The sequence below is a fragment of the Roseateles hydrophilus genome (genome assembly GCF_026712245.1).
Taxonomy (GTDB): domain Bacteria; phylum Pseudomonadota; class Gammaproteobacteria; order Burkholderiales; family Burkholderiaceae_C; genus Pelomonas; species Pelomonas hydrophilus.
Genome location: NZ_JAPPUY010000004.1, coordinates 1 through 57,479, shown reverse-complemented (window position 1 = coordinate 57,479; position 57,479 = coordinate 1). Strand labels below are relative to the sequence as shown.

Here is a 57,479-nt window from a genome sequence, read left to right as displayed (position 1 = left end):
TGTTGCCCTGCAGGCGCCAGGCCCAGCCATGAAAGGCCCAGGCGGCCAGCACCGCCAGCGTCAGCGCGCCCAGCAGCCAGACACGCTGGCTCTTGGCCGCGTCGTAGCTGGAGCGGTGGTTGAGCAGCAGGCCCAGCAAGCCGAGCGTGCAGGCCACCATCGGCGCATCGCTGGCAGCCAGCACCGGCAAGGCCACCAGCACGGCCAGTCGGGCTCGGCCCCGGCGGTAGGGCGCGGCGGCCAGCCCGTACAGGTAGACCGACACCGCCAGCAGTTGCAGCAACTCCGGCGAGGTTTCGTGGCCCAACTGCAGCAGGCCCAGCGACGCCATCAGCGCCAGCAGCGCGCCGTCGGCCAGCGCACGGGCGTAGTCCACCGCCTGCGCTTCGCCACCGAACGCGAACGCGACCGGCTGGGCCGCGTCGGTGCGCGCCAGGTGGAAGCAGGCGTACCAGACGGCGACGAACACGCCGGCCAACACCAGTGCGTAGGGCAGCCGCGCGGCGGTGGGGGCATCGAGAAAGGGCAGCGCTTTGATCGCCAGCGCGCCCAGCCAGTACGGCAGCGGGCCGCCCTCGGCCGGGATGCCCGCGATGGCCGGTTGCCACCAGGGTGCATGGCCTTGCGCAATGCTGGCCATGAAGCCGAAAGCCGTCAGGTCGGCATTGCGCCAGGGCTCGCGGCCGAAGATGCCGGGCAGCAGATAGGCGGCGCACAGCAGGATCAGCGCCAGCCGCGGCAGGCGCTCGACGCCGCGCTCGGCAACGATGGCGGGGGTGGGGAGATTCACGCGCTGGGAGGGTCTTGACGTGGCGGGATCATGCCGCAGTTCCGGCAGGGCAGCGCCAGCTGCAAATGACAAAGGGCAGCCAAAGCTGCCCTTGCGTTGCGGAGGCGGTGCAAGCACCGCGTCGGCGAATTACTTCTTGAGGTGCGCGAACTTGTTGCGGAACTTCTCGACGCGGCCGCCCAGGTTGTCCACGCTCTTTTGCGTGCCCGTGTAGAAGGGATGCGATTCGCTGGTGGTTTCCAGCTTCACCAGCGGCAGGGTCTTGCCGTCGATCTCGATGGTTTCCTTGGTCTGGACGGTCGAGCGCGTCACGAACTGGAAACCGTTGGACAGGTCGACGAAGACGACGTCGCGGTAGTTGGGGTGAATGCCTTCTTTCATGGGAACCTCTCGGCTTAGGTCGGGAGCCACATCAGCACAGCGCTGTTGCACTTTCCGGGGTGTTGGGGCGGAAAACCCGCGATTGTAGCGGGCTTCCCTTCGGTCTGGCTAGTTCTGGGTGAGAAGGATCACCCGCCGCGCCGCATCATGTCGAAGAAGTCCAGGTTGTTCTTCGACGCCTTCATCTTGTCGAGGATGAACTCCATCGCCTCGATCTCGTCCATGTTGTAGAGCAGCTTGCGCAGGATCCAGCTCTTTTGCAGGATCTCGGGCTTGAGCAGCAGCTCTTCACGGCGGGTGCCGGACTTGTTGATCAGGATCGACGGGTACACGCGCTTCTCGGCCATGCGGCGATCCAGGTGGATTTCGCAGTTGCCGGTGCCCTTGAACTCTTCGTAGATCACCTCGTCCATCTTGGAGCCGGTGTCGATCAGCGCGGTGCCGATGATGGTCAGCGAGCCGCCTTCTTCGATGTTGCGCGCCGCGCCGAAGAAGCGCTTGGGGCGCTGCAGCGCATTGGCGTCCACGCCGCCGGTCAGCACCTTGCCGGAGCTGGGCAGCACGTTGTTGTAGGCGCGAGCCAAGCGGGTGATCGAGTCCAGCAGGATGATCACGTCCTTCTTGAGTTCCACCAGCCGCTTGGCGCGCTCGATCACCATTTCGGCGACCTGCACGTGACGGGCGGCGGGCTCGTCGAAGGTGGAGCTGATGACCTCGCCGCGCACGGTGCGCAGCATCTCGGTCACTTCCTCGGGGCGCTCGTCGACGAGCAGCACGATGAGGTGGCAGTCCGGGTGGTTGGCGACGAGAGCATGGGCGATGCTCTTCATCATCTCGGTCTTGCCGGTCTTGGGCTGGGCGACGATCAGCGCGCGCTGGCCTTTGCCGATGGGCGAGGTCAGGTCGATGATGCGGCCAGTGATGTTCTCTTCGCCCTTGTAGCCTTCACGCTCGAGCTTGAACTGCTCCTTGGGGAACAAGGGCGTCAGGTTCTCGAACATGATCTTGTTCTTGCTCTCCTCGGGGGTCTGGCCGTTGACACGGTCGACCTTCACGAGCGCGAAGTAGCGCTCGCCGTCCTTGGGAACACGAACTTCACCTTCCACGAGATCACCCGTGTGCAGGTTGAAGCGGCGGATCTGGCTGGGCGACAGGTAGATGTCGTCCGTCGACGCCATGTAGCTGGCCTCGATGGAGCGCAGGAAGCCGAAGCCGTCCGGCAACACCTCGAGCACGCCATCGCCGAAGACCTGCTCGCCAGCCTTGGCGCGCTTCTTCATGATGGCGAACATCAGCTCCTGCTTGCGCAGGCGGGTGACGTTGTCGATCTCCAGCTCCTCGCCCATCTTGATGAGGGCGGAAACGTGGAGCGCTTTCAGTTCGGAAAGATGCATGGGTGGATACCCGTCAGGGGCCGCAGCACCAGCCCAGGCGCAACGGCGATTCCACGGCTGCCCCGCGAAAGGACCGAAAAGGCCACCGCTCAAACAGCGAGCGAGGCGGATTCAGGAAATGGGGGAGGGGGAGCCGAGTCCACGCTGGCTGAGCTCCATCGTGGAGCCCGGGGCGTGTTGGCTTTGGCTGCTGCGGCGGGCGCGGTGAGCGCCAGAAAGCCGCAGCAGTTGGGCGCGATTATAGGTTCGCGTCGATGAAGGCGGTCAACTGGGCCTTGGACAGGGCGCCGACCTTGGTGGCAGCCAGCTGGCCGTTCTTGAACAGCATCAGCGTCGGGATGCCGCGGATGCCGAACTTGGCCGGCACTTCGCGGTTCTCGTCCACATTCATCTTGGCGACCTGCAGCTTGTCGCCGTAGCCGGTGGCCACTTCGTCCAGGATGGGCGCGATCATCTTGCAGGGGCCGCACCACTCGGCCCAGTAATCCACCAGCACCGGCTTGCCGGACTGGATCACGTCGGCGTCGAACGACGCGTCGGAAACATGCTTGATCAATTCGCTGCTCATGGGAGGGTTCCTTGGCCTCTAAGGGGTGACGGTCGCCGCGTTGCGCCGTCCGAATAGGCAAAAATGATTATGACATCGCCACTTTTGCCCGGATGGTCACCGGGGTGACCAAAGCAGTGGGAACGTGAGGGCGGGAGGGCTCCATTGCAAGCCATGAATCTGGGCCTGGTGCCCGGCGAAGACGTTGACGGTTTCTGGCGCCGGGTGGCCGGTGCCTGTGCGGACTGGCTGAGCGAGCAAGGGCTGCCGCTGCGCGACGCTGTACTGCTGCTGCCGTTCGCGCAGCAGATTGCGCCCGCGCGGCGCGCATTTGCTGCCCGCGGTGGCTGGGCGCCGCTGATCACCACCACCAACAGCCTGGCCTCGTCGCTGGGCCCCAGCCGGTTGGCCGCGCCAGGACAGATCAGCCAGGACGCTGCCATCGACGCCTTCACCGCCGAGGGGCTGCTGGCTCACCAGAGCTGGGCCCAGGCGCTACGTGCAAACGACGAGAAGGCCTACGTGGCCGCGCGCGCACGATTGGTTGAGACGGCGCATGCGCTGGCGCGCGGTGCCGTGCAGCGGCCGCTGCCGGCGCGCGATGCGTTCTTCGAGCTGGCGCGCGAGCGGCTGCAACTGCAGGCCGGCGGCCCAGGCGACCTGGAGTGTGCGTCGGGGCTCGTGGCCGTGGCGTGGGTGGCGACCGACGACCGCCGGCCCACCACCGATGCCCTGTTTGACCAGCGCCCCAGTGCCTGGCTGGTGCTGCAGGTCGGCGGCCCTGATCCGCTTGCGCAGGCCTTGATGAACCAAGGCGTGCCCGCGCTGTGCCTGCAGGCCGACGTGGACCTGGACAGCGCCGTGGTCACTGGTGTGGATCTGCGTCTGGCGACTGCCCCCGACTTCGAGAGCCTGGCGGAACAGGCCGCCACGGCCGTGCTGCAGCACCTCAACGCCGGTCGCACGCCGGTGGCGCTGCTGGCGCAGGACCGCGTTGTCGTGCGCCGCGTGCGCACGCTGCTGATGCGCCAGCGCGTGCCGGTGCAGGACGAGACCGGCTGGACGCTGGCGACGACGCCCGCCGCCGCGGCGCTGATGGCGCTGCTGCGGGCGATGTTGGCCCAGCCCACGCTGGACGACTGGCTGGCCTGGCTGAAGTCGCCGCTGGGCGCCGTCTGGGACGCCACCGCGCTGCGCGAGCTGGAGGCGCTGTGCCGCCGCAAGGGTTGGCGCTCCACCGGCCCGCTGGATGCCTTGGGCCTGCCGCTGTGGCGCGAGGCCCGCGAGGCCGCAGCACCGCTGGCCGGCGGGGCACGCAAGCTGGGCGGCTGGCTGGCCGACCTGGGCCGCGTGCTGCGTCGCCTGGGGCCGCTGACGGGCGTGGAGGGCGGCGAGGAGCTGCTGAACGCGCTGTGGATCAGCCGCAACCCGTGGGAGGGCAGCGCGCACGAGCAGGTCATCGGCGCGACGAAGCTGCGGCCCGACGAATTCCTCGCCTGGGTGGACGCGACGCTGGAAGGCGGGCAGTTCAGCCCGCCCGAGGACGCGCAGGCAGCCGTTGTCATCACGCCGATGGCGCGCGCGCTGCTGCGGCCCTTCGGCGCCGCCGTGCTGCCCGGCGTGGACGCGGCGACGCTGGCCGCCTCGCCGCCGCGCAACGGCGTGCTGTCGGACGCCGATGCGCAGGCGCTGGGCCTGCCGCACCTGGCCGCGCAGCGCGAGGCGCAGGCCTGGGCGTTCGCGCAGCTGCTGCGGCTGCCGGCCGTCACGCTGCTGCGCTGCAGCCATGCCGGCGCCGAGCCGCTGCCGCCCAGCCCGCTGCTGGAGCGCCTGGAGGCGGCCTGGGGGCAGGCCTTGCCGACCTGGCAGGACGAGCGCGTGGCGGCGCCACTGGCCCGACTGCCTGCGACGCGGCGCGAGGCCGTGCCGGCCTGCCTGCCGGCCGCGTTGAGCGCCAGCAGCATCGAGGCGCTGCGCAACTGCCCCTACCAGTTCTTCAGCCGCAGCCTGCTGGGCCTGCGCGAGCCGGACGAGTTGGAGGTGGAGCTCGACAAGCGCGACTACGGCACCTGGCTGCACGACGTGCTGAAGCGCTTCCACGACCATCGCAGCGGCGACGACCTGGCTGATTTGCGCGCCGCGGCCGACATCGAGGGCGAGCGCCTGGATGCGGCCGACTTCCTGCCCTACCGCGCTGCCTTCGAGCGTGTGCTGCCGCGCTATGTCAGCTGGCTCGCCGAGACCGAGGGCGCGGGCCAGCGCTTCGAGGCCGGCGAAGTCGACAAGCGCTGCCAGCCCTTCGACGGCGCGCTGGCCGGGCTGGCGCTGCAGGGGCGCCTGGACCGCATCGACACGACGCCCCAGGGCACGCTGCTGCTGGACTACAAGACCGGCAAGGCCGCCGAGCTGCGCGACAAGCTGAAGGCGCCGCTGGAGGACACGCAGCTGGCCGTCTACGCGCTGCTGATGGGCGCTGACCCGGCGCTGCAGGCCGCCTACCTGGCGCTGGACGAGCCCGACGCGCTCAAGCTGGTGCCGCACGAGGCCGTCAGCGACACGGCGCTGGTGCTGCGCGATGGCTTGCAGGCCGACCTGTCCGCCGTGCTGGGCGGCGCCGCGCTGCCGGCCCTCGGCGAAGGCCGCGTCTGCGACTACTGCGAAGCCCGCGGCCTGTGCCGCAAGGATGACTGGGCATGACGAGCAACTTCGCCTACTACGCCGACGGCCGGCTGATCCCCCGCGAGCGCTTCTACGCCATCGCCTGCGACCCGGCGCGCAGCAGCATCGTCGAGGCCTGCGCCGGTGCCGGCAAGACGTGGATGCTCGTCTCGCGCATCCTGCGGGCGCTGCTGGCCGGCGCCGAGCCGCAGCAGATCGTCGCCATCACGTTCACGCGCAAGGCCGCGGGCGAGATGCGCGAGCGGCTGTCCGAATGGCTGGCCGGCTTTGCCGCCGCCGACGAGGCCGTGCAGCGCCAGGCGCTGATCGACCGCGGCGTGGATGCTGCCGAGGCTGAGCGACTGCGCCCGCGGCTGGCCACGCTGCACGGCGAGCTGCTGCGCGGCGGGCGTGGCGTGGAGGTGCGCACCTTCCACGGCTGGTTCTCGCAGCTGCTGCGCGCGGCGCCGATGAGCCTGCTGGCCGACTTGGGCATTTCGCCGGAGCTGCAGCTCATCGAAGACGAGGCCGAGCTGATGCCGCCGCTGTGGCGGCGCTTCCATGGCGTCGTACTCAGTGACGCCGAGCTGCTGGCCGACTTCCAGGCGCTGACGCTGGCGCGCGGCCGGCACAACCTGCGCGAGTGGCTGCTGGCAGCATTCTCCAAGCGGGTGGAGCTGGGGCTCGCTGACGCGACGGGTGTGCTGCAGGCCAGCCTGCTGCCACCCAAGCAGGATCCGGCCGAGCGCTTCGAGCTGCTGGCGCCGTCGCTGGTGACCGTGGCCCGCGAGCTGGGCCAGGGTGGCGCGAAGGCGCAGACGGCCGCGGCGGCGCTCGTGGATGCCGGCAGCTTCGACGAGGTCTGGAAAGCGCTGTTCACGGCGACCGGCACGCCGCGCAAGTTCGACAAGGCCACGGATGCGCTGCCGTCGCTGCGCGCCGTGTTCGTCGAGCTCGAAGGCCTGCGGGCCGACTTCGACCAGCTGGCCGCCGCCGAGCAGCATGCCCGCATGTGCCGGCTGGCCCGTGTGCTGGTCACTGAGTTCGACGCGTTGAAGCGTGGCCGCGGCCTCGTCGACATGAACGACCTGGAACGCGGCGCGCTGGCGCTGCTGGCGCGGCCCGAGCTGGCCGGCTGGGTGCAGCAGCGGCTGGATGCGCAGGTGCGCCACCTGCTCATCGACGAGTTCCAGGACACCAGCCCGCTGCAGTGGCAGGCGCTGCACGGCTGGCTGCAGGCCTATGCCGGCGCGGGCGGCGGCGCGCAGATCAGCGTCTTCATCGTCGGCGACCCCAAGCAGAGCATCTACCGCTTCCGCCGCGCCGAGCCGCGCGTGTTCATCGCCGCGCGCGAGTTCGTGCTGGGCGGCCTGGGCGGCGTCAGCCTGGCCTGCGACCACACGCGGCGCAACGCGCCCGAGGTGTTGGCCGCGGTGAACGGCGCGCTGGACGGCGTGCTGGACGGCTTTCGCCCGCACACCACCGAGGGCACGCCGGGCAGCGACGCGCTGGCCGGCCTGTGGCTGCTGGACGGCCCGCCCGGCGAGAAGGCCGAGCGCGAGACCGACCCGCTGGCCTGGCGCTCCAGCCTGACCGAGCCACGCCACGAGCCCGAGTTCGAGCGGCGTGCCGCCGAGGCGCAGCGCGTGGCCGCGTGCATCGCAGGCTTGCTGGCGGCGCGGCCCGACCTGGGCCCCGAGGACATCTTCGTGCTGGCGCGCAAGCGCGAGCCGCTGCGCCAGCTCAGCGCCGCGCTGACGACGGCCGGCATCCCGCATGCCGCGCCGGAGGAAACGCCACTGGCCGACGCGCCGGCCGTGCGCGACCTGCTGGCGTTGCTGGACGTGCTGGCGTCGCCCGGCCACGACCATTCGCTGGCCCAGGCGCTGGCCAGCCCGCTGTTCGGCATCGCCGACGACGAGCTGCTGCGCATCGCCCGCGCGGCGGGCCGCGTCGCTTACCTCGATGCGCCCGCGGCTGAATCACCGCAGCCCTGGTGGGCGGCCGTGCAGGCGCTGGCCGACCCCAGCCCCGCGCTGGCCCGCGCGCGCGGCCTGCTGGCCGGCTGGCGCGAGGCCGCTGCGCTGAGCACGCCGCATGAGCTGCTGGACCGCATCGTCCACGAGGGCGAGCTGCTGCCGCGCGTGCTGGCCGCCAGCCCGCCCACCGAGGCGGCGGCCCGCGTGCAGAGCGTGCAGGCGCTGCTGCGCGCCGCGCTGGACCTGGACGGCGGCCGCTATGCCCAGCTCTACGGCTTCGTGCGCGCGCTGCGCAGCCGGCCGCTGACCTGGGCGGCCACGGCGGGCGGCGCCGGCGTGCAGCTGCTGACCATTCACGGCGCCAAGGGACTGGAGGCCGAAGTCGTCATCCTGCTGGACACCGAGGCCGCGCCGCCGAAGGCCGAGACCTACGGCCTGCTGCTGGACTGGCCGGTGGGCGATCCGGCGCCGACCTGCGCGGCGTTCTTCGGCTCCGAGGCCAAGCCGCCGCCGTCGCTCGCCGGGCTGGTCGCGCAGGAGCAGGCCGCCCGCGAGCGCGAGGAGTTCAACGCGCTCTACGTGGCGCTGACGCGCGCGCGCCGCACGCTGATCGTCAGCCGCACGCCGGCCAAGCGGCCGCAGGCCAGCTGGTGGGCGCGCCTGGCGCCGCTGGGCCAGCCCTGGCCGCTGCCGCTGCTGGACGGCGCGGCGGGCGCGGCGCCGGCGCTGCACTGGTGGCCGCTGCCGGCCTGGCAGGGCCAGCGCGTGCCGCTGCAGGCGCGCGCGGCTGACAACGCCCGTGCCGCGCAGGTGGGCGAAGCGCTTCACCGCGCGCTGGAGTGGGTCAGCCAGCCGGGGCAGACACAGCCGCTGGCCGTGCTGCTGGCCGGCAGCAGCCAGGCCTTCGGGCTGGACGCGGCCGGACGCAAGCAGCTGGAGGCGGCGGTGCGCGCCATCCTGGCCAGCGCCGAAGCCCGGCCGTTCTTCGACCCCGCCGAGCTGCTGTGGGCCGGCAACGAGGTGGCCGTGACGCTGCCGAGCGGGGAAGGGCGCATCGACCGTCTCGTGCAGCGCCGCGACGGCTGCTGGTGGGTGTTGGACTACAAGCTGGGCCTGACGCCCGAGGCCCAGCAGGCGTATCACGAGCAGCTGCGCGGCTATGTGGCGGCGGTGCAATTGCTGCAGCCGGGCGAGCCCGTGAAGGCCGCGTTGATCAGCGGCGAGGGCCGGGTGATTTCTGTCGGCTAGAATGGCGGGCTTGATCGGGGCGTAGCGCAGCCTGGTAGCGCATCTGCTTTGGGAGCAGAGGGTCGCGAGTTCGAATCCCGCCGCCCCGACCAAACCTTTTCAGCAACCCGCCGCTGGCCCCGCGCCACCGGCGGGTTTGTCTTTTGTGAAGCCCCCATCCGAGGGCCGGGCATCCGGGGCATCCCGCAGAGTCGACCGCACGGTCGGCCCAGACAATCGCCCGCTTTTGCAGCAACCCGGCCGGGCCACAAGCCCCGCCAGAGATCCATGGCCATTCAACACCTGACCGACGAGCAGATCGCCACCTGGAGCCGTGCCCAAAAGGACGAGTGGTGGTTCAAGAACGTCTTCCGCGGCGACATGGCGCAGCTGACGCTGCGCTCCGGCTTCACCGGCTTCCTGCTGGGCGGCATCCTGTCGGCCACGGGCCTGTACATCGGCGCCAAGACCGGCATCGCCATCGGCGTGGGCCTGACGTCGGTGATCCTCGCGTTCGCGCTGTTCCGCGCGCTGCATGCCAGCGGCTTCGCGCAGGACTACACCATCCTTGAGAACAACTGCACCCAGTCCATCGCCACGGCGGCGGGCTACGTCATCACGCCGCTGTTCTCCAGCCTCGCGGCCTACATGCTGGTCACCGGCATCATCCCGGCCTGGTGGCAGTTGATGATCTGGATCTTCGTTGTCGCGATGATCGGTGTACTGCTGGCCTTCCCGCTGAAGCGGCGCTTCATCAATGAAGACCAGGCCCCGTTCCCCGAGGGCCGCGCTTGCGGCGTGGTGCTGGATTCGCTGTACCACGGCGCCGGTGACGAAGGCGTGTTCAAGGCCAAGCTGCTGGGCGTTGTGGCGGGCTTCACGGCGCTGTACCAGGCCATCGTCAGCGACGGCTGGATGAAGCTGGTGCAGTTCAAGATCCTGATGATGGACAAGTGGGCCGGCCTCAGCCAGCCCTGGCACCTGCACGAGCGCCTGGATCACTACTACTACGCCTGGGCCGGCAAGAGCACCGCGCTGATCCCCACCATCATGGGCACCGACATCCGCCAGCTGGGCCTGCGCCTGACGCTGGACGCGGCCATGCTGGGCGTGGGCGGCCTGATGGGCATTGCCGTGGCGGCAAGCTGCTTCCTGGGCGCCTTCATCAACTTCGTGGTGCTCGCGCCCATGATGATCCACATGGGCGACATCGCACCGCGCATCGGCGCCAATGGCGAGCTGATTCCGCTGAACCGTGCCGAGATCGTCAACCAGTGGTCGCTGTGGTGGGGCGTCACGATGATGGTGGTGGGTGCGCTGGTGGGCCTGCTGGCCAAGCCGGAAATCTTCAAGGCCATGTTCAAGCGCAAGGCCGCCACGCCGACGGCCGCGCCTGCCGCCGCCGGCGGCGACCTGCTCAAGGACATCGAGGTGCCGCTGTGGATCAGCTACGTCGGCGTGCCGGTGTTCAGCCTGCTGGGCAGCTATGTCACACACGTGTTCTTCGGCGTGCCGTTCTGGCTGGCGCTGGTGTCGCTGCCGCTGATCTTCGTGTTGACGGTCATCTGCACCAACTCGATGGCGCTGACGTCCTGGACGCCTACTGGTGCGCTGTCCAAGATCACGCAGTTCACGATGGGCACGCTGGACCGCACCAACCCCGGCTCCAACCTGCTGCCGGCCGGCATGACGGCCGAGATCGCGTCCAACGCGGCCAACCTGCTGTCCGACATCAAGCCCGGCTACATGCTGGGCGGCAAGCCCCGCCACCAGGCTGTGGGCCATGTCATCGGCAACCTGGCCGGCGTGCTGTTCTGTGTGCCGCTGTTCTTCCTGCTGTTCCTGCCGGAGACCAACGGCGTGCGCAGCGTCACCACGCTGGTGACCGACCAGTTCGCCTTCCCGTCGGCGCTGCAGTGGAAGGGCGTGTCCGACATCATCGCCAAGGGCCTGAAGGGCCTGCCGACGTCGGCGCTGATCTCCATGGGCGTGGCCGCGCTGGCGGCCGTGGCGATGGAAGTGGCGCGCATCAAGACCAAGGGCCGCTTCCAGCTGTCCGCCGTGGCCACGGGCCTGGGCGTCGTGCTGCCGCCGGAGTCGGTGCTGGCCATGTTCGTCGGCGCGGTCATCTTCTTTGCCATGGGCAAGAAGCACAAGACCGCCGGCACCCGCGGTCACCGCGTCTGGGTCGAGGGCATGGAGCCCATCTGCGCCGGCCTGATCTCGGGCGCCGCACTGATGGGCATCGGCAACGCCATCATCAATGTGCTGATCTAATCCGCACCGTCTGCCCGTAGCTCAACTGGATAGAGCAGCTGCCTTCTAAGCAGCAGGTCGGGGGTTCGAGTCCCTCCGGGCAGGCCAAGGTCTGACATCACCCCCTCGCAACGCCTGGCCTCTGCCCGCAGAGCCCGGGCGTTGTTGTTGGTGCATGGCGTTACAACTTCGGTCTGGCCGGCCGTGCACCGTCGGGGGACGCCGCGCGTTGTGAGACTTCAACTCCTGGTGAGGCCGCCTTGAAGACCATTGCCCGCGTTCTGATCGTTTCCGCCCTGGTGGCCGCGCAAGGGGTGGCCGTCGCTGGCCCGCGCCACTACGACCGCCACCACCACCATCACCACCATCATGGCCACCACCGCCCCAATGGTGCTGCGGTTGGCGCCGTGGTGCTGGGCCTGGCGCTGGCGGTTCCGCTGATTGCGATGGCCCGTCAGGCAGACCGCGCCGAGCGCGCGCCGGAGGTGGTCTACACGCCGCCGCCGCCTGCACCGCTGCCGCCTGCAACTGTGTATGTGCCGAGCCGTTCTGCGCCGGTGATCTATCCGCGCCAGGGCCAGAGCTTGGAGCAGCAGGAGTACGACAGCCGCGAGTGCAACCGCTGGGCCACCACGCAGTCGGCCGCGATGGCGGACGCGGGCGTGTTCCAGCGCGCCGTTGAGGCCTGCATGGACGGGCGCGGCTACACGCTGCGCTGAACGGTGCCGGGCCGGCTCAGGCGTTCAGCCCGCGGCCGGCCAGGCTGAGCGTGCGGCGGAACTCGTCGCGCAGCCGGTAGAGCTGGGCCGGGCGGTGTGGCCCCTGGGCCAGCTTGGCGCCAGGCACCGGCTCCAGCATGCCCAGCTCGTCCATCTTGCGGCGAAAGCTCACCGCGTTGATGGGCTCGCCCAGCAGCGCCTCGTAGATGCCGTGCAGCTGCGGCAGCGTGAAGGGCTCCGCGCACAGGTGCACGGGTAGCGAGGAGTACTGGCTCTTGTTGCGCACCCGGTCCACCGCCGTGGCGACGATGCGCCCGTGGTCGAAGGGCAGCTGCGGCAGCTCGTCCACCGGCAGCCAGTGCTGCCCGGGCTGCGGTGCCTGGGGCGCGGCGACCAGTGCGACATAGGCGACCGACACGCTCCAGCCGCGCGGATCGCGCGCCGGGCCGCTGAAGCTGGCGAGCTGCTCCAGGTAAGGGCTGGGCAGGCCGGCCTTGTCGCGCAGCACGCGGCGGGCGGCGTCGGCGCAGTCCTGGTCGACGCTGGCGTGCACATAGCCGCCGGGCAGGGCCAGCGCGCCGGCAAAGGGCTCGCGTTCCCGCTTGATCAGCAGCACCTGCAACTGCGCGTCGCGCAGCGTGAGCAGCACGACGTCCACCGTGCAGATCAGCCGGTGGTCGGCGCCTGAGTTCGTTGAGGTGTTCATCGAAGCGAGGATAAACGCTGGCGTTCAGGCAGGGATTCTTCACTCCACTTAGTTGCAAACGTAAATTAAGTGGAGCTATGATGGCCGCACACACCCAGGAGATGTCCATGACCACCCACCTGCTGTTGATCGACCCGCAGAACGACTTCTGCGATCTGCCCGAGTACTGGCTGCCGCGCTCGCCTGTGAGCGGCGAGTTGCTGCGCCCGGCGCTGCCGGTGGCCGGCGCGCACGCCGACATGTTGCGGGCTGCCGCGCTGGTGCAGCGTCTGGGCGGCACGCTGGGCGCCATCACGCTGACGCTGGACTCTCACCATCGCATCGATGTGGCCCACCCCGGTTTCTGGGTGGATGCCGCCACCTGCCAGGCGCCCGGCGCCTTCACGCCCATCACGGCGGCTCAGGTGCGTGCCGGGGCCTACCGGCCGCGCGACGCCGCCGTGCTGGGCCGCGTGCTGGCCTACCTGGACGCGCTGGAGGCCACGGGCCGCTACACACTGATGGTCTGGCCCGTGCACTGCCAGATGGGCAGCTGGGGCCACGGCGTGCACGCCGGCCTGCAGGCGGCGCTGGATGCCTGGGCCGACAGCGCCGGCCGCTCGGTGGAGATCGTCACCAAGGGCGAGAACCCCTGGACCGAGCACTACAGCGCGCTGCAGGCCGAGGTGCCCGATGTCGCCGACGAGCGCACGCTGCTGAACCAGCCACTGCTGGCCGCGCTGGATCGCGCCGACCGCGTGCTCATCGCGGGTGAGGCCGGCAGCCACTGTGTGCGCGCCACGGTGGAGCACCTGGCCGCCCATCTGCCGTCCCGGCAACTGAACAAGCTGGTGCTGCTGACCGACTGCATCAGCCCCGTGACGGGCTTCGAGGCCCAGCAGGCCGAGTTCCTGGCGGCCATGCGCAGCGCCGGGCTGGAGCTGGCCCTCAGCACGGAGTTTTGAGGAACCGCATGAACACCCCCGTCATCACCAGCCTGCTGGACACCGACCTCTACAAGTTCACGATGTGGCAGACGCTGCTGCATCGCCACCCGCAGACGCAGAGCGAGTACCGCTTCGTCTGCCGCAACCGGCCCGGCTACCCGCTGGCCGAGCTGAAGGCCGACGTCGAGCGCGAGCTGGACGCGCTGTGCGCCCTGAGCTTCCGCGAGGACGAACTGGCCTACATGCAGGGCCTGCGCTTCATCAAGAGCGACTTCGTCGACTTCCTGCGCATCTTCCGCTTCCAGCGCGCGTTCATCGACGTGAGCACCGAGGGTGAGCAGCTGCACATCGTCGCCCGCGGGCCGCAGGTGCACGTGATGGGCTTCGAGATCCCGGTGCTGGCCATCGTCAACGAGCTGTACTTCCGCCGCCTGGACACGCCCGAGGTGAGGGCGGAAGGCCAGCGTCGGCTCAGCGCCAAGATCGCCGCGCTGCAGGCTTTTGCCGCCGAGCCGCGCCCGCAGCGCCACCCGTTCGACCTGTTCGACTTCGGCCTGCGCCGCCGCTTCTCGGGCGCCTGGCAGCGCGAGGTCGTCACGCAGCTGCGCGACGCGCTGCCCCAGCATTTCAAGGGCAGCTCCAACGTGCTGCTGGCCAAGGAGCTGGGCCTGGTGCCCATCGGCACGATGGCGCACGAATACCTGCAGACCTACCAGGCGCTGGGCACCGTGCGGCTGCGCGACCACCAGAAGGCCGCGCTGGAAGACTGGGTGCAGGAGTACCGCGGCGACCTTGGCACGGCGCTGACCGACGTCGTCGGCATGGACGCCTTCCTGGCCGACTTCGACCTCTACTTCGCCAAGCTGTTCGACGGCCTGCGCCACGACAGCGGCGACCCGGTCGTGTGGGGCGAGAAGGCGCTGGCCCACTACGCCAGGCTGCGCATCGACACCCACACCAAGCGCCTCGTGTTCAGCGACGGCCTGACCGTGGACCGGGCCATCGCGCTGTACCGCCACTTCGCCGACCGCGTGCAGCTGGGCTTCGGCATCGGCACCCACCTCAGCAACGACCTGGGCCTCACGCCGCTGAACATCGTCATGAAGCTCACGCACGCCAACGGCCAGCCCGTGGCCAAGCTCAGCGACAGCCCTGGCAAGACGCTGTGCGAGGACGAGACCTTTCTGGCCTATCTGCGCCAGGTCTTCGGCATCAAGTCATGATCAAGCTCACCCTCGCCCAGCTCAACCTCACCGTCGGTGACGTGGCGGGCAATGTGCAGCGCATGGTGGCCGCCGCGCGGCAGGCGGCCTGGGCGGGCTCGCAGCTGGTCGTCTTCCCCGAACTGGCCGTCAGCGGCTACTACCCCGGCGACCTGCTGGATGAACCGGCCTTCCTGCGCCAGGTCGAGGCCGGCCTGCAGTCACTGCGCGCCGCATCGCGCGAGCTGCCCGACCTGACCTGGGTGTTCGGCGCGCCGCTGCTGCGCGACGGCCCGGGCAAGCCGCTGGAGAACGGCCTGCTGGTGCTCAAGGCCGGCGAGGTGCTGCTGCGCTATGCCAAGCAGCTGCTGCCCACCTACAACATCTTCGACGAGCGCCGCCACTTCGAGCCCGGCCCCGACGTCGCCAAGGTGCTGCGCGTCGGCTCGGCCCAGGTGGGTCTGCTGATCTGCGAGGACGGCTGGAACGACGACGGTGCCGGCTACGGCGTGAACCCCTTCGAGCGCCTGCGCGACGCCGCGCCCGACCTTGTCGTCAGCATCAACGCCAGCCCCAGCCACCTCGGCAAACGCGAGCAGCGCCATCAGGTGTTCACGGCGGCGGCCCGGCGCAACGGCCTGCCCATCCTCTGCGTCAACCATGTCGGCGGGCATGACCAGCTCGTCTACGACGGCGCCAGCTTTGCCGTCGAGCCCGAGGCCGGCGTCGTCTTCGAGGCCGAGCGCTTTGTCGAGAGCGTCCGCACGCTGGGCTTCGTCGATGGCCGCTTCGTCGGGCCCGACGGTGGTGAGCTGGAGCGCCCCAGGCCCGAGGGCCTGGGCGCGATGGCCTTCTACCGCGCGCAGATCGTGCTGGGCCTGCGCGACTACGCGCGCCGCTGCGGCTTCACGCAAGCCGTCGTCGGCTGCTCCGGTGGCATCGACAGCGCGCTGACGCTGGCGCTGGCCGCCGAGGCGCTGGGGCCGGAGCACGTCGTCGGCATCACGATGCCGTCCAGCTTCTCGTCCGCCGGTTCGGTGACGGACTCCGAGGTGCTGTGCCGCCACCTCGGCATCACGTTGCTCAACCATCCCATCCACGGCGCAGTGGACGCGCTGAAGGCGCAGTTCGCCGACAGCATCGGCACGCCCATGCAGGGCCTGACGCTGGAGAACCTGCAGGCCCGCGTGCGCGGCACCATCCTGATGGCCTACTCGAATGCCAACGGCCATCTGCTGCTGACCACCGGCAACAAGAGCGAGGTGTCGGTGGGCTACTGCACGCTGTACGGCGACACCAACGGTGGCCTGGGCCTGATCGGCGACCTCTACAAGACCGAGGTCTTCGCGCTGAGCCGCCACGTCAACGATGTGGCAGGGCGCGAGCTGATCCCGCAGGCCATCATCGACAAGGAGCCGTCCGCCGAGCTGGCGCCGGGCCAGCGCGACAGCGACAGCCTGCCGCCGTACCCGGTGCTGGACGACCTGCTCAAGCTGCTCGTCGAAGGCGACCGGCTGGCCGCCAGCGAGCGCGAGCCCGCCGAGGCCCGCCTGGCCGCGCTGCGCGAGACAGGCGAGGGCCGGGCGCTCATCGAGAAGATCGCCCGCCTCATCCAGCGCAGCGAATACAAGCGCCGCCAGGCACCACCGCTGATCCGCCTGCGCGCGCGGGCCTTCGGCCAGGGGCGGCAGATGCCGATCGCGGCGGTTTATCCGGGAGTGTTGTCATGAGCTCAACTGCCGTCCTCATCGGCCGTTTCCAGCCCGTCCACAACGGTCACGTCGCGCTGCTGCGCGCGGCGCTGGCCGAGGCGCCGCGCGTCATCGTGCTGCTGGGCTCGGCCCACCAGGCGCGCTCGCCGCGCCATCCGTTCAGCTGGACGGAGCGTGCCGAGATGCTGCGCCTGGCGCTCACCGACACCGAGCGCGAGCGCGTGGAGATCGTGCCGCTGCGCGACCTCTACGACGAGGTGCGCTGGGTGCAGGCCGTGCGTGACGCCGTGCAGCAGCGCGTGGGCCACGGCGACGTCACGCTGGTGGGCCACTTCAAGGACGCCACCAGCGACTACCTGCGCCGCTTCTCGCCGTGGAAGCTGCTGAGCCTGCCGCGCCAGCACCGCGTGGACGCGACCCACCTGCGCGCGGCGCTGTTCGAAGCCGCGCCGGACGACGTCGACGGCGTGCTCGCCAGCTGGGTGGACCAGGTGCCGCCGGGCACGCGCAGTTTCGTGCAGGCCTGGGCGCGGCTGCCCTATCTCACGCCGCTGCGGCGTGAGTGGGCCATGCTGAAGGCCTACCGGCAGGCCTGGGCCGCGGCGCCGTACGCGCCGGTGTTCGTGACCGTGGACCTGGTGCTGCAGTGCGCTAGCCATGTGCTGTTGATCCAGCGCGCCAAAGACCCTGGCCAGGGCCTGTGGGCGCTGCCGGGTGGCTTTGTGGAGCCGCGTGACACGCTGCTGCAGTCCGCGTTGCGCGAGCTGGAGGAAGAGACCGGCCTGCGCCTGCTGCCTGAGGTGCTGCAGCGGGCGCTGCGCGGCGTGGCGGTGTTCGACCACCCCGACCGCAGCCAGCGCGGCCGCACCATCACGCATGCCCATCATTTCGACCTGGGCGACCGTGAGCTGCCCGAGGTGCAGGGCGCCGATGACGCCGCGCAGGCGCGCTGGGTGCCTGTGGCCGAGTTGGCGGCGATGGAGGAGCAGTTCTACGACGACCACTTCCACATGCTGGACCGCTTCCTCGGCCTGTGCGCCCATCCCTAGCCTGGCAGCCTGTCGTCCTACACCGGCGGGGTGTCCGGGGCACTACAGTCACTGCGGGCTTCGGCCCCCTGCTTTTCCTCCCTGAGCAGGCGTCCGGCGCGCAAGCGCGGACGGCTTGAACCCTGGCCCTCGGGCCGGGGTTCTTTTTTTGCGCCCGACTCAGCCGGGCGCCCAGGCGCCTGGTGCGAGCCCGGTCCAGCGCTTGAAGGAGCGGCGGAAGTTGGCGCCGTCGAAGTAGCCCAGCGCCTGCGCCACGCGGTCGCGGCCCCAGCCGTCAGGCCCCAGCAGGTAGACCGCCACATGGGCGCGCAGGCGGTCCACCTCGGCCTGGTAATGCGTGCCGTGGCGGGCCAGACGGCGCTTGTAGGTGGCCGGGCTCATGCCGCTCTCGGCGGCCAGCGTCTCCAGGCTGGGCGGCTGTGCGACCTGGGCCAGCAGGCGGTCGCCCAGCGCGGCCAGCAGGCCGCGGCGCAGCGCCTGCGGGTCGGCCTGGCGCGCCAGCGCCGCACTGGCCAGGCCGGGGGCTGCGGGCCAACGCACGTCGGCCTCGACGCGGCTCAGCCGCATCGCGTCCACCTGGCAGCCGAAGTGCAGTGCCGTGCCCAGGTGCACGGCATGCTGGGCGCGGTCGCGTGGCGCGGTGCGCTCGAAGCTGAAGCGCCACGGCAGCCGCCGCCCGGCCCGCCAGGCGCACAGGCTGGCCACGGCGCTCATGTGCAGGTCCACGACGAAGCCGCGCAGGCCGGCGGGCAGGCCGCAGGCGTCGGTCCACACCAGCGTCAGCTCGCGCTCGTCCATCACCAGGCGCGGGGTCAGCAGCGGCGTCAGCCGGCCGGCGTGGCGGCACAGCAGCGCCAGCATGTCGGGCAGGCTGGCGGCCTGCAGCAGGGCCTGGCTGGCGAGGCCGTAGTGGCCCGGCAGCAGCAGGGCGCCCAGCGTGAATGCGGCGTCAGGGCCGGCGTCGCGCAGCGGGCCGAGTTGCGCCAGCAGCTCGCGCGGTGAGATCAGCGGCTGGGCCGGCCAGGCCGCGTCCAGCCCGCGGTGGTGGGCAAACTCGGCCAGCAGCGCGGCATGGTCGGTGGCCGGCAGGCAGGCGGTGTCGATCTCGTAGGGCGCCAGCCCCGCGTCGCTGCCGCCCAGGCCCAGTGGCAGCCAGGCGTCCAGCCGGGCTTGCAGCGCGTCGGCGGCGCCGCTCGTCATAGCGCCTGCAGCAGGTCCAGCAGCAGCTGCTCGGGCGGCTGCGTGCCGCTGGTGGCGCGCAGTGCGTGGCGCACCGGCAGGCGCACGCGGCGGCCGTCGCGCAGGTTCAGCGTGAGCTGGGCCAGCGCGGCCTGGAGCTCGGCGGCCAGGCACTCGCCCTCGGCCAGGCCGCAGCCGGGCAGCAGCACGACAAAGCGGTCGCCGGCATAGCGGCACAGCAGGTCCTGCGGGCGCAGGTTGAGCTGCAGCGTGAGGCTGGCGGCTTCCAAGGCGCGGTCGGCAGCCTGCAGGCCCTGCTCACGGGCGAGGTGGGCAAAGCCGTCGAAACCCAGCATCAGCACGCAGCCGCTGCGGCCGAGGCCGCGCTCCAGCGTGATCTGCTGCGCCATGTAGCCGGCGTCGGCCAGTTGGGTGACGCGGTCCACTGCCCTGTGGTCGCGGAAGAAGCGCTCGCGCTGCGCCAGCTGGCACGCCAGCACGCGCTGCTCCTGGCGCCAGAAATGCAGGCCCACGGTCAGTGCCAGCATGCCCAGCGGCGTCAGCGCCTCCAGCGCGTTGTCCCACAGCATGTGCTTGGGCAGGCGCCAGACTTCGTCCAGTGCGTCCACCCATTCGCCCACCAGCATGGCCGCCAGGCCCAGCACCAGCCAGTGCGTCACGCGACCGGCAGGCCGGCTGGCGCGCACGTACACCAGCCACACGCCCACCATGGCCGCCATGCCGCCTTCGGCCAGCACGTCCGTGCCCTGCCATTGCGCCAGCGGCTTGAGCTCGCCGAGCGTGATGAAGGCCAGCAGCGGCGCGGTCAGCAGCACGGCCAGTGCGGGGTACAAGGCGTCCCGCGCCAGCAGCAGCAGCGGCTGGCCGGAGGCGGGCAGGGGCAGGGTCCAGCGAGTCATGTGGCCATCGTATGAATGGCGTGTGACAGTGTTGGGAAGCGGCGCTGGGGGAGTCGCATCAGCTCACGCCGCGTGCGCCATTGCGCTGCCCGGCCTTTGTGACAGCCGATTCAAACAGGCGCCATGGCGCGCCGCCAGCATGCCGGCCATTCACACGACGCCGGACTTTCCGCCATGACCGCACACCGCCACATTCCCCGCCTCGGCCTGCTGGCCGTCTCCATCGGCCTGGGCTTTGCCGCGCAGGCCCAGACCAAGACCGAGAACCTCGGCACCATCGTCGTCACCGGCCAGCGCGCCAGCCTGCAGTCGGCGCTGGACAAGCAGCGCAACGCGCAGGGCGTGCTCAGCGTCGTGCATGCCGACGGCATCGGCCAGCTGCCTGACGACAACGCCGCCGAGGCGCTGGCCCGGCTGCCTGGCGTGACGCTGGAGCGCGACCAGGGCGAGGGCCGCTTCGTGCGCGTGCGCGGGCTGGGGTCCGACTACAACACGATCAGCATCAATGGCGCCACCGTGCCCGCCTCCGAGGCCGGCCGCCGCTCGCCGGGCCTGGATGTGGTGCCGGCCGGGCTGATCCGCTCGCTGGAGGTCCACAAGACCCTGACGCCCGACATGGACGCGAGCAGCCTGGGCGGCAGTGTCAGCGTCAACACGCTGACGGCCTTTGACGTGGCGGGCCGCCTGCTCAGCGTGGACCTGGGCGCCAACCATGACACCAACCTGGGCGCCACCAAGCCGCGCCTGGGCGTGACATTCGCGGACCGCTTTGCCGACGGCAAGCTGGGCTTGGCGGTGTCGGTGTCGCGCGACCAGCGGCGCTTTGCCAGCGACAACGTCGAGACCGGCGGCGCCTGGGACGAGGACGGCAAGCTGGAGGAACTGGAACTGCGCCGCTACGACATCCTGCGCACCCGCACCGGCGCCGCGCTGAGCCTGGACTGGCGCCCCTCGGCGGGCCAGCAGCTCTACCTGCGCGGCTTCACCAGCCGCTTCAGTGACGACGAGCAGCGCCAGGCGCTGGCCGTGGAGTTCGAGGACGCGCAGTCGGCCGGCGCGCTGGGCGACGGCACGGCCGTGCGTGAACTCAAGGCCCGCCGCGAGACGGCCCGCACGGCGTCGCTCGCGCTGGGCGGCCAGCTGGCACTGACGGGCTGGCTGCTGCAGGCCGAGACCGGCCTGGGCCGTGCCGAGGAGCGCACGCCCGAGGGCCTGGCGGGTGCCGCCTTCGAGGCGGACTTCTCCGGCCTGGGTTTCAGCGACAGCCGCCGCCCGCTGCTGCAGGGGCCGGCCGGCCTGCGCCAGGCCGGCGCCTACGAGCTGGATGAGGTCGAGATCGAGGACAGCCGCGCCCGCGACCGCGTGCGCCACCTGAAGCTGGACGTGCAGCGCACGCTGGACCTGGCCGGCGGCGCGGAGCTGACCATCAAGACCGGCGCCAAGGCCACGCGCCGTCACAAGGACAACCAGCAGGAGACCTATGTGCTGGACAGCGACGCGCTCGGCGAGCGCGGCCTGGCCGACGTGAGCGGCACGGCGGGCGTGAACTACCCGTGGGGCGGCAGCTTCGGCCCGGCCATGGACGCCGGCAAGCTGCGCGCGCTGTGGCGTTCGCTGAAGCTGGCCGACTACCGCGACGACGAGGACTCGCTGGTGGGTGATGTCGACCTGAAGGAGCAGGTCGACGCCTTCTACGCCCAGGCCACCTGGGAGCGCGGCGGCACGCAGCTGCTGGGCGGCGTGCGGCTGGAGCGGGTGCGCTTCCAGGCGCGTGGCAACGCGCTGGTGGACGGCGATGTGGCGGCGGTCCGCGTTGACACCCGCAGCACCCACTGGCTGCCGGCGCTGATGCTGCGCCAGGATCTGGGCGGCCAGCTGCTGGCGCGTGCAGCCTTCACCAGCTCGCTGGTGCGGCCCAGCTTCGAGCAGCTGTCGCCCGGCCGCGTGGTGGACGGCGACGAGGCCGAGCTCGGCAACCCGAGCCTGAAGCCGCTGCGCTCGCGCAACCTGGACATCGGCCTGGAGCAGGGCCTGGGCCGGGACGGCACGGTGTCGGCCTATGCCTTCAGCAAGCGCATCCGCGACTTCGTGTTCCAGACCGACCTGGCCGGCACACCGGGCTGGGAGGGCTTCGACCAGGTCAACACGTTTGCCAACGGCGCCAGCGCCCGCGTGCACGGCGTGGAGCTGGCCTACAACCAGGCGCTGCGCAGCCTGCCGGCGCCGTTCAACAACCTGATCGTCGGCGCCAATGCCAGCCTGGTGCGCTCCAAGGCGCGCGTGGGCGGCTATGACGGCGGCGTGTGGAAGAGCCGCGAGATCAGCCTGCCCAGCCAGTCCGACCGCAGCGTCAACCTCAGCCTGGGCTGGGAAGGGCAGGGCCTGTCGGCGCGCCTGGCGCTGAACCACCAGTCGTCCTACCTGCTGGAGGTGGGCGACGTGTTCGATGCCGCACGCGATCTGCGCGTGGATGGCCAGCGGCGTGTGGACCTGTCGCTGAAGTACAAGTTCAGCCGCCAGCTGGAGCTGAGCGCCGAGGTGGCCAACCTGACCAACCAGGCCTACTACGTCTACCAGTCCGCGCCTGCGCAGAATGCGCAGTACGAGCGTTACGGCCGCAGCATCAAGCTGGGCCTGAAGTGGAGCCTGTTCTGATGCGCCGTCTGTTGCTGACCCTCGCGCTTGGCGCCACCCTGACCGTCGCGCAGAGCGCCGCGCACGCCGAGCGCTTCGAGCTCGCCAAGACCGCGCTGGAGCTGCGCGACGACGCTGGCCGCACGCTGGACCGCCACGCGCTGCGCGCCAAGCACATGGACCAGCGCCATGACGATGGCCGTCTGGCCGTGCTGCAGGACGCCGACAGCGGCCGCCTCCAGCTCTGGCGCGCCAGCGCCGGCCGGCTGCAGCGCCAGGCCGAGTGGCCCGCGCCGCCGTTCGACCTCGCGCAGCTGTGCCTGTACCGCGACCCGCAAGGCCTGCTGCAGCTCTTCCTGCTGGGCAAGGAGGGCTTGTCGGCGCAGTGGCTGATCCGTGGCGGCGAGGCGCTGCCCATGCAGCCGCTGGCCACGCCGCTGGACCCCGGCGCCTGCCGCGTGCGCGATGCCGAGGGCCTGCTCTACCTCAGCGAGCCCGGCGTGGGCCTGTGGGCCCAGTCCGCCAACGCCGAGCGCCCGGGCCGGCGCCTGCTGCTGGCGGACAGCGAGTCCGGCGAGAAGGCGCTCAATGCCCAGCTGGAGGCGTGGTTGGCCGCCCACCCCGTGGCGCCGCTGCCGGCACCGCACCCGGTCGTGTTGCCCATGGGCCAGACCCAGCCGGTGCGCGAGGCTGGTGATGCCGCCGACGACCCCGCCATCTGGGTGCACCCGACGCGCGGCGCGCAGAGCCTGGTGCTGGGCACCGACAAGAAGCGCGGCCTGGCCGTCTACGGCCTGGACGGCCGCGAGCGCCAGTTCCTGCCCGTGGGCCGCATCAACAACGTGGATCTGCGCCAGGGCCTGCGCTACGGCGGCCGCCGGCTGGACCTGGCCGTGGCCACGCAGCGCGACGAGGCCGGCCTGGTGCTGTTCGGCATCTCGCCCGCGGGCCGCGTCAGCGAGCTAGCCCGCCTGCCCACCGGGCTGGACGACATTTACGGCATCTGTGTCGGCCGCAACGCCGAGGGCGGGCTGGACGTCTACCCCAACGACAAGGACGGCCGCGTGCTGCGCCTGCGCCTGACGCTGGCCGGCAGCACCTGGCAGGCCCGGCCCGTGGCCGAGTACCGCCTGGCCAGCCAGCCCGAAGGCTGCGTGGTGGACGAGGCGCACCAGGCGCTGTTCATCGGTGAGGAGAAGCGCGGCGTGTGGCGGCTGGACCTGGCCACGCCGGGCAGCCAGCCGGCGCTGGTCATCACCGCCGGTCCGGGCCTGGTGCCGGACGTGGAAGGCCTGGCCATCCACCCCGGGCGCGGCTGGCTGGTGGTGTCGTCGCAGGGCAGCGACTCCTACGCCGTCTACGACATCCGCCCGCCGTTCGCGCAGCGCGGCACGTTCTCCATCGGCGTCAACGCGGCGCTGGGCATCGACGCGGTCTCCGAGACCGACGGCCTGGACCTGACGCCCGCCAACCTCGGCGGCCCGTACCAGGACGGCCTGCTCGTCGTGCAGGACGGTCACAAGCGCCTGCCGCACGGGCCGCAGAACTTCAAGCTCGTGCCGTGGGGCGCGGTGGAGCAGGCGCTGCGCACCGGCCGCTAGCATCGGCGGCATGAAACTGTTGCCGTTGCTGCTGACCTGCCTGGCGCTGGGCGCCTGCGCCTCGCCCCGCTGGGTGAACCCCAAGACCCCGGGCGCCGACCTGCAGGCTGACCTGGCTGCCTGCGAGAAGGACGCCGTGCGCCTGGCGCGGCTGGAGCAGGGCATGGCCCAGCCGCGTGGTTGTGCCGGCGCGCACTGCGCGGGGCAGGAGGAACAGCAGCGCCTGCAGGCCACGGCCGGCGCCGTGGCGGCCCACAAGCGCTGCATGACCCTGCGCGGCTGGCGGCAGGATTGAGCCGGCTGGCAGGCCGCCGCCGACCCTGCTAGTCTGCCGCCCGCCAAGGGTGGCGGAACAGGAGCAGCGCGCATGGCGGAGTTGACGGTCAACGGCACGCGGATGTCGTACGAGGCGGAGGCGGACACGCCGCTGCTGTGGGTGTTGCGCGAGCAGCTGCGCCTGACGGGCACCAAGTACGGCTGCGGCGTGGCGCAGTGCGGCGCCTGCACGGTGCACATCGACGGCGCCCCGGTGCGCAGCTGCGTGATGCCGGCCTCTGCGCTGACGCCGGCGCAAAAGATCACCACGATCGAGGGCCTGTCGCCCACGGCCAGCCACCCGCTGCAGAATGCCTGGGACGCGCTGGATGTGCCGCAGTGCGGCTTCTGCCAGAGCGGCATGCTGATGGCCGCCGCGGCGCTGCTGAAGGACAAGCCCAAGCCCACCGATGCCGACATCGACGCGGCCATCACCAATATCTGCCGCTGTGGCACCTACAACCGCGTGCGCGCCGCCATCCATCTGGCGGCCGGCCAGGTGACGCGCAAGCAGATCCCCATCGTCATCGACGGAGGCCAGGCATGAGCGCGACGCTGAATCGACGCGAGTTCCTCAGCGCCACCTCGGCTGTGGCCGGCGGGCTGATGGTGGGCTTCCACGTGCCGGGTCTTGCCCAGGCCGGCACGCCCACGCCCGAGCTGAATGCCTGGGTGCAGGTGCTGCCGGACGACACCACGCTGATCCGCATCGCCCGCTCCGAGATGGGCCAGGGCACGCTGACCGGCCTGGCCCAGCTGGTGGCCGAGGAGCTGGACTGCGACTGGCACAAGGTCAAGACCGAGTACCCCACGCCGGGCCAGAACCTGGCGCGCAACCGCGTCTGGGGCAGCATGAGCACCGGCGGCAGCCGCGGCGTGCGCGACTCGCACGAGTACGTGCGCAAGGGCGGTGCGCTGGCGCGGGCGCTGCTGATCCAGGCGGCCGCCAACCAGTGGAACGTGTCGGTGGTGGAGTGCAGCACCGCGGCCGGCCATGTGCTGCACGCGGGCAAGAAGCTCAGCTACGGCGCGCTGGCGGCCGAGGCGGCCAAGCTGGCAGCGCCAGCTGACATCCAGCTCAAGCCCGCCAAGGACTGGAAGCTGGCCGGCCGGCCGATGAAGCGGCTCGACACGCGCCCCAAGCTCGACGGCTCGCTGATCTACGGCATGGACCTGCAACTGCCGGGCATGCTGAATGCGGCCATCAAGGACTGCCCGGTGTTCGGCGGCAAGCTCAGGAGCTTTGACGCGGCCGCCATCGAGAGCCGCCCGGGCGTGAAGAAGGTCGTCAAGGTGGGCGACACGGCCGTGGCCGTGGTGGCCGACACCTGGTGGCGCGCCAAGACCGCGCTGGACGCGCTGCCCATCGTCTGGGACGAGGGCGCCAACGCGACGCAGAACAGCGCCGACACCGCTGCCGTGCTGAAGGCCGGGCTGGACGCCGACACCGCCGCCGTGGGCAGCAGCCAGGGCGACGTGAAGGCCGCGCTGGCCGGCGCGGCACGGCGCGTGGAGGCGGTCTACGGCTACCCGCACCAGAACCACGCAACGATGGAGGTCATGAATGCCACGGCACTCATCACCCCTGCAAAGCCCGGGACGCCCGAGCGTTGCGAGGTCTGGACGCCGACGCAGAACGGCGAGGCCGCGCTGGCCGCCACCGCCGAGGCAGCCGGCCTGCCGCCGTCGGCCTGCGAGGTCTACAAGCTGCACCTGGGCGGCGGCTTCGGCCGGCGCGGCGCTGTGCACGACTGGGTGCGCCAGGCGGTGCTGATCGCGCGCGAGCTGCCCGGCACGCCGGTCAAGCTGATCTGGAGCCGCGAGGAGGACATGACCCACGGCCGCTACCACCCCGTCACGCAGTGCAAGCTGACGGCGGGGCTGGACGAGGCGGGCAAGCTCACCGCGCTGCACATGCGCATCTCGGGCCAGAGCATCATCGCGGGCATCTTTCCGCAGAACATCCGCGACGGGAAAGACCCGGCCGTGTTCCAGGGCCTGAGCGCGGGCGGTGCCGAGGGTGCGCTGGGCTATGCGGTGCCCAACCTGCTCATCGACCACGCGATGCGCAACCCCACCGTGCCGCCGGGCTTCTGGCGCGGCGTGAACCTGAACCAGAACGCGGTCTACCTGGAGTGCTTCCTCGACGAGGTCGCCCATGCCGCCAAGCGCGACCCGCTGGCGCTGCGCCGCGAGCTGCTGGCCAATTCGCCCAAGCACCTGGCCGTGCTGAACGCGGTGGCGGCCAAGGCCGGCTGGGGCAAGCCGCGGCCCAAGGGCCGGCACCTGGGCCTGGCCCAGATCATGGGCTTCGGCAGCTACGTGGCGGCCTGCGCCGAGGTGTCGGTCAACAAGAAGGGCGAGCTCAAGATCCACCGCATCGTGGCCGCCACCGACCCCGGCCATGCGGTCAACCCGCAGCAGATCGCCGCACAGGTGGAGGGCAGCTTCGTCTACGGGCTGTCGGCCGCGCTGTTCGGCGAGATCACGGTCAAGGACGGCCGCGTCGAGCAGCAGAACTTCAACACCTACCCGATGCTGAAGATGGAGCACATGCCGGCGGTCGAGACCCTCGTCATGCCATCGGGCGGCTTCTGGGGCGGCGTGGGCGAGCCCACCATCGCGGTGGCCGCGCCGGCCGTGCTGAACGCCATCTTCGCGGCGACGGGCAAGCGCATCCGCGACCTGCCGCTGAGCAAGCACAGCCTCGTGTGATGCAGGCGTTGCTGGCGCTCGTGCTGACGGCCGCTGCGCCTGCCGGCGATGTCGAGCGCGGCCGTGCGCTGCTGGCTGACCGCACGCAGAGCCTGTGCCTGCTGTGCCATGCGCTGAGCGCCGAGGGCGATGCCAACCACGGCAACCTGGCGCCGCCGCTGGCCCAGGCCGCGCGGCTTGGGCCGGCTGCGCTGCGCGAGCGCATCGCCGACATGCGGCGCTTCAACCCGGCCACCGTGATGCCGCCGTTCCGCTCGACCGACGGCCTGCGCGACGTGGCCCCGGCCTGGGCCGGCCGGCCGGCGTTGACCGAGCAGCAGCTGGAGGATCTCGTGGCCTACCTGGGCACGCTGTCGAAATGAAGCGGCGCGCGTTCGCCCTGGCCGCGTCGGCTGTCGCGCTGCTGCCGGTTGCGCAGGCCAGCGACGGCGCCATGCGCGCCGCCATCCGCGCCTGGGCGGGGCAGGACCCCGCGCCCGGGTCGCTGCAGATCGTCATCGCCGAGCTGGTGGAGAACGGCAACGCCGTGCCGGTGCGCGTGGTGGCGGCCGAGCCGGTGGTGGGCCTGGCGCTGTTCACGTCGCTGAACCCCGAGCCTGACGTGCTGCAGGCGAGCTTCGGCGCGGCCGTGGCCCGGCCCGAGTTCGGCACCCGCATGCGGCTGGCGCGCAGCCAGACCATCGTGGCCGTCGCCAAGGCGGCGGACGGCCGTTGCTGGCAGGCCAGCGTGGACGTCGTCGTGACGCTCGCGGCCTGCGTGGAGCCCTGATCGTGAGGGCCGCACGCGTGCTCGTTTCATTGGCCCCTACGGGCTGGCTCGGCGGGCGCTGATGGCAACGAGAGCCGTCATCACGCTGCCCGCCGTCATCCGGCCGGGCGAGGCCTTTGAGGTGCGGGCCACCGTGGCTCATGCGATGGAGACCGGCTACCGCACCGGCGACGACGGCGCGCGCCTGCCGCGCGACCTGGTGCGGCGCTTCGAGTGCCGGCTCGACGGCGAGCTGGTGTTCGCGGCGGATCTGTTCGCGGCCGTGTCGGCCAACCCCTGGGTGTCGTTCTGGCTGCAGGTGAGCGGCCCGGGTGAGCTGAGCTTCGTGTGGCGTGGCGACCGCGGCTTCGAGCACCGCGAGACGCGCCGCCTGCCGCTGCCATGACGCACGCCGTGCTGTGGCTGGTGCTGGCACTGACGCTGCCCGCAGCGGCCGACGAGCGCCGCTCCGGCCGCGACACCATGAGCCCCGCGCTGCGCGCGCTGCAGGCCGATGACGGCCAGCACCCGGCGCAGCTGGCCCTGGCCCTGGGCCGCGAGCTGTGGGGGCAGGGGGCCAGGTCTTGCGCCAGCTGCCACGGCGAGCCCGAGCAGCTGCGCGGCGTGGCGGCGCGCTACCCCGCTTTCGACACCGGCGCACGGGCCGTGCTGGACCTGCCTGCCCGCGTGCAGCGCTGCCGCGTGCAGCACCAGCGCCAGCCGGCCTGGGCGCCCGAGGCCGAGCCGCTGCTGGCGCTGACGGCGCTGGTGGCCCAGCAGTCACGCGGCCTGCAGCTGCAGCCGCCACGCGGCCCCGAGCTGGATCGCGCCGCCGCGCAGGGCCAGCAGCTCTACATGACGCGCCTGGGCGCGCTCAACCTGTCGTGCGCGCAATGCCATGACGAGCGCGCCGGTCTGCGCCTGGGCGGCAGCCTGATCCCGCAAGGCCATGTGGACGACTACCCCGTCTACCGGCTGGAGTGGCAGCAGCTGGGCAGCCTGCAGCGCCGGCTGCGTGGCTGTTTCAGCGGGGTGCGGGCCGCCGTGCCGCCCTGGGACGGCGAGGCGCTGATGGCGCTGCAGGTCTACCTGGCGCGGCGCTCGGCCGGGTTGCCGATGCAACCCCCTGGTGTGCGGCCCTGAGCGGGCGCGCGCTTGCCCTAAGCTAGCCACCAGCAGACAGAGGAGCGTGCATGCGACGACTGGGGTGCTGGATTCTGATGATGGTCTTGTGGGCGCCGCTGGGCGCCCGGGCCGCCGAGGCCACGGCGGCCGACCTGAGCCTGAATCAGCGCAAGCTGGTGACGCTGCGGGCCACGCTCAAGGGCGAGTCGCCCGCCGAGCGCGCCGAGGCGGCCCAGCAGGCGCTGGCGGCGGCATTGGCAGGCCCGGCGCCGGATCGCGTTGAGCGCCAGGTCTTGCCCGGCGAGCCGCCGGCGGTGCGCCTGCTGGTCAACGGCATCGCGGTGCTGCACCTCGTGCCCGACGACCTGGGCGGTGCCCACGCCGGCCCCTTGCTGGACGCCGCTGCGCTGGATGCCGAGCGCCGCTTGCGCCAAGCCGTGGCGGAGGTGCGCGAGGCCCGTGACCCCAAGGCCTGGGCCGTGGGGTTGGCCTTTTCGCTGCTGGCGAGCGCGGCGGCTGCCGGCCTGCTGTGGGCCTTGGTGCAGCTGCGGCGCCGGCTGTTGCGCCGGGCAGTGCGCCAGCTGGGCGCCGGCCCGGCGGCAGCGTCCCGGCCGTGGTGGCAGGTGTCGGGCGAGCATGCGATCGCGGTGCTGCGCGGCCTCGTGGGCCTGGCCAGCTGGGGCGTGGCGCTGGTGGTGCTGGACGTCTGGGCCAGCGTGGTGCTGCGCCAGTTCGCCTGGACACGGCCCTGGGGCGAGCGCGCGGGCGACTGGCTGCTCACGCAACTGCTGGACCTGGGCCGCGCCGCGCTGGGCGCCGTGCCTGGGCTGCTGACGGCAGGGCTGATCTTCCTCGTCGCGCGTGGCGCGTTGGGCGTGCTGCGCGCCGTGCTGGAGCGCGTCGAGCGCGGCGAGTTGCAGTTCGCCGGGCTGGACGCCGACACGGCCGGCCCCACCCAGCGCCTGGTCGCGATGGTGGTCTGGCTGTTTGCGCTGGCCATGGCCTATCCCTACCTGCCCGGCGCCAGCACCGAGGCCTTCAAGGGCGTGACGGTGCTGGCCGGCCTGATGGTGTCGCTGGGGGCGTCGGGCGTCGTGGGCCAGCTGATGGCGGGGCTGTCGCTGATGTACTCGCGCTCGTTGCGGGTGGGCGAGTACGTGCGCATCGGCGAGGTGGAGGGCACGGTCACAGCGCTGGGCATGTTCGCCACCCGGCTGCACACGGGGCTGGGCGAGGAGGTGAGCCTGCCCAATGCGGTGGTGTTCGGCCAGCCGGTGCGCAACTTCTCGCGGCTGGTGCAGGACGACGGCCAGTACGTGCTGCACACGGCCGTCACCATCGGCTACGCGACGCCGTGGCGCCAGGTGCACGCCATGCTGCTGGAGGCGGCGCGCCGCACACCCGGCGTGCTGGCGCAGCCGGCGCCCTACGTCGTGCAGACGGCGCTGAGCGACTTCTACGTCGAGTACCGCCTGTGCGCTCAGGGCAGCCGGGCCGCGCCGCGACGCCGCGCCGAGGCCATGAGCCAGCTGCACGCGCACATCCAGGACGTGTTCAACGAGAACGGCGTGCAGATCATGTCGCCGCATTACCGGTCTGACCCGGCCGATCCCCAGGTGGTGGCGGCCGGGCCGTGGTTCGCGCCGCAATCCGGCCCGCTGCCGCCGCAGGGCTGAGCAGCCCTTCCGAGGAGCGCTTCATGCCCGAGTTCCAGGCGCCCGGCGTGTATGTCGAGGAGGTCGCGTTCCGCGCCAAGACCATCGAGCCCGTGGGCACGACGCTCACGGGCTTCGTCGGGCCGTGCCGCAGCGGGCCGGTGGCCGGCGTGCCGCCGCTGCTGACCAGCCTGGGCGACTTCGAGCGCCGCTACGGCGATGGCGCGCCTCTGCATTTCAGCGCGCAGACGCTGAGCAATGACCTCTGGCATGCGGTGCGTGTCTTTTTTCTGGAGGGCGGCCAGGCCCTGCACGTGAGCCGCGTGTTCCGCGCTGGGGCGGCTGACGATGGCTGTGCGCGTCTGAGCCTGGGCGCTGATGGCGCTGTGCAGCTGCGCGCCCGCCATCCGGGCGCGGCCGGTAATCTCGGCCTGCGCTTCAGCTTTCGGTTGGGCGCCAGCCTGCTGCAGGCGCAGGCCAGGCCCGATGGCAGCCTGCAGCCCGTGCTCGCGCCGCAGGCGGACGGCGCCCTGGTGTGGCTGCGCACCGCCTGCGTGCCGCAGCTGCCGGGGCCGCTGGCCGGGCGCCGCGTCGAGGCGCTGCCGCTGTACCAGGCGCGGCGCGATGCCAGCGGAAACTGGTGGCTGCAGGGGGCGCCGGCCGCGCGGCGGCTGGACGACTTCGCGCCGGACTTGACGGCCGGCAGCCGCGATGCGGCCTGCGTGCTGAGCGTCAGCGTCACGGTGATGGCCGCTGACGGCAAGGTGTGGGGTGAGTGGGCGGGCTTGCCGCCGCAGGCCCTGCTGCAAGCCTTGGGCGCGGCGACGACCGCCGCCCCACCGCCACCCATCGTGCTGACGACCACCGGCGCCGCGGGTGAGGCCGCCGGGCTGGGCCTGCTGCGCGCGCTGCTGCCGCCGCTGGCAGTGACCCCCGCGGACTGGGCTGCCGCCGGCCAGGACGAGCTCGCTGCGCTGGCGGCCCAACTGGCGCGCGGCGTGACCGCGCGCTTCACACTGGCCGGCGGCCACGACGGGGTGTGGCCCGAGGTGGCCGACTACGTGGGCGAGTTGGGGGCGAACGGCCCCAGCGGCCTGCTGCCGTTCGAGGCGCTGGCCGACATCGCGCTGGTCGCCGCGCCGGGCGGTGGCGGTCGTGCGGGAGCGCCTGCCGGTGACGCAGCCGGCATTGCCCGTGCGCTAATCGACCATGCCGAGCGCATGCGCTACCGCCTGGCCCTGGTGGATGCGCCCGAGGGCCTGGGTGTTGACGGCGTGCGCCGGTTCAGGGCCGGGCTGGAGAGCCGGCGCGCGGCGCTCTACCACCCATGGGTGCTTGTGGCCGACCCGCACGCAGGCCAGGCCTTGCAGTTGCCGCCATCCGGCTTCGTGGCGGGCATCTGCGTGCGCAACGACATCCTGCGGGGGGTGCACAGGGCGCCCGCGAACGAGGTGCTGCGCAGTGCGATCGGCTTCGCTGCGGCGCTGGGCACGGGCGAGCAGGAAGTCCTGAACCCCGAGGGCATCAATCTGCTGCGCACCATCCCCCATCGCGGCCACGTCGTCTGGGGTGCACGCACGCTCAGCCACGACCCGCAAGCGCGCTACGTCAACGTGAGCCGTTGCCTGGCCAGCCTCGTGCGGGCGATCGAGCAGGGCACGCAGTGGGTGGTGTTCGAGCCCCCGGGCCCGGCGCTGTGGGACCGGGTGAGCCGCAGCATCCGCGACTTCCTGCTCCTGCAGTGGCAGGGCGGTGCGCTGCAGGGCGATCGGCCGGACAACGCGTTCTTCGTGCGCTGCGATCACGGCACGATGACGGCCGACGACCTGGCGCGCGGCCGGCTGGTGGCGGAGGTGGGTGTGGCCTTGTTGAAGCCGGCGGAATTCCTGGTCTTTCGCGTCGCGCAGCGGGCGGCGGCCTGAGCGCGTCAGCGCTGGCGTTGCTGGCGCTCGCCGAACAAGGCCTCGCGGGCGCGTTCGTCGGTCAGCGGCCGGCGCGCGTCGGCCAGCACCGCCACGCCGCGCTGCACGGCCGGGCGTTTGGCGATCTCGTCGAACCAGCCCTTCAGGTGCGGGTAGTCGGCCATCTCCACGCCCTGGTTCTTCCATGAACGCAGCCACGGGAACACGGCGATGTCGGCGATGCTGTAGTCGCGCCCGCCGACGTAGGTGGTGTGCGCCAGCCGCTTGTTGAGCACGCCGTACAGTCGCTGCGCCTCATGCGTGTAGCGCTCGATGGCGTAGGGCAGCTGCTGCGGCGCGTAGAGCCGGAAGTGGTGGGCCTGGCCGAGCATGGGGCCGACACTGCCCATCTGGAACATCAGCCACTGCAGCACCTCGTACTTGCCCGCCACATCGGCCGGCAGCAGGCGGCCGGTCTTGCCGGCGAGGTAGAGCAGGATGGCGCCGCTCTCGAACAGCGAGATCGGCCGGCCGTCGGGGCCGTCGGGGTCGGTGAGGGCAGGGATCTTGTTGTTGGGGCTGAGGGCCAGGAAGTCCGGTGCGAACTGCTCGCCAGCGCCGATGTCCACGGGATGCACCCGGTACGCGAGGCCACACTCTTCCAGCATGATGTGGACCTTGTGCCCGTTGGGTGTGGGCCATGAGTAGACTTCAAGCATTCATCCCCTCCGTTCCTGACCCAGGCCTGCCTGGCATCCAGCCCGATTCTGTCGACTCATGGTGGTAAAGCAAGTCAAGCACTGGCTCGTGACCCGTGCCAACGCCGCACGCTGGCGCCCAATCCTCGATTGGGCTGAGGCGCGGGGGGCCGAGTTCACCCAAAGCCGTGATGGCCAGGGCTTTCTCATCGAGCAGGCCAATGCGCAGCCCGGCGCGCTGCGCGTGGAGTGGGGGCCGACGCAGCGCAGCTATCTGCAGGGCAACGAGTTGCGCATGCGCTGCGAGGTGGGGCTGCACCCCGACGTGCAGCTGATGGTGCTGGACCGCGCGCTGATGGAGACGCTGGAGGGCGCCGTCTTCGAGGCCTACACCGACACGCTCAAGACCCGCGTGGACACCGACACGCCGGAGGAGATGCGCTGGCTGGTGATGTTCCCCAAGCTGGGCAATGCGTCGTCGCAGATCGTGCGCCAGCGCTTCGGCGTGGTGGGCGTCACCAAGGACCTGAGCAACAGCTGGATCGAGGGCTCGCTCAGCGAGGCGCTGGCCCAGGCCAGCCAGGACTTGCTGCCCGAGGGCCATCCCTTCGTGCTGATGTGCATGCGCGGCAACCTCTACCTGCGCACCGAGATGGCCGAGGCCGAGCTTTCGCGCGTGCAGGCGCTGGTGCGCCTGCTGGAGACGGCTGCGCGCGAGGCGCGACGTGTCAGTGGGCGGCTGGGCGACGGCGGGGCCTGGCCGACGACGGCGTCCATCGCGTGGTCGCCGTCATCGCGGTTGTCAGACGATCACTGAGGCGGCCGGGCCGATCAGGCCTTCTGTGCAAACTGCCAGGCCAGCTCCGACAGCGGCCGGGCGCTCTTGGCCGTTTCGCGCGCCTGCGCGCTGGAGGCCGTGCCGTCCACGACGCGCTTGGCAATGCCTTGCACGATGGCGGCGATGCGGAACAGGTTGTAGGCCAGGTAGAAGTTCCAGTCGGCCATGACGGCGCCAGCATCGGCGCGGCCGGTGCGCTCGCAGTAGCGCTGCACGTAGTCGCGCTCGCTCGGAATGCCCAACGCGGCCAGGTCCACGCCGCCCAGGCCGCGCGCGGCGCCGGAGGTCTGGATGTGCCAGCTCATGCAGTGGTAGCTGAAGTCGGCCAGCGGGTGGCCCAGCGTGGACAACTCCCAGTCCAGCACCGCGATGATGCGCGGCTCGGTGGGGTGGAAGACGACGTTGTCCATGCGGTAGTCGCCGTGGACGATGCTGACCTCGCCTTCATCGCGCGCTGATGCCGGTATGTGCGCCGGCAGCCAGGCCAGCAGCGCGTCCATCGCCGGGTTGGGCTCGGTGACCGAGGCCAGGTATTGCTTGCTCCAGCGGCCGATCTGGCGCTCGAAGTAGTTGCCTGGCTTGCCGTAGGCCTGCAGCCCGCGGGCCTGGAAATCGACCTGGTGCAGTGCTGCGATGACGCGGTTCAGCTCGTCGTAGTGCGCCGCGCGGTCGGCGTTGCCCATGCCGGGCAGGCTCTGGTCCCAGAGCACGCGGCCGGGCATGAACTCCATGACGTAGAACGCGCGGCCGATGACCGATTCGTCCTCGCACAGCGCGCGCATCGCCGGCACGGGCACGTCGGTGCCGGCCAGCGCGCCCATCACTTGGAACTCGCGCTCGATGGCGTGCGCCGAGGGCAGCAGCTTGGCCACCGGCGCGGGCTTGCTGCGCATCACGTACCGGGCGCCGGGCGTCGTCAGCAGGTAGGTGGGGTTGGATTGGCCGCCCTTGAACTGCTCGATGGACAGCGGCCCCTGGAACCCGTCGACACGGGCCGCCAGCCAGGCTTCGAGCGCTGCCGTGTCCAGCGGCTGGGCAAGGGGACGGGTGCCGGTGAATGCTTCCATGGGGATCGTTCGTCGAGACGTGAACTTTCCATTCTGCGAGCAGGGCACCGGCCCGCGTGTCTTCAGCGCGACGCTGCGGCAAGCAGCTTGTCGCGGCTCAGCACCACCAGCCGCGTGGGCTCCACGCGCACGGCGCCTTCGCGCTCGAAGGCCTTGAGTTCCTGGTTGACGCGCTGGCGCGAGGCGCCCAGCAGCTGGGCCAGGTCTTCCTGCGCGAGCTGCAGGCCGATGCGGATCTCGTCGCCCTCGTGCACGCCGTAGGAGCGCGCCAGCAGCAGCACCTGCTTGGCCAGCCGCGCGGCGAGCGGGCGGGTGTTGAGGTCCTCGATCATGTCGAACATCAGCCGCAGGCGCCGGCAGTTCAGCCGCAGCAGCGCGTCGTACAGCTCGGAATGGGCCTTCAGCAGCGCGTGGAAATCGGCCTTGCGCACGCACAGCAGCGTGGTGTCGCCATGGGCATAGGCGTCATGCGTGCGGGGCAGGCCGTCGAACAGCGCGATGTCGCCGAACCAGGTGCCGGGCTCCACATAGGTCAACGAAATCTGCTTGCCGGCCAACGACACCGAGCTGACGCGCACGGCGCCCTTGGCGACGGCCGACCACTCCTCGGCCGGCTCGCCGCGGTGGGACAGCATGGTCTCGTCGGGCAGCCGGCGCACGTAGGCGCGCTGCAGGATGTCGTTGCGCAGGCTCTCCGACAGGCGTGAGAACCACACGCCCTGGTCGATCTGCTGGCGTTCGGCGGGGGTGAGGGTGAGTGCGTTCATGGCGGGCGGCATTGTGCCCGGGTGGCCCCATGCTAGAGTCGCCCGCGCCGTTCTGCCTCCCCTCCAACTCACCGTCAGCCGCTCGCAGTCAATGCCCATCACGGCCCCGCGCCCGACCTTGCTGGGTGCTCTCACACCCGCCTTGGCACTGCTGCTCGGCCTCGTCCCGCCAGGGGCCGACGCGCTCGGCATGGGGCGCCCGCAGGTGCACTCCGCGTTGGGCAAGCCACTGGATGTGACCGTGCCGCTGACGCTGGCTGAGGGCGAGCAGCTGACAGATGCCTGTGTGCGCGGCGAGGTGTCGGCCGGTGAGGCGCGTGTGCCGGCCGGTTTGTTGCAGATGCGCATCGAGGGCGAGGCGGGCGAGCGCCGCATCCGGCTGCAAAGCCTGGTGCGCGTGGACGAGCCGGCGCTGCGCATCACGCTCGCACTCGGTTGCCCGCTGCGCCTGACGCGCGAATTCAACGCCTTCATCGACCCGCCGGCGCAGGCTGCCGCGGCAAGCCTGCCGGCGGCAGCGCCGGCGCCGTCATTGCCAGCCGCGCCGGCCGCGGTGCTGTCGCCCGTTGGCGAAGCCGCCTCACGCGCGGTGCTTGAGCCGGCAGCGGCCGCGCCGCGCGCGCCGGCTGCGCGGCCGCGCGCGAAGCCCCGGCCCAAATCGACGGCACCCCGCCTGGTGCTGGAGCGGCCTGAGGTGCTGGTCAGTCAGGCGCCGCAGCGCCCGGGCGTGCCGGAGACGGACATGACGCCAGAGCTGGAGGCGCAGATCGCTCAGCTCGAGCAGACGGTGGCCCAACTGCGCGCCGAGTTGGAGGCGCGGTTGCAGGCGCAGGCGGCCGGGCCGGCGGCGTTCGTTGCCGCATCGGCCGTGGCGGCACAGGCAGCACAAGCGGCGTCAGTGCCGACGCCGGAGCCGTTTGCGTCGGCCCCCACGCCGCCGCCGCGCGAGCCACGCGCGTCGGCGTACCGAGATCCCATGACCTGGCTGCTGACGCTGGGCCTCAGCCTGGTGGCTGGCGCTGCGGCGTTCTATGGCAGCCGCTGGCGCGATGAGCGCGCTCGCCGGGAGCGGGCCTACTGGCGCGCCATGCATGCCGTCGAGGGCGCTGCCGATGCGGCGCCAGTGCTGCCGCAGGCGCCTGCAGCCGCTTCGCCAGGGATGGCGCCGCCGGTGGCTTCGTCGGCCGTGGCGCTGCCGGACGAGGGGCAGCACCAGGCCACGCGCCCGCAACCCCGCCCGATGGCCTGGCCGCCCGCGCCTCTTGCTGCGCCGGTGCTCCCCGAAGCGCCCGCGCAATCGCCGACAGGCCTTCAAGCCACGCAGCCGCTGCCGGTGCAGGCGGATGCCGTGCCCGCGTCGGTGGCGACGGTGCCCGTGCTGTCGCAGGAGCTGAGCGTGGCCGATGAGTTGCTGGATTTGCAGCAGCAGGCCGAGTTCCTGCAACTGCTCGGCCAGCACGATGCCGCGGCCGACCTGCTCGCCGGCCGCCTGGCCCGTGGCAACGCCGGGGCCATGCCCTACCTGATGCTGATGGAGCTGTGCCAGCAGCGCGGCGAGCCCGAGGTGTTTGCCGAGCTGGCGCGGCAGTTTGAGCAGCGCTTCCGCACGATGGCGCCGGCCTGGGCGCAGAGCCTGTCGCGGGGGCGCAGCCTGGATGCGAGCCCCAGCGTGATCGCACATCTGCAGGTCGTGTGGGCGGACCCGTCGGCGGCGATGCAGATGCTGCGCGACCTGCTGGCCCGCGGGGCCGGCCCCGGGGCGACGCATTTCGACCTGCCGGCCTACCGCGACCTGCTGACGCTCTACAGCGTCGCCCGTGACCTGTTCGAGGCCGGGCTGCGTGGCGAGGGCGTGGACTTCATGCTGCCGCTGGATTCCCGCTTCGGCGAGCAGTGAGCGCGAGCGGCGGCGCTCAGATGCCGAAGTCGTCGGCCTCGCCGTTCATGGCTTTCTCGATGAGCCGGCGCGACAAGCGCTCGGAGAGCAGCTCGGCAAAGGTGTACACGTAGTTGCGCAGATAGGCGCCGCGCTTGAAGGCGATGCGCGTGACGTTGCTGCCCAGCAGTGCGCCCAGCGGGCGGGCGACGAGGTCGCTGCCCGGCGGCTCTTCGCGCATGGCCATCTCGGCCACGATGCCCACGCCCATGCCCAGGCGCACATAGGTCTTGATGACGTCCGAGTCGATGGCCTCCAGCACGATGTTGGGCGTCAGGTGGCGGGCCGCGAAGGCCTTGTCGATGCGCGTGCGGCCGGTGAAGCTGGGGTGGTAGGACACCAGCGGCTCCGAGGCGATCTGCTCCAGGCTGATGCGCTCGGCCGTGGCCAGCGGGTGGTCGCGCGGCACCACCATCACGTGCTGCCATTCGTAGCAGGGCAGGGTGACCAGCTCCGGGTACTGCGCCAGCGATTCGGTGGCCAGGCCCAGGTCGGCGGTTTCGTCGATGAGCATGCGGGCGACCTGGTCGGGGCTGCCCTGGTGCAGGCTGACGCGCAGCTGCGGCAGGTTCTTGCGCAGTTGGGCCACCGGCGCGGGCAGCACGTAGCGGGCCTGCGTGTGGGTGGTGGCGATGGAGAAGGTGCCGCTGTCCTGGCGCGAGTACTCCTCGCCGATGCGCTTCAGGTTGGCTACCTCGCGCAGGATGATCTCGATGCAGGCCAGCACCTGCTCGCCGGGCTCGGTGATGCGGCGCAGCCGCTTGCCATGGCGGGAGAAGATGTCCACGCCCAGTTCCTCTTCCAGCTCCAGGATGGCCTTGGACACGCCGGGTTGCGAGGTGAACAGCGCTTTGGCGGTCTCTGTCAGGTTGAGGTTGCGCCGGGCGGCTTCCTGGACGAAGCGGAACTGGTGGAGATTCATGGCGGGGTCGGTGAGTCGCCGAGAAGGCGTCGGTCAGTCGAGTACGCCCAGGCAGGTCTGGGTGATGGCCTGCAGCATGGCTTCCTGGTCGCCCAGCGGCGGGTGCAGCAGCCACTCGATGGCGTCGCCATGCAGCTCGCGCAGGCGCGCCAGCAGCACGGGCACATCGCGCCGCACATGGCCGCCGGTGCCCAGGAACAGCGGCAGCACGTGCACGCGCGTGCAGCCGGCGGCCGCGAGTTGTGCGGCAGCCTGCTCCATGTCGGGCGACATCAGTTCCAGGTAGGCCATGGCCAGCGGCGTGTCGGGCCGGGCGGCGCGCAGCCGCTCAGTCACGATCTCGAAGGGCCGTGCCCAGGCGGGGTCACGCGCGCCATGCGCGAACAGCAGCAATCCATCCATCATCGGTAGCGCACCAGCCAGGTGAAGGCGGCCAGGGACATGGCCATGTAGAGCAGGCTGGGCGTTGCCGCCACGGCCCAGGGCGTCCAGTTCTTCAGCAGGCCCAGATGGCCGGCCACGTTGTTCAGCAGCACGAAGCTGATGCCGAGCATGATGCCGCCGAACACCTTGATGCTGATGCCGCCGGAGCGGCCGTGCAGGTAGGCAAAGGGCAGGGCCAGCGCCACCATGACGAAACAGGCGAAGGGGTAGAAGGCTTTGCGCCAGAACTGGATGTTGTGCGCCTGGGCGGATTGCTCCTGCGCCGACAGGTGCTCTGTGTAGCGGAACAGTTCGACCGTCGACATGGACACCGCCGGCAGCACGGCCGCGGCAATGACGCCGGCATGCAGCGAGCTTTGCCAGTCCAACGCTGCCACGCGCTGCTCGGTGACGACCACCTGGCCCACGCTGCGGCTGCCGGTGGCGCCCGGTTGCCAGCTCGTGCGGGCCACGTCCTGCAGGCGCCACAGGCCCTGGGCGTCCACGCTGACCCGCGCCGCCTCGGTGCGCGACATCAGCCGGCCCTGGCCATCGAACTCGAAGATGCGCACATCGGCCAGTTCGCCGCCCGAGCCGACGCGCCCCACCTTGACCGAGTAGCTGCGTTCCTGGCCATCGACCTGCCGGTGGTCCTTCAGCCAGGCGCCGCGGCCGGTGTTGCCGCTGTCGCGGCCCAGTCGGGCGCGCATCTCGTCGCCCTGGCGCTCGAAAGCAGGCGCCACGTAATCGCCCATCACGAAGGTCAATACGGCGAAAGCCGCAGCCAGGCCAGCCAGCAGTGCCAACGCCCTGCCCGGGCCCAGGCCGCCCGTGCGCAGGATGGTGAACTCGCTGCTCTGCGCCAGCCGCGCCAGCGCGAGGATGGCGCCGATCAGCACGGCGATGGGGAACATCTCGTAGAAGTTGCCGGGCATCTCCATCGCGGCCAGCAGCGCAGCCTTGCCGGCACCAGCGCCGACCCGGGCCATGCGCTCGATCTCCTCGACGAAGTCGATGAAGAAGGACAGCGAGAGCAGCGACAACGTGACCAGCAGCACCGAGCCGGCGATGTCCTTGTAGAGCAGGCGGCGGACGGTCTTCATGCCGGCACCGCCTTGGCCCGGCGGCGCAGGCAGAAGCGGTTGCCGTTGTCGCGCAGCCAGATGACGGCCAGCGCCAGCAGCAGCGCCGTGCCATGCAGGGTCAGCAGTGCCTTGGGCAGCGTTATGCGGCCGTTGCCGACCCAGGACTGGGACAGGCTGATGAGGTTGAAGTACACGACGAAGGCCAGCAGTGCGAACAGCAGGTTCCAGTTGTTGGCCCGGCGCGGGTTGGAGGCGGCGAGGCCGATGCCCAGCAAGGCCATGTTGAAGGCGCCCAGGATCATGCCCAGCCGCCAGGCGAGTTCGCCATGGTGCTTGGGCGTGGGGGCCCTGAGCAGATCCAGCGTGGGCATGGCCTTGGGCGGCAACTGGTTGGCGTTGGCCATGACCTGCGGGTCGGTCATGACCTTGTACTGCTCGAAGCGGGCCAGGCTTTTCTCGCCGGTCTTGAACTGGGTCTCGTTGCGCTGGCCGTGGTCCAGCACGAGGTAGCGGTCGTCGCCTTCCATCTGCAGTCGGCCACGGGAGGCGGTGGTCACGGATTCACGATCCTTGTCGTTGGACAGGATGAACACATTGCGGCCCGTGGCGGCGTCGTCGCCGTCGCGTTCGATGAAGAACACGCGACTGCCGTCGCTGGAACTCTGGAACTGGCCCGGTGCCACACGGGAGAGGTCGCTGCGCTTCTGATAACGCTCCTTGAGCTCGGCGCTGTTCTGGTTGCCCCAGGGCCAGACGATGAGCTCCAGCACCACCACCGCCAGCAGCACCGGCCAGGCCATGCGCAGCACCGGCCGGATGAAGGTCGACAGTGGGATGCCGCTGGCGAACCAGATCGTCATCTCCGACTCGCGGTACAGCCGCCCGAGCGTCATGACGACGGCCAGGAACAGCGACAGCACCAGCATGGTGGCCAGGTGGGCGATGGTCGCGTAGCCCATCAGCAGCACGACGTCCTGCGGCGCGACGTTGCCGCCGGCGGCCTGGCCCAGCGTCTTGATCAGCGTCTGCGTCAACATGATGGTCAGGATGACCACCAGCGTGACGCCAAAGCTCTTGGCGAGCTCGGATCGCGTGGATGAATCGAATAACATCAAACGCACTTCTATCTACTTCCAGTCATTATGGACTTCAAGGTTCAAGCCACAGAGTTGGATGCACTCGCCACCGCAGGTGCTGACGCGCTCATCGTGGTGCTCGGCGGCGACACGCTGCCTCAAGGCCTGGACGCCGTCGTCGCCAAACATGCGCAGACCGCGATCAAGCTCGGTGACTTTTCGCTGAAGGCCGGCCAGGCGATCACGCTGACCCAGCCCGAGGGCCTGAAAGCAGCGCGTCTGGTGCTGGCCGCCAGCGGCAAGGCGACGCTGGCGGCGGCCCGTGCCGCGCTGGCGGCGGGGCTGGCCCAGGTCAAGCCGCGTGGCGTCGCGAGCGCGGCGGTCGTGTTTGCCGGCTTTGACGAGGTGCTGGCTGAGGCGCTGTCCGAGCAGACCGCCGTGGCCGGCACGGAAGCGGTCTACGTCTACCGCCACACCAAGCCCAGCGCAGCTCCGGCGCCCAAGCTGGCCAAGCTGACGCTGCTGGTGGGCAAGGCGGCGCTGAAGGCAGCCAAGGCGGGCCTGGCCCGCGGTGAGGCGGTCGCGGCCGGCATCGAGCTCGCCCGTGAATGCGCCAACCGCCCCGGCAACCACGCAACGCCCACGTATCTGGGCGAGGTCGTGCAACAACTGGGCAAGACGCACGGCTTCAAGGTCGAGGTGCTGGACAAGAAGGCTGTCGAGAAGCTGGGCATGGGCAGTTTCCTGGCCGTGGCCCAGGGCTCGGACGAGCCGCTGCGCTTCATCGTCGCCCGCTACGAAGGCGCGGCCAAGACGGTGGCGCCGGTGGTGCTGGTCGGCAAGGGCATCACCTTCGACACCGGCGGCATCTCGCTGAAGCCGGGTGCCGAGATGGACGAGATGAAGTTCGACATGGGTGGCGCGGCCAGCGTCATCGGCACGCTGCGCGCGGTGGCCGAACTCAAGCCCAAGCTGAACCTTGTCGTCATCGTCGCGGCCTGCGAGAACATGCCCAGTGGCCGCGCCATCAAGCCGGGTGATGTGGTCACGTCCATGTCGGGCCAGACCATCGAGATCCTGAACACCGATGCCGAGGGTCGCCTGATCCTGTGTGATGCGCTGACCTATGCCGAGCGCTTCAAGCCGGCCGTGGTGGTTGACGTTGCCACGCTGACCGGCGCCTGCGTCATCGCGCTGGGCGGCGTGCGCAGCGGCATGTACGCCAGCGACGATGAACTCGCCGCCGCGCTGACGGCGGCAGGCGACGCTGCGCTGGACCCCTGCTGGCGCATGCCGCTGGACGACGAGTACGCCGAAGGCCTGAAGAGCAACTTCGCCGACGTTCCCAACATCGCCGGCCGTGCGGGCGGCTCCATCACGGCCGCCAAGTTCCTGCAGCGCTTCGCCGGCAAATACCGCTGGGGCCACCTGGACATCGCCGGCACTGCCTGGAAGGGCGGCGCCGCGAAGGGCGCCACCGGCCGGCCCGTCGGCCTGCTGACGCACTTTGTGCTGGGCCACGCGAAGTAAGCGTGCCGGTCCAGGTCAGCTTCTACAGCGATGCGGCGGATCCGCTGCACTTCGCCTGCCGGCTGGTCCGTCGCGCACTCGCGTCGGGCAAGCCGGTGGGTGTCTGTGTGGCGGCGCCCGATTCGGCGCGGCTCGACGAGTTGCTGTGGAGCTTCGATCCCACGGATTTCATCCCGCATCGGCGCTGGGATGGCGCCTCACCGGCTGCGCCGGGCGAGGTGCTGCTGGTTGGTGACGCCGCAGGTCTGCCGCATCGCGGCTTGCTGCTGAACCTGTCGCTGGCACTGCCCGCCGACGCGCTGGCGTTTGAACGCGTGCTGGAGGTGGTCGGCCGCGAGCCGCAAGCCGTCCAGGCGGGCCGCGAGCGCTATCGCACCTACAAGCAGGCGGGCGCACAGCTGGACCATTTCTCTGCCGCGGGCTGATGCCGCGCTGTTGCGTCCAGTCCCTAGGGGCATGCTTTCCCGTATGAGAGCCCTTTCGGATTTGGGATATGTTCAATTCGTTGAGGACTCAACGGTTGTCGCTGGTCTTTTTCTCTCTTCCCTTCCAAAACGGAGTTGATCCATGCAAGTCAAATTGAATGTGGTGGTGGGTGCTGTGGCTGCGCTGCTCAGCGGCGTGGCGATGTCGCAGGAACTGGTCGTCAAGATCGGCCACGTGGGCCCCAGCAGCGGCGCCATCGCCCACCTGGGCAAGGACAACGAGTTGGGCGCACGCCTGGCCATCGAGGAGCTGAACGCCAAGGGCGTGACCATCGGCGGCAAGAAGGCCAAGTTCGAACTGCTGGCTGAAGACGATGCAGCCGACCCCAAGCAGGGCACGGCTGCCGCGTCCAAGCTGGTGGACTCCAAGGTCAACGGCGTGGTGGGCCACCTGAATTCCGGCACCTCGATCCCCGCCTCCAAGATCTACAGCGATGCCGGCATTCCGCAGATCAGCCCGTCGGCCACGGCCGTCGAGTTCACCAGCCGCGGCCTGAAGACGACCTTCCGCGTGGTGGCCAATGACGGCCAGCTGGGCGGCACGCTGGGTCGCTACGCGGCCACGACGCTGAAGGCCAAGAAGGTCGCGGTCATCGATGACCGCACGGCTTACGGCCAGGGCGTGGCCAAGGAATTCGAGAAGGGTGCCAAGGCCAATGGCGCTACCGTCGTGGCCCACGAGTTCACGACCGACAAGTCCATCGACTTCAATACCATCCTGACGACCATCAAGGCCAAGAAGCCGGACGTGGTCTTCTTCGGCGGCATGGACGCCGTTGCCGGCCCGATGCTGCGCCAGATGAAGCAACTGGGCATCACCGCCAAGTTCATGGGCGGTGACGGCATCTGCACGGGCAAGCTGCCCGAGCTGTCGGCCGGCACCATGGCTGATGGCCAAGTGATCTGCGCCGAGGCGGGTGGCGTCGAGGGCGAGGCCAAGAAGTCCATGGACGACTTCCGCGCCAAGTTCAAGGCCAAGTTCAACACCGACGTGCAGATCTACGCACCGTACGTCTATGACGCCGTCCACGTGTTGGTGGATGCGATGGTTCGTGCCAAGTCCGCCGAGCCGGCCAAGTATCTGCCTGAGGTCTCCAAGACCAACTACAAGGGCGTCACGGGCACCATCGCTTTCGACGCCAAGGGCGACATCAAGAACGGCTCGCTGACGCTGTACACCTACAAGGCTGGCGCGCGCGAGCAGATCGCGGTGGTGCGCTGATACTGGGCACACGTCCGACGCGGAATGCCCGGGCTGCCCGGGTGTTGTCGAAAACCCGCCGCTGGCGGGTTTTCTTTTTTGCATTTCTCCTGTCGCTGAATATCGGGTGGTAACCCAATATGGGTCGATTGGTGTGTTTGCGCGCTATTCAGGACTGGCGGACTGGTCGCTGGGCTTGGTTTGAAATGTGCAGTGCTGCCCACTTTCCAGGATTTCAAGTCGGGATCTGTGCCATTCGCACGCTTTGCTGCCCGCCTTCATGTGCTTGTCGCCTGCTTTGGGGTCTACTCGCGGCGCCCGTGAAGATTGCCAATCGACCGTGGCCCGTCATGGGCGATCTGGGAGGAGCTACCCTCCAAACGGGGGGCTTTCAAGCCTGGGTGGCGGAGGCATGATGCCGCCGCGATCAAGGGCCGGGCGTGGTGCCGGCCTTGGCTGGTGTCGAGGTCTCGGCGCACGAGTCAGTGGGTTTTGGATAGGCGGCGAATCGCAGGTGCTGATGATTCGCTCGTCAGGGCTCCGTTGATATTGTGTGCGTTTGATTTTCGTTGAATGAATGAAATCGCGATCGACGCTCGGCGGAACTGATCGGGGATACAGATGATCCGAATATTCAATCATTATCTGCACAGGCAAACGCTGCTTCAGGTTTTCTTTGACCTGGGGTTGATCGTTTTTGCCGTGATTGCTGTGGTGTTGAGCCAGGGTGAATCGGCGCAGACCGTGCTCCCGTTTGCGGCGTCGCACGGCTTGTCGCTGGCCGGCTGCATGTTCGTGATCAATTCCGCGACAGGTTTCTACCAGCATGTGCACAACCGGTCGGTGACGGAGTCGTGCGCGCGCGCGCTGTTCGGCCTGCTGTTCGGCCTGCCGCTGGCGTATCTGATCTTCAGCCTGGTGCCGTCCACCACCAGTCACCGCGACCTGCTGACGCTGGTGGCCATGGCGGCGGTTGCGGCGGTGATGGTGCATCGGGTGTACGCCGCGCACTCTGGGACTCAGGCGCGGTTGCGCAGCCGCATCCTGATCTTCGGTGTCGGGCCGGCCGCGCGTGCGGTGGGCAACACGCTGCGCGCTTCTGATCCTCACGCGCAGATCGTTGGCTACTACGCAGGCCCGAACGAAGAGCAGCGCGAAGTACCGCCGTCGGAGATCGTCAACGACGGGGCCAATCTGACCGAGGCCGCTTTGCGGCTGAACGTGGACGAGATCGTCGTGGCGCTGAGCGAACGCCGTGGCGGCAGCATGCCGCTGCGCCAACTGCTGGATTGCAAACTGGCAGGTGTGCGCGTGGTGGACATTGCTACGCATTTTGAGAAGACGCTGGCGCAGATCAACATCAAGCACGTCAACGCCGGCTGGCTGGTGTTTGGTGATGGTTTCAGTCAGGGCATGGTGCGTGCCGCGATCAAGCGCGTGTGCGACCTGGTGTTTGCGTTGCTGATCCTGGCGGTGTCGTGGCCGCTGATGCTGGTGACGGCCGTGGCCATTCGGCTGGAGTCTCGCGGCCCGGTGCTCTACCGCCAGGAGCGGGTGGGCTTGAACGGCGTCAACTTCAAGGTGATCAAGTTCCGCAGCATGCGAACCGACGCCGAGAAGGATGGCAAGCCGCGCTGGGCGAGCAAGAACGACGACCGTGTCACGCGCGTCGGGCGCTTCATCCGCAAGGTGCGCATTGACGAACTGCCGCAGCTGTTCAATGTGCTCATGGGCGAGATGAGCATGGTCGGCCCGCGTCCGGAGCGGCAATATTTTGTGGACGATCTGGTCAGCAAGATTCCGTATTTCGCCGTGCGTCACAGTGTCAAGCCGGGCGTGACTGGGTGGGCACAGGTGCGCTACGAATACGGCTCGACGATCGAAGACTCGGTCGAGAAGTTGCAGTACGACCTGTACTACGTCAAGAACCACTCCCTCTTCCTTGATCTGCTGATCATGCTGGAGACGGTGGCCGTTGTGCTGACCGGCAAGGGCGCGCGCTGAACGTCATGCCGGCGTCGGCCCGCGCGCCGATGGCCGTTGCCCACCGGCGTGCTTGAATTTCGCATGCCCGACGTGGAACCGATGTCCTCTTCGCTTGCTCTGTCGGAGCCCGTGGCTTCGTTCATCTCGCTTGCCAACCTCGGCAATCTGGTCTGCTGCGCTGCCTACGGCGCGTTCGCCATCTATTTCGCACAGCGGCTGCTGCGTGGCCGCTTGCAGCGCACGCTTCCTGCCATCGTGTTCCTGGCTGCGCTGGCCGTCAGTTCGGCGTGGGCGGGTGTCGCGCTGATCGACGGGCTCAGCCACTGGTCCGACCGCACGCCGACATGGCTGGGCCCGCTGCTGGATGTGGTGCGTTTCGGCTTGTGGTTTGCCTTTCTGGTGAAGCTGCTGCCGACCGCTGGAACCCGCGCGTTGGCCTGGGCGCGACCGGCGGCGGCGCTCGTGGTGTCAGCGCAGGCTGCGCTGTTGCTGGGGGCGGAGTGGTTGCCCCACGATGCCCTGGTTCGGCCGCTAGCGTTCGGCGCGCTGGCGCTGTCCATCCTTGGGCTGATGCTTGTCGAGCAACTGTTGCGCGGCGTGGCCGCCGACGCTCGCTGGAACGTCAAGCCCTTCTGCTTGGGGCTGGGTGGGATTTTTGTGTTCGACCTGTTCCTCGCAGCGCAGGCGGTGCTTTTCCAACGCCTGGACGGCGATGCGGCAAGCGTCCGCTCGCTGGTGCATGCGGCGGCGGTACCGCTGCTCTACGTGGCTTCGCAGCGGCAGGGGGATTGGCGTGGGCGGCTGCATTTGTCGCGCGCGGCGGTCTTTCACTCGGCCACCCTGCTGTTGGTGGGTGCCTATCTGCTGGTGGTGGCCGGCGTCGGCTACTACGTCCGCTACACCGGGGGGCAGTGGGGGCGGGCGCTGTCGGTGGTGCTGATCTTTGTCGCGCTGGTGGCGTTGACGCTGCTTGTGGCCTCGGGTTCTGTGCGGGCGCGGCTGCGGGTCTACATCAGCAAGAACTTCTTCAGCTACCGCTACGACTATCGCGAGGAATGGCTGCGCTTCACGGCGCTGCTGGCCAGCAGCGTGGAGCCGCAGCACACGGCCGAGACGGTCGTTCGCGCACTGGCCAATCTGGTGGAAAGCCCCAGTGGCATGCTGTGGCTGCAGCGGCACGCCGGCGGCGAGTTCGTGCAAGCGGGGCGCTGGAATCTACCGGCGCAGCCGGGCGTCGAGCCGCGCGACGGGCCGCTGGCAGCATTCTTTGAAGAGCGGGCCTGGATCATCGATGTGGATGAATGGCGGCAGCGCCGGGATGCCTACCCCGGGCTGGCGTTGCCGGCATGGCTGGTGGACGAGGCGCGTTGCTGGCTGGTGCTGCCGCTGCAGGTGCGTGAGACCCTGATCGGCTTTGTCGTGCTGGGCCGCCCGCGTGCCGCCGTGGAGCTGAACTGGGAGGTGCGTGACCTGCTGCGTACCGCTGCGAGCCAGGCCTCCGGCTATCTGGCGCAGGCGCAGGCCACGGAGGCCTTGCTGGAGGCGCGCAAGTTCGATGCGTTCAATCGCATGTCGGCCTTTGTTGTCCACGACCTGAAGAACATCGTCACTCAGCTGTCGCTGATGATGAAGAACGCCAAGCGCCTGCGCGACAACCCGGAGTTCCAGCAGGACATGCTGGACACGGTGGAGAACTCGCTGGAGAAGATGCGCCAGCTGATGTTGCAGCTGCGCCAGGGGGACAAGCCGCATGGCGTGACCAGCGGTGTCGACCTCGAGCAGATCGCAAGGCGGCTGGGCGCCGCGGCGGCCAGCAAAGGCCGGACGCTGGAGCTGGAGTTGCAGGCGGGCGTGAGCACGCGGGGCGATGCCGAGCGCATGGAGCGGGTGCTTGGCCATGTGGTGCAGAACGCATTCGATGCGACGCCGCCCGGCGGGTCCGTGCGCCTCACGCTGGACGCGCATGGCAGCCAGGCGCGCGTGCGTGTCACCGACACAGGCTGCGGGATGAGCGACGACTTCATACAGAATCGTCTGTTCAAGCCGTTCCAGACGACCAAGGTCAGCGGCATGGGCATCGGAGCCCACGAGAGCTATCAGTACGTGCAGGAATTGGGGGGGAAGATCAGCGTGCAAAGTGAATTGAACCAGGGCACCACGGTGACCCTGCTGCTGCCGCTGTTTCATGCGCAGGCCGATGCACAGCGGACCGCGCTGGAGCTGCGATGACGACGCCTCGTCATGCGCCGCTGCTGATCGTCGAGGACGACCTGTCGCTGCAGAAGCAGCTCAAGTGGTCGTTGGATAAGTTCGAGTCCGTGACGGCGGACGACGTGGCCAGCGCCGTGCTGCAGTTCAGGCGGCACGCGCCTGCCGTGGTGACCATGGACTTGGGCCTGCCCCCGGATCAGGACTCCGTGTCGGAAGGCTTCAAGTGCCTTGAGAAACTGCTGGAGCTCGACCCTGCGGCCAAGGTCATCGTGCTGACTGGGCAGAACGATCAGGACAACGCACTGCGTGCCATTCGCATGGGCGCCTACGATTTTCTGGCCAAGCCTGTCGACCCAGATGTGTTGAGCCTGACCGTCGAGCGTGCCTATCGCCTGTACGAACTGCAGCAGGAAAACCGCCGCCTGCAGATGCAGCAGAGCAGCGATGTGTTCTCGGGCCTCATCACGCGGGACCCTGGCATGCAGCGCGTCTGCCGCGTGATCGAGAAGGTCGCCCCCAGCGACGCCACCGTGCTGCTGCTCGGCGAGAGCGGCACGGGCAAGGAGGTGCTGGCGCAAGGCCTGCATGATGCCTCCAGGCGCAAGGGCCGCTTCGTGGCCATCAACTGCGCGGCCATCCCTGAGACGCTGCTGGAGAGCGAGCTGTTCGGCTATGAGCGCGGCGCCTTCACCGGAGCGACCAAGTCCACCATCGGCAAGATCGAGACCGCGAACGGCGGCACGCTGATGCTGGACGAGATCGGCGATCTGCCGATGCCCTTGCAGGCCAAGCTGCTGCGCTTTCTGCAGGAGCGTGTCATCGAGCGGGTGGGTGGGCGCCAGGAGATTCCCATCGACGTGCGCGTGGTTGGCGCCACGCACCAGGATCTGAAAGCGCGCATCGCCGATGGGCGCTTCCGTGAGGACCTGTATTACCGCCTCGCCGAGATCGTGGTCGAGATCCCGCCGCTGCGGGAACGTCTTGGCGATCCCGTGCTCCTGGCCCATGCGTTCGCGCGGCGTTTTGCAGCCGATATGCGACGTCCTGCCCCCACGCTGGCTGACGATGCGGTGCGGGCGCTGGAAGCCCATGCCTGGCCGGGTAATGTTCGTGAGTTGCAGAACATGCTCAAGCGGGCCGTCATCATGGCGGACGAGAACCGCATCACGGCGCTCGATTTGGGATTGCGTAGCGTGTCGGTGGAAGCGCAGGGTGTGGAGACGCTGGATTTGCGGGCCGTGCGCGAGGCTGCGGAGCGGCAAGCCGTCATCACCGCATTGGCGCGCACCGACGGCAACATTCTGCGTGCGGCCGAGTTGCTGGGCGTGAGTCGGCCGACGCTGTATGACCTGATGAATCGGCTGCAGTTGAAGTGAAGTGCTGTGTGCCGGTCCCCCAGGTTTGTGCTGGCCTCTGGCAGGGGCTGAGTTCGCGGTGCTGTGTGGTCGCGAGTCGTGGGTTTTTGAGGTCGCTCGCTCTCCATGCCCAGCCGCCGGTGTTTGGGCGGACAGCGGCTGTGCCTGCGCAGTTCAGCTATTGGCGCCACCGACCTGTCGGGCTGCGCTGAGTTCAAGGTTTTGGGAGTTCCTAAGATGAAAACACTGAAAAACCAAACGCGCGCGCCACGCCGGATGGCTGCGCTGCCGGCGCTGATTGCAGCGGTGCTGTTGTCGGCCTGCGGCCGCATGAGCGTCGATCAACTGATGGAGTCGGCCGACGGCTACGTCAAGAAGGGCGACACCAAGGCCGCCTTGATTCAGCTGAAGGAGGCGCTCAGTCAGGATCCCAACGCGGCGCGTGCGCGATTCATGCTCGGCTCCGTGTTGCTGGAGATTGGCGAGGCGGCTTCTGCCGTCGTCGAGTTGCGCAAGGCGCAGCAGTTGAACTACCCGCAGGACGAGTTGGTGGCGCCGCTGGCGCGGGCGTTGGTGGCGGCTGGGCAGCACAAGGTCGTGGTGGATGAGTTCGCCGCACTGGCGCCGACGCAGCCGGCCACATTTGCTGATCTCAAGACCTCCATCGCCACAGCGAAGGCCTCCCTCGGCAAGGCCGACGAGGCCCGTGCTGCGCTTGCGCAGGCGCTGGCCAAGGTGCCTGACTACCCGAAAGCGTTGATGCTCCAGGCCAGGTTGGCCGGCTACGAGGGGCGTACCGATGAGGCGCTTGCCTTGGTGGACAAGGTATTGGCGCTGGCTCCGAATGACGCCTCCGCTTGGTTCCAAAAGGGTGAGTTGTTGATGCTCGCGCGGCGGGAACTGCCCAAGGCTGAGGCAGCGTTCCAGAAAGCGCTGGAGATCCAGCCTTCTCACGTGTCAGCAAGGGCTGCGACCGTGGAATTGTTGATCACACGCAAGGACATGAAGGCTGCTGAGCAGCAGTTGAGCGAGTTGAAGCAGGCCTCTGGCAACCGGGTGCTGATCAGTTATCTGGAAGCCAAGCTCGCATTTGCGACCGGTGACCTCAAGAAAGCCGTCGCTTCGTCCGAGTTGGCGTTGAAGGGCGCGCCCGAGGATGTGGGCGTGCTGCAACTCGCCGGCAACGTACAGCTGGCTAGCGGCGCCCTGCTTCAGGCTGAGCGCACCCTCAGCAAGGCGCTAAGCATCCAGCCGAGCCAACCGAGTCTGCGCGCGACGCTCGCACAGACCTATCTGCGGATGGGCGAGCCAGCGAAGGCGATGTCGACTCTGCAGCCGTTGCTGACGAGCGGCGCCGCTGGTGCCGTCGTGCACGGTTTGGCGGGCGAGGCCGAACTGCTGCAGGGCCATCTTGAGGCCTCGCGGACGCATTTTGAGCGTGCCGTCAAGCTGAACCCTAACGACACCGCCAGCCTCACCAAGCTGGCGCTGGCCAAGCAGGGAACCGCCGGTTACGCGGCAACCAAGGCGTCACTGCGCAAGATTGCCGCCGAGGACAAGGTTGCGACCAGTGCCGATCTGGCTCTGACCAGCCTGCTGCTGGCCAATCAGGAACTTCCGGAAGCGTTGAAAGCCATCGATTCCATCGAAGCCAAACTACCGAAGAACCCCTTGCCCCACAACCTGCGCGCCAAGGTTCTGGTGCAGGCGGGTGACATCGCGGGTGCCCGGGTGAGTCTCGACAAGGCACTGGCCATTGACCCCACGTTTTTCCCCGCCGTTGCCAGTCATGCCGCGCTGGACTTGCGCCAGCAGAACCTTGTGGCGGCCAAGGGCCGCTTCGAAGCTTTGCTCAAGGCCAAGCCCAAGCACGTGGAGGCCTTGCTGGCCCTGGCGAAGCTCAGGCAGGCCGAGGGTGCTTCGCCGACCGTGATCACGGATCTGTTGGCCCAGGCAATTCGCGGCAATCCGACGGAACCGGCGCCGCGTTTGCAGCTCATCGAGCTGCAACTTGGCGCCAAGGACGTCAAGGCCGCTCAGGCGACAGCCCGGGAGGCCATCAGCGCGCTGCCGGATGAGCCCGATCTGCTGGATGCGCTCGGACGTTCCGAGGCGGCCGTTGGCGAGATCGAACAAGCCCTGGCCGCATTCAACAAGCTGGTGACGCTGGAGCCCAAGTCAGTCCGCCCCTTCATGAGGTTGGCTGGCGTGCAAGTGTCTGCTGGCAAGGCGGCCGCTGCCGAGCAGAACCTGAAGAAGGCGCTGTCGCTGGACGCGACACACCTGCCGGCTCAGCAGGCGCTGGTGAAGATTGCACTGGCCAAGGGGCGGACGGACGAAGCGATTGCCGTGGCTCGTGACGTGCAAAAGCAGCGGTCGAGCGAGACCACCGGCTTCGATCTCGAAGCCGAGATTCACCTGGCGCAAGGCAAGACTGCCGAAGCGGTGGATGTCTATCGCAAGGCAGTCAAGGCGCGACCGGCCAGCATCCTGGCGGTCAAGCTGCACATGGCGCTGCGTGGTGCCAAGCGCGACGGCGAGGCGGCGCAGTGGGCGGAAGATTGGGTGAAAGCTCAACCCCGTGATGCTGGCTTCCCGGCCTATTTGGGAGATGTCGCCCTGCGCCAGCAACAGTTCGATGTTGCCGAGCGTCATTTCCGTCGGGTGGTAGACCTGTTGCCCGAGAACAGCGATGCGTTGAACAACATTGCCTATGCGATGACGCGGCAGGGCAAGTCAGGTGGCATGGCGTACGTCGAACGTGCCCTGAAGTTGCGGCCTGACAGCCCCGGCTATCTGGACACCCAGGCCACCGTCTTGGCTGCCGACAAGCAACTGGTCCGCGCGCTCGAAGTCCAACGGCGTGCGGTCGCCCTGGACGGGGACAACGGCATCTTGCGCCTGAACTTGGCCAAGCTGCTGATCGAAGCCGGCGACAAGGCTGCAGCAAAGAAGGAGCTGACCCCCCTCAAGGACATGGGGGGGCGCTTTGCCGCTCATGCCGAGGTCGCCCGGCTGTGGGGCACGCTCTGACGGGTGTCGGGATTCTTTTCAGTGGCAGAGGTTGCGGCGATGTTGATTCAAAAAAATCCAATTGGGACAGGGGTTTGCGATGGTTGGCACGGTGCGTGCTTTTTGAACAGTGTCACTGGGGCAAACCTGCCTCGGTTTAGCCAAGGGTCGGAATCATGATCAAGCATTCGAAAGTCAAGACGATCGCCGCAGTCGCCAGCGCCTGCGCCGCTCTGTTCGCCGCAGCGCCTGCCAGCGCCTATGTCTACGCCGTCTCCAAGCTGGAGATCAAGGATCTGGACATCGGCATCGTTCCAGCGGGTGCCAAGAACGAGCCCGCCAACGACGTTGGCGCTGCCTCGAACTACACGTTCAACCTCACGAATACGGCTTCGTTCACACCGACTGGCGGTGTAACGGCGACCGACAGCGGTGGTGGCTCTTGCGTGGGTCAAGTGCTGCCCGTCCCGACCACGGGCTGTAACGCTCTGGGTGGCCCGGTTCTGAGCGCCAACGTTGCAAATGCGCCTGGCTTGATGTCCGTGCGTGCGGATGACAACTTCGCCATTCTGGGTTCGAACGGCACCCAGAGCTACAGCAACGCCGACTCTCAGATCACCACCGCCAAGCTGGTGAGTCTGGACGGTACCAAGACCAACACGGTTCAAATCGCTGAATCGCTGCTGAACCTGAACGGCACGGCTAAGGCGAACACCGAAGTTAAGTCGACGACCACGCTGCTCACGTCCCTCGTCACGACCAGCGCCACGGATCTCTACGTTTCCTTCGAGGCACTGTTGACCCTCAAGGGCGATATCGCCGACTTCTTGGGCGGTGTGTACACGTCGTCGGCTGGTTCCAACGTGACCTTCACGCTGTCCAACAACCTCACCGGCGATGAGTGGAACTGGAACCCGTCCGGCAACACCACGACGAACAACTGCTTGGATCAAGACGATAACGTCGCTGCGAATTGCTCTGAGCTGAATGACGGTGGCAACCTGAACGTGACCCGTTCGCGATCGTTCAATCCGTCGGGTTACGACGCATCGTTCGATAGCTTCAAGAGCTTTGGTCTGAAGATCGCGAACTTGGCTGCTGGCAGCTACTCGCTGTCTCTGCAGGCGACCACCACGACGTCGGTGGATCGTCTGCACGTGCCTGAGCCGGGCTCGCTGGCTTTGGCTGGCTTGGCTCTTTTGGGGCTTGGCGCTGTGAGCCGTCGCTCGCGCAAGCAGTAATGTGACGCTGGCCTCGTTTGAAGCGAGGCCTCGTTGGGCGGGCGCATTTCATGTGGCCAGTCAAACTTGAAAGGGATCGCGTGGATGCGATCCCTTTTTTGTTGTTTCGCCTCGATGCGTTGCCATGAGCGGTGCTAAGGGATGAGTGCAACCTGAATCGCCCCGGGTTCAGTAGACACCTTCGAGCCTCAAACTGAGGCCCTGAGGAGGTGCCATGACAGCGAAGCAACCCTACCCGGAAGAATTCAAGATCGAGGCGGTCAAGCAGATCACGGAGCGAGGCCATCGGGTGGCCGACGTATCCGCCCGGATCGGCGTGAGCCAGCACAGTCTGTACAAGTGGATCAAGGCGTATTCGGCGCCTGCCGCCGAGCAACAGGCGCGGGCATCGCAGACAGAGGAGCTGCGGCGACTGAAGGCCGAACTGCGGCGCGTGACCGAGGAGCGCGACATCCTAAAAAACGGCCATCGTGGCGCGGCCCCGTCCCGGTGGACAGAAACACCGGGATACCTACACTGACCAAGTCGGACTGTGGCCGTCAGCTTTTTGGAGGCTTTCGTCCCCGTCAAAAAACGTGGCCCCTGGGGATTTTGCGGACCCAGCTGTGGTGGCGCCTTGTGCGACCCCGTTTAGGAAAGTGATTGATCCGCTCCCCTGTCCGGCGCTTTGCCTACAGGAGGTTGCCATGTCCAAGGTTGGAAAGGCGCTCGGTCTACCGATCGTCAATGCCAGAGCCGCCGGTATCGACATCGGTGCGCGCATCCAGGTCGCGGCCGTGCCGCCCGAACTGAGCGCCGACCCCGTGCGCACGTTCGGGAGCTTCACAGCTGACATCGAGGCGATGGCCAACTGGCTAGTCTCTGTCGGCATCACGACCGTGGCGATGGAGTCCACCGGCGTGTACTGGGTGCCGGTCTACGAGATCTTGGAAGAGCACGGGTTGACAGTCCTGCTCGCCAACGCCCGTGACTGCAAGGCCGTTCCAGGGCGCAAAAGCGATGTGAACGACGCCCAGTGATTGCAACGCCTGCATGCGTGCGGATTGCTGCGGCCGAGCTTCCATCCAAGCCGGGACATTGCGGCACTGCGCGCCTATATGCGGATTCGAGACCGCCATCTGGAGTACGCGGCAGCCCACATGCAGCACATGCAAAAGGCCCTGACGCTGATGAACCTTCAGCTGCACCATGTCCTCAGCGATATCAGTGGCGTCACAGGTCTGAAGATCATCCGCGCCATCGTGGCAGGCGAGCGTGATCCCGACGTTCTCGCATCTATGCGGGACGTCCGGTGCCGTGAAAGCCTGCAGACCATTCGGGCCGCTCTGGTGGGCAACTACCAGCCCGAACATGTGTTTGCGCTGGCACAAGCGCTTGCGCTGTTTGATTCGTACCAGGATCGGATAGCTGATTGCGACCAGCAGATTGAGAGCTCTTTGCGCCAGCTGAACGCCGGTCGGCCAGATCCTGAGACGGAGCTACCGCGGCCGCGCACCAAGACCAAGCAAGCCAATGCGTCGAAGTTCGACGTGCGGGCCATGCTGTACCAGTTGACCGGCACTGACCTGACCTCCATCCACGGCCTCGGACCCAGCATCGCGCTGTCATTGGTCGCCGAATGCGGCACCGACCTCAGCAAGTGGCCCACCGAAAAGCACTTCACCTCGTGGCTGTGCTTGTCGCCGGGATGCAAGATCAGCGGAGGTAAGGTGCTCTCCGCACGTACCCGCAAGAGCTCCAGCCGACTGTCGTCACAGCTCCGCCTGGTTGCAGTCAAAGTCGGGTGTACTGAGACGGCGCTCGGAGCGTTCTACCGTCGCCTGGCTGCGCGCATCGGCAAGGCCAAGGCAGTGACCGCCACGGCGCGCAAGCTCGCGATCCTCTTCTACCGCGCGATGCGCTTCGGCATGCAGTACCAAGACCCCGGTGCCGACCAGTACGAGCAACGGTATCGTGAACGCGTCGTCAAGCAACTCGAGCGGCGCGCTGCTCGCTTCGGCTTCTCATTGCTGCCGGTCCAGGAAGGTGTTTCTTAGGAAGGCCGCCGCGTACTTTGCCAGGCAGTCCGGGTGAGGTACGCGTTCATCAAGGCGCACGAGGGGCAGTACAGCGTACGGCGCATGTGCAAGGTGATGCAGGTGCACCCCAGCGGCTACTACGCATGGAAGGCCGAGCCGCAGAGCGCACGAGCCAAGGACGACCAGCGATTGACCGGCTTGCTCAAGCAGGCATGGCTAGAGAGTGGCGGCGTGTACGGCTATCGCAAGTTGACGCTGGACATGCGAGACCTCGGTGAGCGCTGCGACAAGCACCGAGTGGCTCGGCTGCTCAAGATCGAAGGACTGCGCTCGCAGACGGGCTACAGGCGCCGTCCTGGGATGCGCGGCGGCAAGCCTGCCGTGGTGGCACCGAATCACCTGCAGCGCCGGTTCACGGTGGCCCAGCCCAACCAGTCCTGGGTGACCGACATCACCTACATTCGCACCCACGAGGGCTGGCTGTACCTGGCGGTCGTGGTCGACCTGTTCTCGCGTCAGGTGGTGGGCTGGTCGATGGGCAGTCGCATCGACACCAGCCTGGTGTTGGATGCGCTGCTGATGGCCTTATGGCGCCGCCAACCCAGGGATGCCGTCACGGTGCACTCCGACCAGGGCTGCCAGTTCAAGGGTCATGAGTGGCAGACCTTCTTGCGCGACCACAACTTGGTCAGCAGCATGAGCCGGCGCGGCAACTGCCACGACAACGCCGTGGCCGAGAGCTTCTTCCAGTTGCTCAAGCGCGAGCGCATCCGTCGGCAGGTCTACGCCACGCGCAATGACGCTCGTGCCGACGTCTTCAACTACATCGAGATGTTCTACAACCCCAAGCGGCGCCACGGCACTGCCGGCGACACTTCGCCGGTCGAGTTCGAACGACGCCATTCCCAACGGCTCACGGGTGTCTAGGAAAACCGGGGCGATTCAGGCGGATACGTCGGCCACCCGATGGCCTCGCTCCGTGATCTGCTTGACCGCCTCGATCTTGAATTCTTCCGGGCAGGGTTGCTTCGCTGTCATGCAGCCTCCTCAGGGCAGCAGCTTGAGGCTCGAAGGCGTCTGCTTAACCGGCGTGATTCAGTTTCTCTTGCGCGCCGCTAAAAATCTGTGCCACAATAGCGGGCTTCGCTGCTCACAACTGGTTTTGTTGGTTTTGTTGCTGAGAAGCGGAGGGGTCGAGAGGCCTGGTGTGTTTGACTCAGTTGAGTGCTTGAAAAAAGTTTTCAAAAGCACTTGACGAAGTCGAAAAGACAGATCAAAATCTCGCCTCT

At 69.1% G+C, this 57,479-nt stretch carries 43 protein-coding genes, 2 tRNA genes and 3 pseudogenes (1 of these 48 running past the window's edge); 34 read left to right on the top strand and 14 right to left on the bottom strand.

The window, feature by feature from the left end:
- From NYO99_RS15300 to trxA, 4 genes are all read right to left on the bottom strand, one after another.
- Positions 1 to 790, bottom strand: partial view of a hypothetical protein gene (locus NYO99_RS15300; RefSeq protein ID WP_268168109.1) — the beginning only. It extends 851 nt beyond the left edge of the window; the window shows 790 of its 1,641 coding nt (coding positions 1-790); it begins with the start codon at positions 788 to 790; its stop codon lies off the left edge, out of view.
- 129 nt (positions 791 to 919) lie between these two features.
- Positions 920 to 1,171 carry a type B 50S ribosomal protein L31 gene (locus NYO99_RS15295; RefSeq protein ID WP_268168108.1) on the bottom strand — a complete coding sequence of 84 codons (252 nt, stop codon included), beginning with the start codon at positions 1,169 to 1,171 and terminating at the stop codon, positions 920 to 922.
- A gap of 128 nt (positions 1,172 to 1,299) precedes the next feature.
- A complete protein-coding gene (gene rho / locus NYO99_RS15290; RefSeq protein ID WP_268168107.1) occupies positions 1,300 to 2,565 on the bottom strand; it encodes a transcription termination factor Rho in 1,266 nt (421 codons plus the stop codon).
- A gap of 238 nt (positions 2,566 to 2,803) precedes the next feature.
- Positions 2,804 to 3,133 carry a thioredoxin TrxA gene (trxA, locus tag NYO99_RS15285; RefSeq protein WP_268168106.1) on the bottom strand — a complete coding sequence of 110 codons (330 nt, stop codon included), beginning with the start codon at positions 3,131 to 3,133 and terminating at the stop codon, positions 2,804 to 2,806.
- Positions 3,134 to 3,286: 153 nt separating this feature from the next.
- Between trxA and NYO99_RS15280 the strand changes: the two genes are divergently transcribed.
- The 6 genes from NYO99_RS15280 to NYO99_RS15255 all read left to right on the top strand — a co-directional run bounded on the left by NYO99_RS15280 (position 3,287) and on the right by NYO99_RS15255 (position 11,951).
- Positions 3,287 to 5,809 (top strand): PD-(D/E)XK nuclease family protein, encoded by a 2,523-nt coding sequence (locus NYO99_RS15280; protein WP_268168105.1) that lies wholly within the window; start codon positions 3,287 to 3,289, stop codon positions 5,807 to 5,809.
- Positions 5,806 to 8,997 carry a UvrD-helicase domain-containing protein gene (locus NYO99_RS15275; protein WP_268168104.1) on the top strand — a complete coding sequence of 1,064 codons (3,192 nt, stop codon included), beginning with the start codon at positions 5,806 to 5,808 and terminating at the stop codon, positions 8,995 to 8,997. Before NYO99_RS15280 ends, NYO99_RS15275 begins: the two co-directional genes overlap by 4 nt.
- Before the next feature lie 15 nt (positions 8,998 to 9,012).
- Positions 9,013 to 9,089 (top strand) — tRNA-Pro (locus NYO99_RS15270).
- 175 nt (positions 9,090 to 9,264) lie between these two features.
- Positions 9,265 to 11,253, top strand: coding sequence for an OPT family oligopeptide transporter (locus tag NYO99_RS15265; RefSeq protein WP_268168103.1), 1,989 nt, complete (start codon positions 9,265 to 9,267; stop codon positions 11,251 to 11,253).
- Between the two features lie 10 nt (positions 11,254 to 11,263).
- Positions 11,264 to 11,340, top strand: a tRNA-Arg gene (locus tag NYO99_RS15260).
- 152 nt (positions 11,341 to 11,492) lie between these two features.
- A complete protein-coding gene (locus NYO99_RS15255) occupies positions 11,493 to 11,951 on the top strand; it encodes a hypothetical protein (protein WP_268168102.1) in 459 nt (152 codons plus the stop codon).
- A gap of 16 nt (positions 11,952 to 11,967) precedes the next feature.
- Here NYO99_RS15255 and NYO99_RS15250 read toward each other — a convergent pair whose 3' ends face one another.
- Positions 11,968 to 12,657, bottom strand: a complete 690-nt coding sequence (locus NYO99_RS15250; protein WP_268168101.1) for an NUDIX hydrolase — start codon at positions 12,655 to 12,657, stop codon at positions 11,968 to 11,970.
- Between the two features lie 101 nt (positions 12,658 to 12,758).
- Between NYO99_RS15250 and NYO99_RS15245 the strand changes: the two genes are divergently transcribed.
- Genes NYO99_RS15245 through NYO99_RS15230 form a run of 4 tightly spaced genes read left to right on the top strand, consistent with a single transcriptional unit; the run spans position 12,759 to position 17,546 of the window.
- Positions 12,759 to 13,601, top strand: a complete 843-nt coding sequence (locus NYO99_RS15245; RefSeq protein WP_268168610.1) for a cysteine hydrolase family protein — start codon at positions 12,759 to 12,761, stop codon at positions 13,599 to 13,601.
- A gap of 8 nt (positions 13,602 to 13,609) precedes the next feature.
- Positions 13,610 to 14,806, top strand: coding sequence for a nicotinate phosphoribosyltransferase (gene pncB / locus NYO99_RS15240; protein WP_268168100.1), 1,197 nt, complete (start codon positions 13,610 to 13,612; stop codon positions 14,804 to 14,806).
- Complete coding sequence (locus tag NYO99_RS15235) at positions 14,803 to 16,515, top strand: NAD+ synthase (RefSeq protein WP_268168099.1); 1,713 nt, start codon at positions 14,803 to 14,805, stop codon at positions 16,513 to 16,515. The genes pncB and NYO99_RS15235 overlap by 4 nt, the downstream gene beginning before the upstream one ends.
- Positions 16,512 to 17,546: a bifunctional nicotinamide-nucleotide adenylyltransferase/Nudix hydroxylase gene (locus NYO99_RS15230; protein WP_268168098.1), complete on the top strand. Its 1,035-nt coding sequence runs from the start codon at positions 16,512 to 16,514 to the stop codon at positions 17,544 to 17,546. Before NYO99_RS15235 ends, NYO99_RS15230 begins: the two co-directional genes overlap by 4 nt.
- 159 nt (positions 17,547 to 17,705) lie before the next feature.
- On the opposite strand, the gene NYO99_RS15225 is transcribed toward NYO99_RS15230, so the two are convergent.
- Entirely contained in the window at positions 17,706 to 18,746 is a 1,041-nt protein-coding gene (locus tag NYO99_RS15225) for a helix-turn-helix transcriptional regulator (protein ID WP_268168097.1), read from the bottom strand.
- Positions 18,743 to 19,645 (bottom strand): GGDEF domain-containing protein, encoded by a 903-nt coding sequence (locus NYO99_RS15220; RefSeq protein WP_268168096.1) that lies wholly within the window; start codon positions 19,643 to 19,645, stop codon positions 18,743 to 18,745. Before NYO99_RS15220 ends, NYO99_RS15225 begins: the two co-directional genes overlap by 4 nt.
- A gap of 174 nt (positions 19,646 to 19,819) precedes the next feature.
- Here NYO99_RS15220 and NYO99_RS15215 point away from each other — a divergent pair, with 174 nt between their 5' ends.
- From NYO99_RS15215 to NYO99_RS15165, 11 genes are all read left to right on the top strand, one after another.
- Positions 19,820 to 22,300 (top strand): TonB-dependent receptor, encoded by a 2,481-nt coding sequence (locus NYO99_RS15215; protein WP_268168095.1) that lies wholly within the window; start codon positions 19,820 to 19,822, stop codon positions 22,298 to 22,300.
- Positions 22,300 to 23,880, top strand: coding sequence for a phytase (locus tag NYO99_RS15210; protein WP_268168094.1), 1,581 nt, complete (start codon positions 22,300 to 22,302; stop codon positions 23,878 to 23,880). Before NYO99_RS15215 ends, NYO99_RS15210 begins: the two co-directional genes overlap by 1 nt.
- 10 nt (positions 23,881 to 23,890) lie before the next feature.
- A complete protein-coding gene (locus NYO99_RS15205; protein WP_268168093.1) occupies positions 23,891 to 24,175 on the top strand; it encodes a hypothetical protein in 285 nt (94 codons plus the stop codon).
- Positions 24,176 to 24,247: 72 nt separating this feature from the next.
- On the top strand, positions 24,248 to 24,742 hold the full coding sequence (locus NYO99_RS15200; protein ID WP_268168092.1) for a (2Fe-2S)-binding protein: 495 nt from the start codon (positions 24,248 to 24,250) through the stop codon (positions 24,740 to 24,742).
- Positions 24,739 to 26,910 (top strand): xanthine dehydrogenase family protein molybdopterin-binding subunit, encoded by a 2,172-nt coding sequence (locus NYO99_RS15195; RefSeq protein ID WP_268168091.1) that lies wholly within the window; start codon positions 24,739 to 24,741, stop codon positions 26,908 to 26,910. The genes NYO99_RS15200 and NYO99_RS15195 overlap by 4 nt, the downstream gene beginning before the upstream one ends.
- A complete protein-coding gene (gene soxX, locus NYO99_RS15190; protein WP_268168090.1) occupies positions 26,910 to 27,272 on the top strand; it encodes a sulfur oxidation c-type cytochrome SoxX in 363 nt (120 codons plus the stop codon). The genes NYO99_RS15195 and soxX overlap by 1 nt, the downstream gene beginning before the upstream one ends.
- Positions 27,269 to 27,679 carry a thiosulfate oxidation carrier protein SoxY gene (locus tag NYO99_RS15185; protein WP_268168089.1) on the top strand — a complete coding sequence of 137 codons (411 nt, stop codon included), beginning with the start codon at positions 27,269 to 27,271 and terminating at the stop codon, positions 27,677 to 27,679. The genes soxX and NYO99_RS15185 overlap by 4 nt, the downstream gene beginning before the upstream one ends.
- A gap of 61 nt (positions 27,680 to 27,740) precedes the next feature.
- Positions 27,741 to 28,064: a thiosulfate oxidation carrier complex protein SoxZ gene (locus NYO99_RS15180; RefSeq protein WP_268168088.1), complete on the top strand. Its 324-nt coding sequence runs from the start codon at positions 27,741 to 27,743 to the stop codon at positions 28,062 to 28,064.
- Complete coding sequence (soxA, locus tag NYO99_RS15175) at positions 28,061 to 28,801, top strand: sulfur oxidation c-type cytochrome SoxA (protein ID WP_268168087.1); 741 nt, start codon at positions 28,061 to 28,063, stop codon at positions 28,799 to 28,801. Before NYO99_RS15180 ends, soxA begins: the two co-directional genes overlap by 4 nt.
- A 77-nt stretch (positions 28,802 to 28,878) precedes the next feature.
- Positions 28,879 to 30,459, top strand: coding sequence for a mechanosensitive ion channel family protein (locus tag NYO99_RS15170; RefSeq protein ID WP_268168086.1), 1,581 nt, complete (start codon positions 28,879 to 28,881; stop codon positions 30,457 to 30,459).
- 23 nt (positions 30,460 to 30,482) lie between these two features.
- Positions 30,483 to 32,360, top strand: a complete 1,878-nt coding sequence (locus NYO99_RS15165; protein WP_268168085.1) for a phage tail sheath family protein — start codon at positions 30,483 to 30,485, stop codon at positions 32,358 to 32,360.
- A gap of 5 nt (positions 32,361 to 32,365) precedes the next feature.
- On the opposite strand, the gene NYO99_RS15160 is transcribed toward NYO99_RS15165, so the two are convergent.
- Positions 32,366 to 33,058 carry a glutathione S-transferase N-terminal domain-containing protein gene (locus NYO99_RS15160; protein ID WP_268168084.1) on the bottom strand — a complete coding sequence of 231 codons (693 nt, stop codon included), beginning with the start codon at positions 33,056 to 33,058 and terminating at the stop codon, positions 32,366 to 32,368.
- An 88-nt stretch (positions 33,059 to 33,146) separates the two neighbouring features.
- On the opposite strand from NYO99_RS15160, the gene NYO99_RS15155 reads away from it, so the two are divergent.
- Entirely contained in the window at positions 33,147 to 33,854 is a 708-nt protein-coding gene (locus NYO99_RS15155; RefSeq protein ID WP_268168082.1) for a hypothetical protein, read from the top strand.
- 14 nt (positions 33,855 to 33,868) lie between these two features.
- Here the strand turns inward: NYO99_RS15155 and NYO99_RS15150 are convergent, their stop codons facing one another.
- Together NYO99_RS15150 and NYO99_RS15145 are read right to left on the bottom strand one after the other, a co-directional pair.
- Positions 33,869 to 34,942, bottom strand: a complete 1,074-nt coding sequence (locus NYO99_RS15150; protein ID WP_268168081.1) for a phosphotransferase — start codon at positions 34,940 to 34,942, stop codon at positions 33,869 to 33,871.
- 62 nt (positions 34,943 to 35,004) lie between these two features.
- Entirely contained in the window at positions 35,005 to 35,709 is a 705-nt protein-coding gene (locus NYO99_RS15145; RefSeq protein WP_268168080.1) for a Crp/Fnr family transcriptional regulator, read from the bottom strand.
- 142 nt (positions 35,710 to 35,851) lie between these two features.
- Between NYO99_RS15145 and NYO99_RS15140 the strand changes: the two genes are divergently transcribed.
- Positions 35,852 to 37,606, top strand: a complete 1,755-nt coding sequence (locus NYO99_RS15140; protein WP_268168079.1) for a type IV pilus assembly protein FimV — start codon at positions 35,852 to 35,854, stop codon at positions 37,604 to 37,606.
- Positions 37,607 to 37,622: 16 nt separating this feature from the next.
- Here the strand turns inward: NYO99_RS15140 and NYO99_RS15135 are convergent, their stop codons facing one another.
- Genes NYO99_RS15135 through lptF form a run of 4 tightly spaced genes read right to left on the bottom strand, consistent with a single transcriptional unit; the run spans position 37,623 to position 41,187 of the window.
- The gene (locus tag NYO99_RS15135) at positions 37,623 to 38,567 is read right to left on the bottom strand and encodes a CysB family HTH-type transcriptional regulator (protein ID WP_268168078.1); all 945 of its coding nucleotides are present in this window, start codon (positions 38,565 to 38,567) and stop codon (positions 37,623 to 37,625) included.
- Positions 38,568 to 38,600: 33 nt separating this feature from the next.
- Positions 38,601 to 38,969: a sirohydrochlorin chelatase gene (locus NYO99_RS15130; RefSeq protein WP_326494837.1), complete on the bottom strand. Its 369-nt coding sequence runs from the start codon at positions 38,967 to 38,969 to the stop codon at positions 38,601 to 38,603.
- A complete protein-coding gene (gene lptG / locus NYO99_RS15125) occupies positions 38,969 to 40,093 on the bottom strand; it encodes an LPS export ABC transporter permease LptG (RefSeq protein ID WP_268168075.1) in 1,125 nt (374 codons plus the stop codon). Before lptG ends, NYO99_RS15130 begins: the two co-directional genes overlap by 1 nt.
- Positions 40,090 to 41,187: an LPS export ABC transporter permease LptF gene (lptF, locus tag NYO99_RS15120; protein WP_268168074.1), complete on the bottom strand. Its 1,098-nt coding sequence runs from the start codon at positions 41,185 to 41,187 to the stop codon at positions 40,090 to 40,092. The genes lptG and lptF overlap by 4 nt, the downstream gene beginning before the upstream one ends.
- 30 nt (positions 41,188 to 41,217) lie before the next feature.
- On the opposite strand from lptF, the gene NYO99_RS15115 reads away from it, so the two are divergent.
- The 11 genes and pseudogenes from NYO99_RS15115 to NYO99_RS15060 all read left to right on the top strand — a co-directional run.
- On the top strand, positions 41,218 to 42,681 hold the full coding sequence (locus NYO99_RS15115) for a leucyl aminopeptidase (RefSeq protein ID WP_268168073.1): 1,464 nt from the start codon (positions 41,218 to 41,220) through the stop codon (positions 42,679 to 42,681).
- Positions 42,682 to 42,683: 2 nt separating this feature from the next.
- Positions 42,684 to 43,106, top strand: a complete 423-nt coding sequence (locus NYO99_RS15110) for a DNA polymerase III subunit chi (protein ID WP_268168072.1) — start codon at positions 42,684 to 42,686, stop codon at positions 43,104 to 43,106.
- Between the two features lie 142 nt (positions 43,107 to 43,248).
- Entirely contained in the window at positions 43,249 to 44,388 is a 1,140-nt protein-coding gene (locus NYO99_RS15105) for a branched-chain amino acid ABC transporter substrate-binding protein (RefSeq protein WP_268168071.1), read from the top strand.
- Positions 44,389 to 44,988: 600 nt separating this feature from the next.
- Positions 44,989 to 46,371, top strand: coding sequence for a TIGR03013 family XrtA/PEP-CTERM system glycosyltransferase (locus NYO99_RS15100; RefSeq protein ID WP_268168070.1), 1,383 nt, complete (start codon positions 44,989 to 44,991; stop codon positions 46,369 to 46,371).
- A 63-nt stretch (positions 46,372 to 46,434) separates the two neighbouring features.
- Positions 46,435 to 48,582: an XrtA/PEP-CTERM system histidine kinase PrsK gene (prsK, locus tag NYO99_RS15095; protein WP_268168069.1), complete on the top strand. Its 2,148-nt coding sequence runs from the start codon at positions 46,435 to 46,437 to the stop codon at positions 48,580 to 48,582.
- Entirely contained in the window at positions 48,579 to 49,940 is a 1,362-nt protein-coding gene (prsR, locus tag NYO99_RS15090; protein ID WP_268168068.1) for a PEP-CTERM-box response regulator transcription factor, read from the top strand. The genes prsK and prsR overlap by 4 nt, the downstream gene beginning before the upstream one ends.
- Before the next feature lie 216 nt (positions 49,941 to 50,156).
- On the top strand, positions 50,157 to 52,952 hold the full coding sequence (gene prsT / locus NYO99_RS15085; protein WP_268168067.1) for an XrtA/PEP-CTERM system TPR-repeat protein PrsT: 2,796 nt from the start codon (positions 50,157 to 50,159) through the stop codon (positions 52,950 to 52,952).
- Positions 52,953 to 53,107: 155 nt separating this feature from the next.
- The gene (locus NYO99_RS15080; protein WP_268168066.1) at positions 53,108 to 54,172 is read left to right on the top strand and encodes an EDSAP-1 family PEP-CTERM protein; all 1,065 of its coding nucleotides are present in this window, start codon (positions 53,108 to 53,110) and stop codon (positions 54,170 to 54,172) included.
- Between the two features lie 214 nt (positions 54,173 to 54,386).
- Positions 54,387 to 54,644 (top strand): annotated as a pseudogene (locus NYO99_RS15075) (transposase); the annotation flags it as partial.
- Between the two features lie 214 nt (positions 54,645 to 54,858).
- A pseudogene (locus NYO99_RS15065) lies at positions 54,859 to 56,208 on the top strand (IS110 family RNA-guided transposase).
- A pseudogene (locus tag NYO99_RS15060) lies at positions 56,209 to 57,117 on the top strand (IS3 family transposase); the annotation flags it as partial.
- Positions 57,118 to 57,479: the final 362 nt, after the last annotated feature.

Bases quoted from the DNA above. Each gene is read 5' to 3' on its own strand.
- NYO99_RS15295 (WP_268168108.1), bottom strand. From the start codon at position 1,171: ATGAAAGAAGGCATTCACCCCAACTACCGCGACGTCGTCTTCGTCGAC.
- rho (WP_268168107.1), bottom strand. From the start codon at position 2,565: ATGCATCTTTCCGAACTGAAAGCGCTCCACGTTTCCGCCCTCATCAAG.
- trxA (WP_268168106.1), bottom strand. From the start codon at position 3,133: ATGAGCAGCGAATTGATCAAGCATGTTTCCGACGCGTCGTTCGACGCC.
- NYO99_RS15280 (WP_268168105.1), top strand. From the start codon at position 3,287: ATGAATCTGGGCCTGGTGCCCGGCGAAGACGTTGACGGTTTCTGGCGC.
- NYO99_RS15275 (WP_268168104.1), top strand. From the start codon at position 5,806: ATGACGAGCAACTTCGCCTACTACGCCGACGGCCGGCTGATCCCCCGC.
- NYO99_RS15265 (WP_268168103.1), top strand. From the start codon at position 9,265: ATGGCCATTCAACACCTGACCGACGAGCAGATCGCCACCTGGAGCCGT.
- NYO99_RS15250 (WP_268168101.1), bottom strand. From the start codon at position 12,657: ATGAACACCTCAACGAACTCAGGCGCCGACCACCGGCTGATCTGCACG.
- NYO99_RS15245 (WP_268168610.1), top strand. From the start codon at position 12,759: ATGTCCATGACCACCCACCTGCTGTTGATCGACCCGCAGAACGACTTC.
- pncB (WP_268168100.1), top strand. From the start codon at position 13,610: ATGAACACCCCCGTCATCACCAGCCTGCTGGACACCGACCTCTACAAG.
- NYO99_RS15235 (WP_268168099.1), top strand. From the start codon at position 14,803: ATGATCAAGCTCACCCTCGCCCAGCTCAACCTCACCGTCGGTGACGTG.
- NYO99_RS15230 (WP_268168098.1), top strand. From the start codon at position 16,512: ATGAGCTCAACTGCCGTCCTCATCGGCCGTTTCCAGCCCGTCCACAAC.
- NYO99_RS15225 (WP_268168097.1), bottom strand. From the start codon at position 18,746: ATGACGAGCGGCGCCGCCGACGCGCTGCAAGCCCGGCTGGACGCCTGG.
- NYO99_RS15220 (WP_268168096.1), bottom strand. From the start codon at position 19,645: ATGACTCGCTGGACCCTGCCCCTGCCCGCCTCCGGCCAGCCGCTGCTG.
- NYO99_RS15215 (WP_268168095.1), top strand. From the start codon at position 19,820: ATGACCGCACACCGCCACATTCCCCGCCTCGGCCTGCTGGCCGTCTCC.
- NYO99_RS15210 (WP_268168094.1), top strand. From the start codon at position 22,300: ATGCGCCGTCTGTTGCTGACCCTCGCGCTTGGCGCCACCCTGACCGTC.
- NYO99_RS15205 (WP_268168093.1), top strand. From the start codon at position 23,891: ATGAAACTGTTGCCGTTGCTGCTGACCTGCCTGGCGCTGGGCGCCTGC.
- NYO99_RS15200 (WP_268168092.1), top strand. From the start codon at position 24,248: ATGGCGGAGTTGACGGTCAACGGCACGCGGATGTCGTACGAGGCGGAG.
- NYO99_RS15195 (WP_268168091.1), top strand. From the start codon at position 24,739: ATGAGCGCGACGCTGAATCGACGCGAGTTCCTCAGCGCCACCTCGGCT.
- soxX (WP_268168090.1), top strand. From the start codon at position 26,910: ATGCAGGCGTTGCTGGCGCTCGTGCTGACGGCCGCTGCGCCTGCCGGC.
- NYO99_RS15185 (WP_268168089.1), top strand. From the start codon at position 27,269: ATGAAGCGGCGCGCGTTCGCCCTGGCCGCGTCGGCTGTCGCGCTGCTG.
- NYO99_RS15180 (WP_268168088.1), top strand. From the start codon at position 27,741: ATGGCAACGAGAGCCGTCATCACGCTGCCCGCCGTCATCCGGCCGGGC.
- soxA (WP_268168087.1), top strand. From the start codon at position 28,061: ATGACGCACGCCGTGCTGTGGCTGGTGCTGGCACTGACGCTGCCCGCA.
- NYO99_RS15170 (WP_268168086.1), top strand. From the start codon at position 28,879: ATGATGGTCTTGTGGGCGCCGCTGGGCGCCCGGGCCGCCGAGGCCACG.
- NYO99_RS15165 (WP_268168085.1), top strand. From the start codon at position 30,483: ATGCCCGAGTTCCAGGCGCCCGGCGTGTATGTCGAGGAGGTCGCGTTC.
- NYO99_RS15160 (WP_268168084.1), bottom strand. From the start codon at position 33,058: ATGCTTGAAGTCTACTCATGGCCCACACCCAACGGGCACAAGGTCCAC.
- NYO99_RS15150 (WP_268168081.1), bottom strand. From the start codon at position 34,942: ATGGAAGCATTCACCGGCACCCGTCCCCTTGCCCAGCCGCTGGACACG.
- NYO99_RS15145 (WP_268168080.1), bottom strand. From the start codon at position 35,709: ATGAACGCACTCACCCTCACCCCCGCCGAACGCCAGCAGATCGACCAG.
- NYO99_RS15135 (WP_268168078.1), bottom strand. From the start codon at position 38,567: ATGAATCTCCACCAGTTCCGCTTCGTCCAGGAAGCCGCCCGGCGCAAC.
- NYO99_RS15130 (WP_326494837.1), bottom strand. From the start codon at position 38,969: ATGGATGGATTGCTGCTGTTCGCGCATGGCGCGCGTGACCCCGCCTGG.
- lptG (WP_268168075.1), bottom strand. From the start codon at position 40,093: ATGAAGACCGTCCGCCGCCTGCTCTACAAGGACATCGCCGGCTCGGTG.
- lptF (WP_268168074.1), bottom strand. From the start codon at position 41,187: ATGTTATTCGATTCATCCACGCGATCCGAGCTCGCCAAGAGCTTTGGC.
- NYO99_RS15115 (WP_268168073.1), top strand. From the start codon at position 41,218: ATGGACTTCAAGGTTCAAGCCACAGAGTTGGATGCACTCGCCACCGCA.
- NYO99_RS15105 (WP_268168071.1), top strand. From the start codon at position 43,249: ATGCAAGTCAAATTGAATGTGGTGGTGGGTGCTGTGGCTGCGCTGCTC.
- NYO99_RS15100 (WP_268168070.1), top strand. From the start codon at position 44,989: ATGATCCGAATATTCAATCATTATCTGCACAGGCAAACGCTGCTTCAG.
- prsK (WP_268168069.1), top strand. From the start codon at position 46,435: ATGCCCGACGTGGAACCGATGTCCTCTTCGCTTGCTCTGTCGGAGCCC.
- prsR (WP_268168068.1), top strand. From the start codon at position 48,579: ATGACGACGCCTCGTCATGCGCCGCTGCTGATCGTCGAGGACGACCTG.
- prsT (WP_268168067.1), top strand. From the start codon at position 50,157: ATGAAAACACTGAAAAACCAAACGCGCGCGCCACGCCGGATGGCTGCG.
- NYO99_RS15080 (WP_268168066.1), top strand. From the start codon at position 53,108: ATGATCAAGCATTCGAAAGTCAAGACGATCGCCGCAGTCGCCAGCGCC.